Raw genomic sequence first — 54,906 nt, 5'->3', positions numbered from 1 at the left:
CCGCGCCCAGCCGCCGCTTCGACATCGCCATCGAAGAAGACCTGATCGAAGAGCTGGCCCGCATCCACGGCTACGAGCGCATTCCCACCACCCTGCCGGGCGGTGCGGCGCGCATCGCCATGCCCAGCGAGACCCGCCTGGACGACCTCAGCACCCGTCGCCAGCTGGTCGCCCGCGACCTGCAGGAAACCATCAACTACGCCTTTGTCGACGCCGGTCTGCTGGCCCAGTGGCAGCTGCAGGACAGCGTGGTCGCACTGGCCAACCCGCTGTCGGCCGAACTGGCAGTGATGCGCCCGGCGCTGCTGCCGGGCCTGGTGGCGACCCTGGGCCGCAATGCCGCCCGCCAGCAGGCCAGCGTGCGCCTGTTCGAGCTGGGCCGGGTGTTCCACCCGCAGGCCGGGCAGGGCGCCGCACCGCTGGAAACCCAGCGCGTGGCCGTGGCCGTGTGCGGCGACGCCACCCCCGAACAATGGGGCCTGGCCACCCGCAAGGTCGACTTCCATGACCTCAAGGGCGACCTGGAATCGCTGGCGGCCGCCTCCGGCGCCGTGCTCACCTTCGTGCCCGCCACCCGCCCGTACGGCCACCCGGCGCGTTCGGCCGAGGTCCTGCGCGACGGCGTCAGCCTGGGCTGGATCGGCCAGATCCACCCGCGCGTGGCCAAGGCCATGGACATCGACGCCGACGTATTCGGCTTCGAATTGGACCTGGCGGCTCTGGCCGCCCGCGCCCTGCCGCGGGCCAGCGAGCTGTCCCGGTTCCCCTCGGTGCGCCGCGACCTGGCCTTCCTGGTGCCCGACGGCGCCACCTGGGCCGACCTGGAAGCCACCCTGCGCCGGGCCGCCGGCCCGCTGCTGCAGCGGGTGACCCTGTTCGACCGGTACGTGGGCCAGGGCGTAGAGCCGGGCTTCAAGAGTCTCGCTATGGGCTTGATTTTGCAGGACAAGTCGCGCACTCTCACGGATCGAGACGTGGAAGCAGTGGTCACCGAGGCGGTGGCCGCGATGGAGCGTGAACACCACGCCCGGATCCGCGGTTGAGCGGGCAGTACAGGGGAGTAGCAGGCAGATGGCATTGACCAAGGCGGAGATGGCCGAAAAGCTGTTCGACGAAGTCGGTCTGAACAAGCGCGAAGCCAAGGAATTTGTCGACGCGTTCTTCGATGTGCTGCGCGAAGCGTTGGAACAGGGACGGCAGGTAAAGCTTTCCGGCTACGGCAACTTCGACCTGCGGCGCAAGAACCAGCGCCCGGGCCGCAACCCGAAGACCGGCGAGGAAATTCCGATTTCCGCCCGTACGGTGGTCACCTTCCGTCCGGGCCAGAAGCTCAAGGAAAGGGTAGAGGCATATGCTGGATCCGGGCAGTAACCGCGAACTTCCGCCGATACCGGCCAAGCGCTACTTCACCATTGGTGAAGTCAGCGAGCTGTGCGATGTAAAGCCGCACGTGCTGCGCTACTGGGAAACCGAATTCCCCAGCCTGGAACCGGCCAAGCGACGCGGCAACCGCCGCTACTACCAGCGCCACGACGTGCTGATGGTGCGGCAGATCCGCGGCCTGCTGTACGAGCAGGGCTACACCATCGGCGGCGCGCGCCTGCGCCTGGAAGGGGCCGGCGCACGCGACGAGTCGGCACTGAGCAACCAGATCATCAAGCAGACCCGGATGGAACTGGAAGAAGTGCTGCAGCTGCTGCGCCGCTGAAGCCTTTTTTGATCAAACCGGTTATACTCGTCGGCCCGCTGCAAGGCGGGGACAACACCAGCAACATCGGGGCGTAGCGCAGCCTGGTAGCGCATCTGCCTGGGGGGCAGAGGGTCGTCGGTTCAAATCCGGCCGTCCCGACCATTGTTGGTGACACGATCAAGGGCTTGCACTCAAGTGCGAGCCCTTTTTTTTTGCAACTGTTTGTACTGCTCAAGGTCTGCCGGGTTGTTAGGGTTCATTCTGCGATCAACCAGCGGTGATCAGATCACCCGAGGCGAGCATGACCACAAACGTCGTTGTTGCTACGTATCACGGCGTAATTTTAGGGTGTGATTCGCTTTCAAGCATCATCGAGCGAGCCTATTTTCCGTTCCGGGTTCCGAATGCCCTTGCGCGCGACGAGCGCGGCGAAGTAATGACGGATCCTCAAGGACGTCTGCTGCTCGCCTACGATGAGCGAAATTTTCAGTACACACCCACCAACATCATGGGCGGCGTGCAGAAGATGTTCCCGCTGCACGAAGATGTTGACCCGCAGAACATCGAGTGCTCCGTCGCCGCCACAACGTCCGGACTTGGCTCGCTCAATGGCGTGGTTATCGCCGAGGTTGCTGAGAGGTTCCGGCGGCGCTGCCGGACAAATGAGCAGGGATTCAATTCGATCGAGCAGGTAGTCAGCATGTTTCTGGACTACGTCCGCCCGCAGTGGGAAATGCAGGTTGGCTTCGACGCGGCGGATCCGGCGGCACACAGCTTCCTGGATGATCTGCAATTTCTCATTGCTGGCTATGGGCCGGCAGATGAATACATCAAGGTCATCAGGGTCAGCGTCGCCAACGAAAGCGCGGTTGAGGTGTTCAAGCATGCGCCTCACTGCAGCGCAGCATGGGCAGGGCAGGCAAGCGCGGTGGCCAGTTTGCTCATGGGGTTCAATCCAACAACGCGGTGGGCGATTGACCGGGCCGTTGTGGAAAGCCTCTCTGCTCAGAGGGAGAGCGTAGTTACATCCGTGCTGGGTCATCTGCGGGAGCAGGGAGTGGCGATTCCCGAGCCGTTCGAGGCTAGAATCGACGAAGTCGTGCCGGCCGACCTTCCCTGGTCCGAGGGCAGCCCGGAGTTCGATTGGGCGAATCTGCCGGTTCAATCTGCAGTCGACCTGGTGTCCACGTTGGTCAATGCTCAATCAGCAATGCAGAAGTTTGCGATGGGGATCCCGACTGTCGGCGGTCGGACCCGTATAGGATTGATGCGACGTGGCATGCCATTTGCGTTTCTCAACGAGCCGGAAATCGTCCACCAACATGTCGGATACAGCCATGAAGCCTAGTGTGCACAATTTCTCCGCTCTGCAAGTCGCTGTCACGCACGGTGATAAGCCTGCGCGGATCATTGCGCCGCAGTTCAATGGTCAGATTTCAGATGTCAGAAACAAGTGCGTTTCGAAGCGTGCCAGTTTCTTTGTTCACGCCAGTAATGGAAAAGTTGTAATCAGCAAGTCGCGCTGACCGTTACGGCATGGCGAATGGAAGGCCCCCTGGGGGAGCCTTCCTCTTGTGGTTTGTGGCTAGTGCGGCATGGTCGGGTAACCTGTTCCAGCGGGAAGTGGAGATGCAACAGGCGCCATCGGGACCTCGTCGGTATCTACAAGGGAAATCAGCGCAAGCAGATTCCTGATGCTCATGTCCTCGACGTTGCCGGGGCAACGTTCAATGACATCGACAAGTTCAAGCAGTTCCACGATGCGCAGGTCGTAGATCCGCAGCAAGCGTCGGATCGCGCGGAATACGTCGTGCCTGGAAGGGTCATTGGCGCCAATCAGGCGATGGACCTGGATGCCTGGCTTCGCCGTGGCATCGCAACGTGTCGAAGCAATGGCCTTCAGGATCTCGCCCATTGTCAGCTGATCCGACGTTCGTATATCCGTACGCAGTTTGGATTCAAGCGTTACCCACGCGGGGCTGCCCCAATCCAACGTCTCGGCGATGGCGCTGAAGTAGTAGTTGAGGTCTACGGTTACGCGCGTAGGCGCGGCGAAAGGGTCGAATGACATGAAGGACGTCCTCGTTTGAAGTAAGTTCCAACGCCCTGTGGACTACACTGCTGGGCGTCGATGCGCCTTTCTTCGGAACGCCAATTCCGGTCACCGTGGAGTCGGCGACGCAGCGATCCTGCGAGCCGCGAGTGAAGGCTGTCAACGCGCAGTGCCAGGAACTGCGACGTGGGTCAGCAGCAATGCGCCGGCATGTCGCGAGCACCTCTTTATTCGATGCGTGCGGCGTCACCGGGTCCATGATTGGCGCATGGTCAGCACCAACGGGTGCGTCCTGTGAGTGTCAGCTTCGAGCCGGTCCGGATGGAGGTACAGGATGACAACACGACGACTACGAGCTACCGATCTCGAGCAGGCCAGCGCGGTGTGCATGGCGTCCTTCATGGAAACGGTCGCGCCGTCACTCTCCGCAGAGGGCATCGCCACCTTTGCCGAGATCGTCTCGGTGGACGGCATGGCCAGCCGCTTTTCCGATGACAACGACATGTTCGTCTTCGAAGTCGACGGCCAGGTCGTGGGCGTGGCCGAACTCACGGGCGGGCAGCACGTGGCCACGCTGTTCGTTGCGCCGGGGTACCAGGGCAAAGGGGTAGGGCGGGCGTTGATGCAGGCCCTGCTCGCCTGCACCCGGTCCGATGTGGTGACCGTACGGGCGTCGGTGGGGTCGGTCGGCGCCTACCTGCGCTTCGGGTTCCGGGTGGCCGGGCCGGTCGCGGAATACGCGGGCCTGGTCTACCAGCCGATGGAACGGGGGCGCCCTGCGCCTTGGCCCCCATGGCCCCGGGCCTGAACGGCGCGCTAGCCACCGGCCAGATTCGGCAAAAGCATGATCCTGCTTTCACGCCTGCGCTCCTATCCTGCGCCGAACGACCCCAGGCCTGATCCGTGCTGCAGCAACAAGAAGAAAACACCGCCAAATGGCGCATCTACGAGGCGCTGCTGCAGGCCACGCCAGATCTGTCCTACGTGTTCGATCTGCAGCACCGGTTCATTTACGCCAACAAGGCGCTGTTGAACATGTGGGGCATGACCTGGGATGAGGCGATCGGCAAGACCTGCCTGGAGATAGGCTACGAGCCCTGGCATGCGGCGATGCACGACGCCGAGATCGAACGGGTCATCGCGACCAAGCAGCCGATCCGCGGGGACGTGCCGTTCCCGCACACCACCCAGGGCGTGCGTATCTACGATTACATCTTTACCCCGGTGATCGGCCCGGACGGCGAAGTGGAGGCCATTGCCGGTACCACCCGCGACGTCACCGAGCGCAAGCGCCACGAGCAGCACCTGCAGCTGCTCATCAACGAGCTCAATCACCGGGTAAAAAATTCGCTGGCGATGGTGCAGTCCATCGCGCGGCAGACCTGCCACAACGCCAGGGACCTGGCCGAGGCCAGCGAGAAGGTGGAACAGCGCCTGGTGGCGCTGTCGGCGGCGCATGATGTGCTGACCCGCGAAAACTGGCACAGCGCCGACCTCCAGGAGCTGGTGCAGGCGACCGCAATGGCGCATGCGGATGCCCCCGCCACGCGGTTCGATGTGGAGGGCGAACCCTGCCGGCTGGACCCGCGCCGCGCGCTGGCCCTGGCCATGGCGCTGCATGAGCTGGGCACCAACGCCGTCAAGTTCGGCGCCCTGTCCGGGCCAGAGGGCCGGGTGTCGGTGCACTGGCACAAGACGTCGGTGGGCGGGCGCGAGATGGTCGAGCTGGTGTGGCAGGAAAGGGGTGGCCCGCCGGTGCAACCGCCGAGCCAGCGCGGATTTGGTTCGCGGCTGCTGGAGAAGGGACTCAAGCACGACCTGGGCGGCACGGTGGAACTGTCGTTCGAGCCGGGCGGGCTGCGTTACCGCGTGGTGTTCCCGCCGGGCGACGACACCCTGAAGGTGCACCCGTGACTGCGCGCGTGCTGATCGTCGAAGACGAATCGATGATCGCGATGATGGTCGAAGACTATCTTGTCGATGTGGGCTACGAAGTGGTAGCGCTGGTCGGCACGCTGGAAGAAGCGCTGAGTGCGGCAGAGCGCTGCAGTTTCGATGTGGCGCTGCTGGACGTGAACCTGGCCGGCGAAACGTCGTTCCCGGTCGCTGACGTCCTGGAAGAGCGGGGAATCCCCTACATGTTCCTCAGCGGATACGGAAGGGACACGCTGCCCGAGCGGCTGCGGCGACGTTACGGTCTGCAGAAACCGTTCCGCCTGCCCGAACTTGGGCGGGCGCTTGAGCGCGTACGCAACGCGGTCAACTGATCGCGCGGATCACTTCTTCGATCAGCACCAGATAACAGGCCGCGAAGTAGACCTTGAGCAGGGCGGGATGCTGCTTGGAGACGAATGCGCGCATGGCGGTACGGGCCGGTGGGAACGTCATCATTGTGACCATGCGGTGAAATTGAGGCAACGGTCACACATTCAGTGGTGTGATGACGTTCATCAGGACGCCCTTTTAAATTCAATGGGTTAGTGGTTAAGGCGGGTGTTCACGCCCTACCGTCTGTCGGAAAATTCCTACAGATGCAGCTGAATACGTAGCGTGCCCTGTTCAGACAACGTAGTGCCTTCACACGACACCCGCACCCCATTCACTGTTGCGGCACGCCTGGATCGCTAGCGTGGAGGCCTGTCAGTCATCCCCGCAACCGGGGAAAGGAACAACATGATCAAGTGGGCCATCATCTTCGCCATCATCGGCATCATTGCCGGCGCGCTCGGCTTTGCCGGCATTGGCGGCGCTGCCATTGGCGTGGCCAAGTTCCTGTTCTGGGCAGGCATCATCATCGCCGTCATCCTGTTCGTGCTGGGCATGACGGTCGCCAAGAAGGTGACCTGACCCACAATGCGGCAGGACGTTCAACGAAAGCCTGTGCAGTGATGCACAGGCTTTTTTCAACCCGGACACCGATTACTCGAAGTAGAGCGAAACACCCAGTCCGGCCTGTAGATCCGGGCTGTCGCGGTCCAGCCCCAGATCGAGCGAGGCATCGAGCTGCATGCGTTCGGTGGGCATCCAGGTCACGCCGGCGCCGGCGACGGAGGTCGCGGGTTCGCCGTGGGTGTGGGTGAAACCGGCTTCGAGGTAGGCGCTGACGGTGTCGGTTGCGGCCAGGCTGAGGCTGGGCGACCAGGTGAATGCGTCCTCGCCGGCCCCCCGGGTGGCGTTGCCGTACAAGGCGGCGCTCCAGCGTTCGTTGACGGTGAGTTCGTAGCTGGCGCCGAGTTCGTACTGGGTGCCACCTTCGCTGAAGTCACGGGAGCCGGTGCCGAAGCTGCTGCTGGCCAGCAGCGCCACGGCATGGCGATCGGACTGCAGCGGCAGGGCGTACTTGAGCGCCAGGCCACTGTCGCCAGCGCCGCGGGCGGTGGTGGCGGGCGCATCGCGCGGCGCTTCGCGCAGGTGGTTCCAGGGGCTGCCGAAGGCCTGCAGTTCCAGCTGCGCACCCAGCCCCACGCGCAGTCGTACGTCGGTGCCGTACTCGGTGCTGCGGGTCCCGGCGTCGTCGCGGTCGCGCTGATAGTCGGGCAGGCCCAGTTCCAGCGCGACCCCGCCAGCGGGGAGCACCGAGGCGGCAAACCCCAATCCCGGGCGGTCGAAGGCGGGCGTTTCGTTTTCATCCTGCTGCGCCCATGCCGGCACGGTCATCGCCATCAGCAGCAGCCCCATCCATCCACGCATCGCGTTCGTCGCCGTTGAAGAAACAGCAGCAGCCTAGCGGGCCGGCGGCAATGCGCCGTGAGGATCGGGAAGCGCATGTTACTCGTCAGCCGCGCCTTCTTCGTTGCCGGCCGGGGGTTCCCGGCGGGCATCGTCGTCGCCGTCGTCCGGTCCCTTGCGGGCGGCGCGGTGACCGGACTGGTCGGCGGCCAACACGGCCGCCGCTGCGGGCAGCAACGGACTGCGGCCCGGTGCCGACGCCTGACGCAGCGCCAGGTGCGGCTCGGGCAGCACCCAGAAGCCATTGCTCAGGTACGGGCGGCGCCCCAGGGTCTGCTCGCCGGTGGGTGGGTCTTCCTCCTCGTCGCACTCGTCCGCATGCGGACGCTGCCGACGCGCATCGTCGTCGCGCGGGTGGTCATGGCGGTCATCGCCGTCGTCTGCGCCCGGCGAGCGCAGCGCGTCCAGCGCATCGGCCGCGGCCTCCCACTCGGCCGTCTCCGGGGAAATCGCTTCGGTGAGCGGGGTGGGGGTTTCAACGCGGGGCGGAAGGCGGGGGGGGAGGTCGGAGGGAACGCGCATCGGCCGTTCGTCCAGTGGGCGGGATGGACCCTGGACAGTGCGTGCCAACGCAGGGGCTGACCATGCAACTGGTCGTAATTGCGCTGTCAGCGCGTCTGCGGGTCCGGGCGGGTCAACGCGAGCAACCCATCCATCAATCGCGCCGCGCGCGGCTGCCCATCCCCGTCGATCGGGCAGGCCATCGACTGCAGCCAGAAGCCGTGCGCAGCGCGGCGCGCTGCGGTGAGGCGGTGGTCGTCGGCTTCACCGGGGTAGCGCTGCAGCTGTGCCTGGATCCACTGCTTGAGCGCATGCGCGATGTCCGGGTCCGGCCGCCCGCGCGGCATGCCCGCGCCGACGTCGGGCGGCTGCAGGCAGGCGCGGAACAGGGCGGTCACGTATGCGCGCGAGAATCGCCCGTGTGTGTCCGGGTCCTGTTCCACCAGGGCCTGCACCGCGCGGTCGAAGTCGATCAGCGCGGCGGCCAGGGCCGGTGCATCGGCCGCGTCGGTGCTGCTGAGCAACGGGAAGGGGCGGTTCATGCAGGGGCCTGCGGCAGTTGCCGGACCGGTGCGCCGGGCTGCGCCAGCAGGGTGTCCAGCAGTGCCAGCACCCGCTCGCCCTGGCCGTTGCACGCCAGTTCGAAGGTGGTCTGGCCGCCGAGTGCAGGCAGCGGGGTGTGCACGATCCAGTGCAGTACCCGGCTGCGGTCCGGGTCGATCTGCAGGGCGAGGGTGGCCACGCGCCGTACGATGCCGGTACGCATGCTCAGAACCCGTAGCTCAGCGCCAGCAGCGCGCTGTCCATGTGCGTGCCCACGGTCATGGGGCTGTTCTTGACCGCGCTGGAAAGCAGGGTGCGGCGCAGGGATGCGGTGGCGGTCCAGTGCGGGCCCAGCGGCATCACCGCGCTCAGGTCCAGGTACGGGGCTACGCCGCTGCCAGCGCGATAGGTCGGCAGGCCACTGCGCTGCGCTTCAACCGCGCTCACGCCAAAGTAGTAATCGTTGAGGCTGCTGCTGGCGTAGTTCGCGCCCACGCCGGGCACCAGCATTACCTTGCCGGTGGGGATGGGATAACTGTACCTGGCGTCGGCGGCCAGGCCACCGCCGTGCCCGCTGACTTCGGCCTGCACGTTGCCCTGCAGCACGCCCCACGGCGCAGTATGGCGCACCGCCACGCCGGCCATGGCCGACATGCTGCGGTTGGACAGCTGGCGCAGCTGCGGATTGTCGGTGTCCTTGTGCTTGAAGCGCATGACGTAGGGCGAGGCCAGCAGCGACACACTGGTGCGCTGGTTGTCGAACAGGGTGTAGCCGACGCTGCCGCCGCGGAAGTGGAACCTGCGGCCTTCCCAGTTGATGACCGGCACCGGCAGCACATCGGTGTCGTAGCCGGCATACGGCGATTTCTGTGCCACCACCGCCAGGCCGACACTGCTGCGCGCCTTGGCCCCGGGGGCCGGTTGGGCCAGGACGCTGGTGCTGGCCAGCACGCCGAACAGGGCAAGGCCCGCTGCTGCCGTCTTCCGTGAACCACTCTGCATGGATGCTCCTGCGCGACGATCAAACCCGCATGGTGTCCTGCGGACATTGTGGGAACGTTGCGTCAACGGGCGGGGTACCATCGGCGGCCTCTGCCCCTGCCTGCCCCCGCCCATGCGCATCCTGCTGCTCGAAGACGACCCCGAACTTGCCGGTGCCATCCAGGCCAGCCTGGGCCGCCACGGCATGGTCGTGGACCTGGTGGTGTCGATGGCCCAGGCCGCCGAAGCGCTCAAGGCCGGGGTGCACCAGGTACTGCTGCTGGACCGGCAGCTGCCCGACGGCGATGGTGCGAATTTCGTGCGGGTGGCGCGCAGCCACGTGCCGAACCTGCCGGTGATCATGCTGACCGCGCGCGATTCGGTGGCCGACCGGGTAGTGGGGCTGGACGTGGGCGCGGACGATTACCTGACCAAACCGTTCGCGGTGGAAGAGCTGTTGGCGCGGATCCGCGCGATTTCGCGGCGACCGGCGCAGATCACCCTGCCGGTGCTTGGCCTGGGGCGGTTGCAGTTCGATTTCGTGGCGCGCCAGGCCACGGTGGACGGCGCCCTGCTGGCGCTGCCGCGGCGGCAGCTGCTGGTGCTGGAAGCGCTGGCCCTGCGCCAGGGCCGCACCGTGGCGCGCGCGGCGCTGCAGGAAGCGGTGTATGGCTTCGACGACGACATCCAGTCCAACGCATTGGACGCGCATGTCTCGAAGCTGCGCCGCGCGCTGGCCGATGCCGACGCCCAGGTGGAGATCCACGTGATGCGCGGCATCGGCTACCTGCTGAAGGAAAGCGCATGAAGTTCCTCAAACCCGGCTCGCTGTCGTTCAGCCTGGCGTGGAAGATCTGCCTGATCCAGGTGGCGATGGTGTTGATTGCATTGACCGGCATCGCGCTGGTCTATGGCGACCGCAGCACCGCCTACGTGGACTGGAAAACCAGCGAAGCGGTGGCCGATGCCATCCGCCTGCAGGAGGGCAGGTTGCAGGTGGACTGGGCGGCGGTGAATGAAGCGGCGCCGGACCGCCCGTCCACGTTCTGGTTTGCCGCCGCCGACGAGCAGGGGCACCGGATCGAACACGGGCCGCTGCCGGCGGTGTATCGCCCGCTGGCCGACCAGCTGGCGCATGTGGAACCGACGGATGTGCGCACGCGCAGCCGCGGGCTGGAGCTGGCGATGCGGGTGTGGGTGTCCGACCGCGAGGACGGGCGCCTGCATGTGATGGTGGGCGGCTTGCCGCAGCGCGGCTTCTGGCGGCAGCTGGCGGTGATCATCGGCTATCTCGGCGGCTGGATCACGCTGCCGCTGATCGTGATCACGCTGGTGGTGGCACCGTGGGCGATCCACCGGTCGCTGCGCGGGGTGAACCGGGTGGCGGCACAGGCTGCGGCGATCCAGATCACGGAGCGCGGACGTGGGCTGGACACGCACGCGGTGCCGCGCGAGATCGTGCCGCTGGTGGATGCCTTCAACGCGGCCGTGCGTCGCATCGGCGAAAGCTACGACGCGCAGGACCGTTTCCTGGTCGGCGCCGCGCACGAGCTGCGCATGCCGATCGCGATCCTGGCCACGCGCATTGCCGACCTGCCGCCGGGGCAGGTGCGTTCGCGCCTGCAGCGCGACCTCGGCCGGTTGAGCAACATCGCCGAGCAGCTGCTGGACCTGCAGCGGCTGGACCATCACCGCAGCCAGCACCAGCGCGTGGACCTGGCCGCGCTGACCCGTGAGGTGGCCGCCGATGTGGCGCCGCTGCTGATCGACGCCGGCTACGCCTTCGCGGTGGATGCGCCGGACCAGGCGCTGTGGGTGCGCGGCGATCCCGATGCACTGCACCGGGTGATCAGCGGGCTGTTGCAGAACGCCATCGCGCATGGCGGTGGCAGCGGCACGGTGATGGTGGAACTGCAGTCGAATGGCCTGCTGTCGGTGAGCGATGAGGGCGACGGGGTTCCCGAACAGGCACGGCAATCGATCTTCGAGCCGTTCCACCGGCTGCGGCCCAGCGGTAGTGGCAGTGGCCTGGGCCTGTATCTTGCGCGCGAAATCCTGCTGCGCCACGGCGGCAGCATCGTCGCCGAGGAAGCGGTCGGTGGCGGCGCCCGCTTTGTGATGTCGCTGCCGGTCGAACGCTAGGCCCGGGGTACCGATCCCGCCCGTGAGTGCGGCGTGATGGGCTGTCGGTGAACCGGCAGCCCACGCGTCGGACAGGTCCGAGAATCAGATAAATCCGATAGTGCCGTCAGCATTACGGACGTATCGTCGTTGCAGCGTCGGGATGGAACCCGCGCCATGCAAGATTCCCCGCGAGGCCGCTCCGCCGCATCAGGCCTTGCCTTGCCCACGCAGGATGCTACTGGAGACGTCTCCGATGATGATCAAAGTGCAACACCAGCACCGCCAGTGGCAGGTTGTCCCGCCTGGCGAGTCGGCGCCCGTCGCCTTTGAAAGTGGCGCCACCGCCTTTGATTTCGCCGACTCGCTGGCGCGCGAACACCATGCCGAAACCGGTGCAAGCAGCGGTGTGCGGGTGGAAGTGGGCGACGCCTTCGTCGACGCGGTGCAGTACGGCTGAGTCCGCATGGACCGGTCAGCGCCGCGTGGGGTTGTTGAATCGCGCCTGAAATATTCCCGCGGCGCCTCTAGGCGAACGCCGCCACTTCGCTGATCCTGTGCCTATTCATCCAACCGGCACGAGGACCATCGCAATGAAGCAGGCAACGCAGATCGGACTATGGGCCTTGCTGCCGGTCGCCTTGATGGCCCTGGCCGGCACCGCGCAGGCACAGCGTTACGACGATGGTTATAACGACGGTCCGGTGCGCTGCGAGTCGGTCAAGGGCCGCACCCAGCAGTGCCCGATCGATGGCCGCGCGCGCCTGGTGCGGCAGATCTCCGGTTCGCCGTGCATTGAAGGCGACACCTGGGGCCAGGGCCGCAACGGGGTGTGGGTGACCCGCGGGTGCCGCGCCGAATTCATTTCCGAGCGCGGCCGTCCTTCGCACGGCGGCGGCTGGGGCAACAACGGCGGTGGCTGGGGCGGTGGGCGCGGCCAGATCATCAGCTGCGATTCCAACGACCAGCGCATGCGCCGGTGCAACGTGAGCGTGCGCCGCGACGTCCGCCTGGTGCGGCAGACCTCGCGAACCGCCTGCATTGAAGGCCGCACCTGGGGCCATGACCGCGACGGCGTCTGGGTGAATGGCGGTTGCCGCGCGGAGTTCGAAGTCCGCTAAGGCGTACCCGCGCAGGGACACGCGATGCGTGTCCCCTGCCGGGCCGGGACAGCAGCCACGCAGCGCGTGGCGCTACGTCACGCGCTCAGGGCCTCTTTGCCCAGCTTCGGCCAGCGCTTCAACACCGCGGCGCGGATGCCGGCGGCATCGATGCCGGCTTCGGCCAGCAGGTCTTCGCGGCTGGCATGGTGCTGGAAGCTGTCGGGCAGGCCAAGGTGCAGGAACGGGCGCAGCACGTCTTCGGCGTTGAGCAGTTCGGCCACGCCGGAACCGGCGCCGCCCGCCACCACGTTGTCTTCGATGGTCACGAAGCCCTGGTGGGTCCGGGCCAGTTCCAGCAGCAGGGCCCGATCCAGCGGCTTGATGAAGCGCATGTTGACCACGCTCAGGCCCAGCTCGCGACCCACCGCTTCGGCGGCCGGCACGGTGCTGCCGAAGGCGAGCAGGGCGATGCCGTTGCCCTGCACGCGCAGTTCGGCCTTGCCGATCTCCAGCGTGGAAAGGTCGCTGCCGGCGTCCACGCCGGTGCCGCTGCCGCGCGGATAGCGCACCGCCGCCGGACCTTCGTACTGCAGCCCGGTGCTGAGCATCTGGCGGCATTCGGCTTCGTCGGACGGGGCCATCACCACCATGTGCGGCACGCAGCGCAGGAAGCTCAGGTCCAGGTTGCCGGCATGGGTGGCGCCGTCCGGACCGACCACGCCGGCGCGGTCGATGGCGAACAGCACGTCCAGCTTCTGCACGGCCACGTCGTGCACCAGCTGGTCGTAGGCGCGCTGCAGGAAGGTGGAGTAGATCGCGACCACCGGCTTGGCACCCTGCGTGGCCATGCCGGCGGCCAGGGTCACCGCGTGCTGCTCGGCGATGGCCACGTCGAAGTAGCGCTCCGGGTACTCCTTGCTGAAACGCACCAGGCCCGAGCCCTCGCGCATGGCCGGGGTGATGCCCAGCAGGCGAGGTTCGGCCGCGGCGGCGTCGCACAGCCAGTCGCTGAACACGTCGGTGTAGGTCGGCTTCTTGCTGCCCCCCTTGGCCACCAGACCCTTTTCCGGGTCGAACGGGCCCACTGCGTGGTAGCCGATCTGGTCACCCTCGGCGCGTTCGTAGCCCTTGCCCTTGGTGGTCATCACGTGCAGCAGCTTCAGGCCCTTCAGGCCGCGCAGCGTCTTGAGGGTCGCCACCAGCGCAGGCACGTCATGGCCGTCGATCGGGCCGGTGTAATGGAAGCCCATTTCCTCGAAGAAGGTGGACGGCACGAACATGCCCTTCCAGTGTTCTTCCCAGCGCTTGACGAAGCGCGCGGACGGCGATTTCTTCTTGTCGCCGAGGATCTTCTTGCCGCCTTCGCGCAGCGCATTGAGCGTGCGGTTGCCGGTGGCGCGACCGAGGATCTTGGTGAGCCCGCCCACGGCTTCGGAGATCGACATGTTGTTGTCGTTGAGGATCACCAGCAGGTTCGGTTCCTGCTCCATGCCGCCGGCATGGTTGAGTGCCTCGTAGGCCATCCCGGCGGTCATCGCACCGTCGCCGATCACCGCCACCACCTTGCGGTCGTCGCCCTCGCGCTGGCGCGCGATCGCCATGCCCAATGCGGCGGAAATGGAGGTGGAGGAATGGCCGACGCCGAAGGTGTCGTACTCGCTTTCCTCGCGCTTGGGGAACGGCGCCACGCCGTCCTTCTGCTTCACGGTGTGGATCTGGTCGCGGCGACCGGTGAGGATCTTGTGCGGATAGGTCTGGTGGCCCACGTCCCAGATCAGCTGGTCAACCGGCGTCTGGTACAGGTAATGCAGGGCCACGGTGAGTTCGATCACGCCCAGCCCGGCGCCGAAATGACCGCCACTCTTGCCGACCGACTCGATCAGGTAGGCACGCAGTTCATCTGCGATGGCAGGCAGTTCGGATTCTTCGAACCTGCGCAGGTCATCCGGATTCTGGATGCGCGACAGGCGGGGATAGCGTGCGGAATCGATCATGTTTATCGCGCTTTTTCTCAAGCGCCTATTTTCCCCCCCAAACCGGGGTGGGGCAAGCAAACCGCTCAGTTGGTGAGCAGACGGTGAGGGTGGCCTGCGACAACCGGTCGCAGGCTCAGGCCGCCAGTTTGGAGCGTTTCGGCAGTTGCGCCTTCAGGAAAGCCATCTGGTCGGCCAGGATGTTGCGGTTGGACAGGATCATGTGTTCGATCCAACTGGGCCGGTACGGCACCGCAAGCAGGGGCATGCCGGCCTGCTGCGGCGTGCGGTCGCTTTTGCGCGAGTTGCAGTGGAAGCAGGCGCTGACCACGTTTTCCCATACGTCCTGGCCACCCTTGGACAGCGGCATGACGTGGTCGCGGGTCAGTTGCGGGCGGTGGAACTGTTGGCCGCAGTACAGGCACAGGTGCGCGTCGCGGGCGAACAGCGCCTGGTTGGACAGGTTCGGGGTGGGGTCGATGGCGCGGGAACGGGCGTGGCCGCGTGCGGCGATGATCGGGTGAAGGTCGACGCCGCTCTGCAGGCCGGTCAGCCGGTTGATGCCACCGTGGATATGCAGGCAGGGGTCGCCCAGGGTCCAGGCAACGGCATCGCGCGAGTAGAGGCAGGCCGCGTCCTGCCAGTTGATCCAGTCCAGGACCCGTCCATGCGCGTCCAGGGACAGCAACCGGACGCTCCCGGGCCGATGCAGCGTGGCGATCGGCGATGCTTCGGCGACCGGGGCGGGCAAGGCTCCGGTATCGATCAGACCTAGGCGTGTAGTGTCTGTCTCCATCGGGAAAACAGCTTATACCGGATTGCTTGCAGTTTGGGTATAGGCGACCCATCCGGGACCCGGGCATACCTCCTATACCCCGCGCCTGCGGCGCGCCCCCTTTAACAACAGGGGGCTCCTGGTCTTTCAGATGCAGCGCCGGCCGCACGCCGGCGATGCGGCAACCGCGATGCGGCAACCGCACTGCGGTAGGTACCGACCGTTGGTCGGTACGGCTCTTATGCCCCGAACCGCGCGTCTTCCATGGCCATCAGCGAGTCCGCGCCAGCCTGGATGGCAGCGGCGTGGCCGAGCGTGCGCGGCAGCATCCGCGCGAAGTAGAAACGGGCGGTCTCGCGCTTGGCCTGCTTGAACGCCTCGCTCTGCGTGGATGCATCGGCGGCGGCCACGCTGCGCGCCCACCAGTAGGCCAGCACCACGTAGCCGGAGTAGAACAGGTAATCGAAGCTCGCCGCGCCCAGTTCGTCCGGGTTGGCGGCCGCGCGCTGCAGGGTGGCCATGGTCAGCTGCCCCCATTCCTGCGCCTTGGCACGCAGCGGGGCAATGAACTCGGCCAGCGCTTCGTTGCCTTCATTGGCCTTGGCGAAGGCCTCGATCTCGGCCAGCATCAGCTTCAGCCCCGCGCCCTGGCTGGCGGCGGTCTTGCGGCCGATCAGGTCCAGCGCCTGGATGCCGGTGGTCCCCTCATACAGCGTGGTGATGCGGGCATCGCGGGCCAGCTGTTCCATGCCGTGTTCGTGGATGTAGCCGTGGCCACCAAAGCACTGCAGCGCGTTGTAGGTGTTTTCGATGCCCCATTCGGTCTGGCAGGCCTTGGAGATCGGGGTGAGGAAGCTCACCAGGGTTTCGGCACGCTCGCGTTCGGCGGCATCTTCAGCGTGGTGGGCCACGTCGATCAGGGTGGCCGCGTGCAGCGCGAGCAGGCGGCTGCCTTCCACCAGCGACTTGATCGAGAGCAGCATGCGGCGCACATCCGGATGCACCAGGATCGGGTCGGCCGGTTTGTCCGGGTTCTTCGGGCCGCTCAGCGAACGCGACTGCAGGCGCTCGCGCGCGTACTTCAGCGCGTTCTGGTACGCCCGCTCGCTCAGGCCGATGCCCTGCAGGCCCACGCCCAGGCGCGCGGTGTTCATCATGGTAAACATCGCCTGCAGGCCCTTGTGCGGCTGGCCGACCAGGTAGCCTTCGGCGCCATCGAAGTTCATCACGCAGGTGACCGAGCCCTTGATGCCCATCTTGTGTTCGATCGAGCCGCAGCGCAGTGCGTTGCGCTCGCCGACGGTGCCTTCGCGGTCAACCTTGAACTTCGGGGTGACGAACAGCGAAATCCCCTTGGCGCCGGCCGGCGCGTCGGGCAGCTTGGCCAGCACCAGGTGCACGATGTTGTCGGTGAGGTCGTGCTCGCCGGCGGTGATGAAGATCTTGGTGCCGGTGATGGCATAGCTGCCATCGGCATTGGGTTCGGCCTTGGTCTTTAGCAGGCCCAGGTCGGTGCCGCAATGCGGTTCGGTCAGGCACATGGTGCCGGTCCAGCGACCTTCGATGAGCGGCTTCAGGAAGGCCTCCTGCTGCCAGGCTTCGCCGTGCTGCTTGAGCGCTTCGATGGCACCGTGCGAGAGCAGCGGGAAGTTGCCCCAGGCCAGGTTGGCGGCATTGATCATTTCGTTGAGCGGCACGCCCAGGGTGTGCGGCAGGCCCTGGCCGCCCAGTTCCGGGGCCGCGGTCAGGCCGGTCCAGCCACCGTCGACGAACTGCGCATAGGCCTGCTTGAAACCGGGCGGGGTGGTGACTTCGCCACTGGCCTGGTCGAGCACGCAGCCGATCTCATCGCCCACGCTGTTGAGCGGCGCCAGCACGCTGGTGCTGAAACGCCCGGCTTCTTCCAGCACGGCATCGACCAGGTCGGTGGTGGCGTCGGCGAAGCCCAGGCGGGCGAACAGCGGTTCCACCTTCAGCACGTCGTGCAGGGCGAAGCGGATATCGGTCAGCGGTGCGGTGTAGCTGCTCATCGTCAGGTCTCGATCAGATGCAGAAAAGTGGGTAAGGACTCAACGCAGCACGCCGGGCAGGCCAGGGGCCTGGTTGAGGGTGCTGCGGTTTTCGATTTCGAAGCTGCGCTGCTTCTTTTCCTGCGGGGTGGCGGCAACGCTGCCCTTGAGCGAATAGGCCAGGGTGCGGTTACCGGCCAGCGCGTCGGCCACCACCAGGCGCGCGGCCGAGGACGGCTGCAGTTCAACGTTGATCACGTCGGCGGACACGCCACCGATGGAGATGCCCGGGCGCGCACTGACCTTGCCGGCATCCTGTTCGCCGACCTGCATCTGCAGGTCCACGCTGTCGAAGGTCATCGGCATGGAGCTGAAGTTCTGCAGGCGCAGGGCAAGGGTCCAGGTGCCGTTCGCGCCCACGGTCAGCTGCTGCACGCTGGCGGCCGGCGGCGAAACCCGCTTCACGTTCGTGCTGCAGGCCACCAGGCCCAGGGCGGTGCCGGCCAGCAGGGCCACGGTCAAGGCGGTACGGAGACGTCGGAACATGGGCGCAAATCCTCGTGCGGGTGCCGCGTACGTAGAAGCATACTACGGCGTATGGTTGTTGTGGTGCCGGGGGGCAACCGTCCAAGCGTAGGGCGAAACGTCGGCGCGGCAAAACGCCCTGGCCCAGGGTCAAACGGAGGCGTGGCAAACGTCCTGGCGCAGGGTCAGATCGAGGCGTGGCGCCACATCGGTGGTACGGCGCCCTTCAGCGTCTCACTCCACCGGCGCCATGACCTTCAACGGCGCAAGGTCGTACCCCATCGCCTCGGCCTGTCCTTTCAGGCGCGCGAACAAGGACGCATCCATTCGCGGCGACCGCGACAGGATCCACAGGTACTTGCGGTCCGGATCGCCGACGACCGCCCACTGGTAATCGGGATCCAATGCGATCACCCAGTAGTCGGCCCAGACCAGCGGCACCCAGGCCAGCCAGTCCGGCACGAACCGCACCTGCAACTGGCCGGGTTCGCCTTCCACCGGTCGCGCCACCCCTTCGGCCTCGATGCGGCTCCCGTCGTCCACCCGGCAGGCGTTGTGCACGCTGATCCGGTCATCGGCACGCAGCGCGTAGGTGGCGGTGATGTCGCCCACGCACTTTTTCTGGAACGACACCGGCAGATGCGCGATCTCGTGCCATTGCCCGGCATACCGCCCCATGTCCAGGGCCGGCACCGAACGCACCGGTTCCGCGGCGTAGGCGGCGAGGCTGGCCAGCAGCAGGCCGGCGGCAAGCAGGGCAGGGCGAAGGCGCATGGTGGGTCTCCCGGTAGGACGCCCGAGAGTAGAGTGCAGGCCCGATGCGGGTGTAAAGGTTTCGTCAGCCGTGCGGGCAGGTGGCGGTCGTCGCGTCCGCATGCGTAAAAAAAAAGACCTGCATTTCTGCAGGTCTCTGAAATCATGGTGGCCGAGGACGGAATCGAACCGCCGACACGGGGATTTTCAATCCCCTGCTCTACCAACTGAGCTACTCGGCCACTTCATCGCTGCGTTGCCGCTGGCGAGGACGCGAATAATACGGAGGTCTGCAGGGTTCGGCAAGCATTTCGACAAAAAAAATTCACAATCGTTGCTGCGCTGGCTCAAGTGCTTGATCGCAGGTGAGCGCTGCGCATGAACCGACATTCATGCGCCGGTGTCGCGCGTGACGGTCGCTGCTGCATGATCGCCCGCTTCCGTCGGCATGGCAGCCAGCAGCGCGATACCGATCGCCATGAAGATCGCCGCCAGTACCAGGGACGCCTGGTAGCTGCCGCTGCTGCGGGCCAGGGTGCCAGCCAGTGCCGGCGCGAGGATCTGGGCCACGCCGTAGCTGAGCGTAAGGGTGGCCATGGCCTTGGCCGGGTTGTGCGGGTAATGGCGGCCGACCACGGTGAGCGTGAGGCTGACGATGCCAGCGAAGGTCAGGCCGAACAGCAGCGCGCTGCCGAGCCCAGCGGCCAGGCCGTCGTCCAGCAGCGGCAAGACGAAGGACGCGCCCTGCAGGGCGAATGCCAGGACCAGGGCGCGGATGAGACCCAGCCGGGCGGCGATCCGGTCCCAGGCGAAGGTCGACGGCACCGCGGCCAGCCCGACCAGCACCCAGACCGCGCTCCCGTGGCCGCGGAAGGCTGCGGTCTGCTCCAGGATGGCGACGATGAACGTGGCGCTGACCACGAAGCCGACGCCAGCGCAGAAGTACGCCGCGATCAGCAGGCGGCGCCAACGCCGGCCCGGTGGCGGCGGCGCCTGCACTGCCTGGCCGGTGGGGATCGGGGAGGGCCGGGGCATCCAGGCCCAGGCCGGCACCAGGAACAGCACGCCGAGCAGGCCGAGGCAGATCCACTGGGTGCTGGAGCCGGCATGCCCGGCCAGCAGCCCGGTGGCCGCGCCGGAGACCACGATGCCCAGGCCCAGTCCCGCGAAGTGCAGGCCCAGCCGTGGGCGGTACTGGTGGGCCAGCAGCCAGTTCAGCACCAGCCCGGACGCCAGCAACAGCCCGGCAGTGCTGGACAGACCCGCCACGAAGCGCAGCAGGTTCCACGCCCATGGCTGGGTGGTAACGCCCATCAGCGCGGTGGCCGCCACCGCCAGCACCAGCCCGATGCGGTAGAAGCGGAATTTCTGCTGCATGTCGCCTGCCCGCGCGGCGAGCAGGGTGCCGAGCAGGTAGCCCAGGTAGTTGAAGGTGGCCAGCCAGCCGCCCTGCGCGGCGCTGAGCCCGGCATCCTCGCGCATCAGCGGCAGCAGCGGGGTGTAGGCGAAGCGCGCCAGGCCGACGGTCAGCACCAGCGCGCAGATGCCGGCACTGATGACCTGCCACGGGTGCAGTGCGGTGCCGGTAGTGGTGGGGGCGGGGAAGGCAGGCATGGTGGTGTCCCGGGGGCGATGCGCCCATGGTCTGCCGCCGCCCGGGCGGCTGTCTTTCGATAGAATGACCCATCATGTCGACCAGCCGCCAACCCCGCACTGCATCCGCTGCGAGCCCCTGGCGCGAGGTGGCGGTGCCTTCGCTGGACGCACTACCCTGGCCGGTCATGGCGCGCAGCCAGCAGTTGGCCGCCGGCGAGCGTTTTCCGCCGCACGTACACGACTGGAACCAGGTGGTGTTCGCCACCGAAGGGGTGCTGCAGGTGACGGCCCGCAACGCGCGGCACGTGATCACGCCCCAACAAGCGCTGTGGGTGCCGACCGGCATGCTGCACCACACCGGCGCGCTGAGTGCGGCGGCGTTCCGCAATCTGTACGTGGCCGATGATCCTGCGCTGCATATGCCCGATCACTGCGCGGTACTGGATGTGTCGCCGCTGCTGCGCGAGCTGATCGTGGAGCTGGGCCAGGTGCGACCGGAGGACGATGCAGGTTACTACCTGCACCTGTGTGCGCTGGTCACCACGCAGCTGCAGCGCCAGCGCCAGCATCGGCGACACCTGCCGTGGCCGCAGGATGCAAGGCTGCAGCGCTGGTGCCAGGCCCTGCACGACCAGCCCGGCGATGCACGCAGCGTGGAGGCGTGGTCGCGGCTGTTGGGGGCTTCATCGCGCACGCTTGCGCGCCATTTCGAACGCGACACCGGGATGAGCCTGCGCGACTGGCGCACGCGGCTGCGCCTGCTGCGCGCGATCGAGTGGCTGGCGCAGGGACGCACGCCGACCACCATCGCCCACGAGCTGGGGTATGCCTCGGCGTCGGCATTCAACTACATGTTCCGCATGGAAATGGGGATGAGTCCGCTGCAGTGGCGGCGGTCACGGCAGACGGGTTGACCGTGGCCGCAAAGGTGCCGGCGCGCGCCCCGGCGCGCCGGCGTAACGGGTCAGGCCAAGCCGGTCATCACGGCGACCAGGCTGTCCACGTCACGCGGGCCGTCATAGCGCGTGCCGTTGATGAACAGACACGGCGTGCCGTTGACGCCGCTGTGCACGCCGCCCATGAAGTCGCTCTCGATCCGCGCGTCGAAGGCGCCGTTGTCTGCGGCTTCCATCAGCGCGGCGTTCACGCCCAGCGCCTGCGCATAGCGCGCCAGGTCGCTGGCGGTGAGCGCGTCCTGGTGCTGGTAGAGCAGGTCATGCGCTTCCCAGAACCGACCGATCTCGGTGGCGGCTTCGGCAAAACGCGCGGCGGCAAGCGCGTGCGGATGGCTGTCGGTGATCGGGAAGTTGCGGAAGACGAAGCGCAACTGCTTGCCCATCGCCTGCTGCACGGCCTTGAGCACGGGGTAAGCTTCGCCGCAGTACGGGCACTGGTAGTCGCCATACTCGACGAGGGTGATCGGCGCGCCCTGCGGGCCCTGGCTGTGGTCCAGCGCGCTGACCGGAACGATAAGACCTTTCATGACGAGGCTCCTGCAGGGGAGGTCGCGTTGGCGGTGATCCGGGCCAGCGCTTCAAGGATGCCGTCGGCACCGGGATTGACGCCCAACGGGGAGATGCAGCTCCAGCGCACGATGCCGTCGGCATCCAGCACGAACAACGCGCGTTCGCAGACCCCATCCTGTTCGCGGTAGGCGCCGTAACGCCGCGCCACCTCGCCTTTGGGCTCGAAGTCCGCCAGCAGCGGGAAATGCAGGTGTCGCTGCTCCGCGAACGCGGCGTGGCACCACACCCCGTCCACCGAGATGCCGACCAGCTGCGCGCCGCTGCGGTGGAACTCCGGCAGCAGCTGGTTGTACAGCCCCAGCTGGTCGCCGCACACCGGACTCCAGTCGGCGGGGTAGAACGCGAGGATCACCGGGCGACCGCGCAGCTCGTCCAGGCCCAGGCGCTGGTCGGGGGTGGCGGGGAGCTGGAAGGCCGGTGCGGGACTGCCGACCGCAATGGCGTGGTTCGGTGTGGCCTTCATGGCGACCTCCGGGTGCTTTCGAACAGGAACCAGCTGCGGCGCTCGGCCTGGTCGATCCAGTTCTCGACCAGGCTGGTGGTGGCCACGTCGTTGTGGCTGCTGCACACCGCGTGCGTGGCGCGCAGGAAGCTGACCAGGCGGCGGTTGTCGTCGGCCAGCTCGGCCAGCATGTCCTGCGCGGTCACGTAGTCGGCATCGTTGTCGAGCAGGCGCTGGATGCGGTGGATCTGGCCGATCGAGCGCAGCGTGGTGCCGCCCACCTTGCGTGCGCGTTCTGCGATGTCATCGGTGATGGCGAAGATCTCCTCGCCCTGTTCGTCCAGCATCAGGTGGTAATCGCGGAAGTGCGGACCTGACAGGTGCCAGTGGAAATTCTTGGTCTTCAGGTACAGCGCGAACACATCGGCCAGCAGCACGGTAAGGGCGCCGGCGATGTCCTTGACTGCCTGCTGGCCCAGATCGGACGGGGTGTGCAGCGCCACGGTCTGGCGCGCGTGCGGGGAAAGCTCATTCATGGCGGGTCTCGGTAGCGGGGTGGGGCGACGAATCCAGACTAGGCGGCGGGACGCGGCGGGGGTATTGCGCGATCGTTTTTCCGGGTCATACGTTGGTTTGGGGCCGGTCCCGGCACATCCCTCTTTTGAGGGATCAACCGCCCGCCGGGGCGGGGGATACTGTGCCCCTCCCACCGAAGGTCATTGCGCGATGCCTGCCGGCCCGACCGTGTCCACTCGCCACGCGCTGTACCGGGTCGCGGCCGCGCTGCTGACGCTGTGCATCTTCCTGGTCGATGTCCTCACCACGCTGGAAGGCGCGGTAGCGGTGCTGTACGTGGTGGCGGTGCTGCTGGCAGCGCGCACCGGGCGGCGGGTGGACCTGGTCGCCACCGCGGTGGCGGGGATCGTGCTGACCGTCGTGGCCTACGTGGACTCGCACGGGTTGAACCACGTCGGGTCGCAGACCTTCCGCGCGCTGGTCAGCCTGGCAGCGATCGGCATCACTGCGGTGCTGGCGCTGCAGCATCAACACGCCATGCAGCGCCTGCGCGGCCAGGCGATGCTGCTGGACCTGTCGCACGACATGATCTTCGTTCGCGATCGCAGCGGCGTGATCACCTTCTGGAACCGCACTGCGGTGCAGATGTATGGCTGGTCGGCGGGCGAGGCGATCGGCCAGGTGGCCGACACGCTGCTCTCCACGCGGTATCCACAGGCGCGGGAGGAGGTGGAAGCCGCGCTGCTCGCGCTGGGCAGCTGGGAAGGCGTGCTTGAACAACGCACCCGTGCGGGGGAATGGCGCGTGCTGGACAGCCGTTGGGTCATCCAGCGCGACGGCAAGGGGCGGGCGGTCGGCGTCATGGAAACCCATACCGATGCCACCGAACGTCGGCGCGCGGAAGATGCCGCGCGGCGTGCGCAGGCCGAACTGGCCCATGCCACGCGGGTGGCGACGCTGGGCGAGCTGGCGGCCACGCTGGCGCACGAAGTCAACCAACCATTGATGGCGGTGGTGACCAATGGCGAGGCGGGCCTGCGCTGGCTGCACCGCGACAGCCCCGACCTGCAGGAAGTGGATGCGGCGATCAACCGAAGCGTGGCCGAGGCGCGCCGGGCCAGCGAGATCGTCAAACGGGTCCGCGCGTTCCTGGCCAAGCGCAGCACGCCGCCACAGCGGCTGGATGCGTTGACGCTGATCGACGACGCCGTTCGCCTGGTGCAGCACGAATTCAGCCGAGAATCGGTACAGCTGCGCATCGCCGTGGTCGGCAGGCTGCCGCCGTTGATGGGCGACGGGGTGCAGCTGCAGCAGGTGCTGGTCAACCTGCTGGTCAACGCCTGCCAGGCCATGGCCGGGCAGGAAGCTGCACGCGAAGTGCAGATCGACGCCCGGGCAGGCGAGCCGGGTGAAGTGACGATAAGCATCACCGACAGCGGTCCGGGCATTCCGCCGGATCACCTGGACACCTTGTTCAAACCCTTCTTTACCACCAAGCCGCAGGGCATGGGCATGGGGCTGGCGATCTGCCGCTCCACCGCCGAGGCACATGGCGGCAGGCTGTCGGTGGACAATGTCCCCGGTCGTGGTGCCAGGTTCCAGCTGGTGCTGGCCACCACAGCAGAAGGCGCACCGTCATGACAACCGCCCTACCGCCGCGTGGTGCTGCCGCGCCTGCCAAACCCCTGGTCGTCGTGGTCGACGATGATCCGGCGGTGCGCGACGCGCTGGACAGCCTGTTGCGTTCGGTAGGCCTGCAGACGCGGGTGCTGGGTTCTCCGGCCGAGCTTCTGCAGGCGGCGCTCCCGGCGGTACCCGGCTGCATCGTGCTGGACGTGCGCCTGCCCGGGATCAGCGGATTGGACCTGCAGGGCCAGTTGGCCGCGCACGGCATCCAGCTGCCCATCGTGTTCATGACCGGACACGGCGACATCCCGATGACGGTGCGGGCCATGAAGGCGGGCGCGGTCGACTTCCTGTCCAAGCCGTTCCGCGACCAGGACATGCTGGACGCGGTCAGCGCGGCGATCGAGCGCGATACGCGCCGTCGCCAGCACAGCGCCGCCCGCGATTCCCTGGTCGCGCGCTACGCCACCCTCACGCCCCGCGAGCGCGAGGTGATGGCGCGGGTGGTGGCCGGGCTGATGAACAAGCAGGTGGCTGGCGAGCTGCACCTGAGCGAGATCACCGTCAAGATCCATCGCGGCAACGTGATGCGCAAGATGGGCGTGCGTGCGCTGGCCGACCTGGTGCGGCAGGCCGAGGCGCTGGGGGTGGGCCAGCCGGCGTCCTGAGCACGCCCGCGCGAACGCGAGCGCACAAAACCTGTGTATGGTTCACGCGCGCGGACGCATCGGGCATAAAGGGGCATGAAACCGAATTACCGCATTGCCATCGTTGACGACGATGACGGCGTGCGCCAGTCCCTGTCGAGCCTGGTGCGGGCGCTCGGATACGAGGTGCGCACCTACGCCAGCGCGGCCGCCTTCCTGGCCGATGAGGGCGACGCGCCGGACTGCCTGCTCACCGACATCCAGATGCCGCAGATGGACGGCGACCAGCTGCAGGCCGAACTGCTGGCGCGCGGCTGTCGCGTCCCGATGATCTTCATGACCGCGTTCCCGACCGACGCCCTGCGCGCCCGGGTGATGGCGCGCGGCGCGCGTGCGTTCCTGCTCAAGCCGGTCGACGGCGAAACCATGTCGCGCTGCCTGGCCCAGGCGCTGGGCGACCCCGCCTGGATATGACCCGGCATGGCCCACCCGCTGACCCGTGCATCACACGCCCGGCGCTACGGTGTGGCCCATGCCCAGAGAGGGCTGGCCACGACGAGCACGCAGCATGAACAACGACACGCAGCCCGGCAAACAGCAAGATGTCAACGAAGCCCAGCAGGACCACAGGCAGGACGAGGTCGCCAAGACCCGTCCCGGCCAGACCGATGAGAAGGTCCGGCAGGAGGAAAGCCGCCGCCCCCCGATCAAGGACGGCAACACCGGCTGAGCGGCCGCTCGGTCATCGCAGGGGCACGCCATGCGTGTCCCGGCGATGCAGGGGGCATGCCCCCGGACCGGATACTCACGTCGCCTCCCAAGCACAGTTCGCGGGCAAGCTGCACCATCACTGGCCTGCGAGCATGATATGGCGCTGGATTAGCCGCCACTACCCTCGATCAGATCCTTTTGGGCCTCCGCCTGTACAGGGTCTTCTACCGCCAGTCGCTTGTCTCTCGGGGCGGATCGCGGGGTGCCTGCATTCTCGCCACCCGCATTCGAGCGCGGGATGTACCACTTATCGATAATTGCCGCTTGCCTGGCAACTCGATCCTACAAGGTGCCGGCTCCTGCTGACGGCGTAGGGCAAGTGAAGCCGCACCTGGCCGCATCCGGAATCATCATCGCCAGCGCTTGTATCTGGCTCTCGAAGCGGTAGCGCGGCACGCACTTCTCCTCGAGTATCCGGATGACGCACTCCACCCTCCCGTTCTACTGCGGGCGGCGCGGCGTGATCAACTCCTGTTTCAGGCCGTCGTCGCGCGTCGGGTCCCTGAAATGCAGAACAGCGCGCCTCTCGGCGCGCTGTTCTGTCTGAATAATGGTGGAGCCAAGGAGGATCGAACTCCTGACCTCGTCATTGCGAACGACGCGCTCTCCCAGCTGAGCTATGGCCCCAGATGTACTGCTACGCGGCGTGGGTGCCGCGAACGCCCAGTGTAGCGCCGCGTCCACGCGCTGCCAAGGGTGCATCGCTGCAGGTGGATTGGGACCGACGCGGCCATGCAATGGCGGCACGGCCGCCCCCATCTTTAGGATTTTTCGTCCATTCCTGAACGAATGTGCGGGTTCGTGAAGATGCCTCTCGAAGGAAGTACTTGAAGATCAATAACTTGGGTAAAACGAAAGGAAGAGGGATTCTGACTTTTTTTACGTAAAGAGGACCACTTCGGTGCCGATAAGAAGTGTGACGTATCTCTCAATCCAAATCCTCCCTCCGAGTACCAACGATGACGACCCGTGCCGCCACCGTTTTCTCAACCTCCATCGGCGCGCGTCTGGCGCTGTTGATGGGCCTGATCACCACGCTTGCGTTCGTCGTCCTGGCGGTGCTGATCTACCGCCAGGCCGCCACCAGCTACCAGCAACGCGTTGAAGCCGGTCTGCAGACCTCCACCGAGCTCATGCGCGATTCGGTCGAGCTGTACGACCGCAGCCTGAGCGACAGCACCCAGCGCATGGCCGGCATGTTCCGCGCCATGCTGCCGTCCGGCGAGGTCAGCGTGGCCCCGGCGGAACTGGTCACCGTGGGCGAGCGCCAGACCCCGACGCTGCGGCTGGGTAAGGAGGTGCTCAACCTGCAGGAAGCGGCAGTGGATCGTTTTGCCGAAGCCACCGGCGGTGGCGTGGCCACCGTGTTCGTCCGCGATGGCGACGACTTCGTGCGCGTGTCCACCTCGGTGCGTAATGCCGAAGGCGCGCGTGCCATGGGCACCGTGCTCGACCACGCCAGCCCGGCCTATCCGAAGATGCTGGCGGGCGAAGGCTTTACCGGTCCGGTAAAGCTGTTCGGGGTGGACTACATGACCCATTACATGCCGATCAAGGACGCGGCGGGCGAGGTAGCCGGCATCGCCTTCGTCGGCCAGAACTACACCGAGGGCCTGGCGGCGTTGAAGGCCCGCCTGCGCGAGTCCAAGCTCGGCAAGGAAGGCCAGTTCCTGGCGGTCAATACGCGCGCCGGCGATGCGTTCGGCACCGTGATGGCCGCGAACGCCGGTGAGGGCGCGCGCTTGTCCGCACGCGTCGACCCGGCCGACCAGGCGACGCTGGAGGCGCTGCTGAGCGGCAAGGCCAGCACGGCCACGCTGCACCTGCGCGGCGCCGACGGCACCCCGGTGCAACCTTACTTCGTCAATGCACAGGCCTATGGGCCGTGGCAGTGGACGGTGCTCGGCCTGGAGCCCACCTCGGTGCTGCAGGCGGTGCTGCACAAGCTCATGCTGCAGATCGCGGTGGTGTCCGGCCTGGGCCTGCTGGCGGTGATCGTGGCGCTGATCGTCGTGGTACGCCGTCTGCTCAGCGTGCCGCTGGCCGAGGCAGGGCAGGTGGCGCGCGACGTCGCCGCCGGCCGACTGGACAAGCCGATCACGGTGCGCAGTGCCGATGAAGTGGGCCGCCTGATGGGCGCGCTGCAGCAGATGCAGGCCAAGCTGCGCGAGATCATCGCGGCACAGAACGAAATGAGCCCGCACCACGCCGAAGGCGCCATCAGCTACCGCATTGATGCCAGCCGGTTCGAAGGCGAGTTCGGCACCATGGTGACCGGCACCAACGAACTGGTCGCCGCGCATATCGGGGTCAAGATGCGCATGGTGGACCTGGTCCGCCGCTACGCCGATGGCGACCTGTCGCAGCCGATGGAGCAGCTGCCGGGCGAGAAGGCGCGGATCACCGAGGCCGTGAATGGCGTACGCGACCGCCTGCAGGCGATCAACGGCGAGATCAAGCACCTGGTGGCGGCCGCCGCGGCCGGCGATTTCAGCGTGCGCGGCAACGCCGAGGCCTATCAGTATGACTTCCGCGTGATGGTCGAAGGCCTCAACACCCTGATGGTCACCGCCGACCGGAACCTCAGCGCGCTGTCCACGCTGCTGCGCGCGCTGGCCGACGGCGACCTGCGTGCGCGCATCGAAGGCCAGTTCCAGGGCGTGTTCGCGACCATGCGCGACGATGCGAACGCGACCGTGGCACAGCTGACCCGCATCGTCGGTGGCATCCAGCAGGCGGCCGTGTCGGTCGCCACCGCGTCGGCGGAGATCGCCGCCGGCAACGACGACCTGTCCAAGCGTACCGAACAGCAGGCCGCGAGCCTGGAGGAGTCGGCCGCATCGCTGGAAGAGCTGACCGCCGCTGTGAAGCAGAACGCCGACCACGCCCGCCGTGCCGACCGCCTGGCGGCGGAAGCGGCCGAGGTGGCGGTGCAGGGTGGCAACGCGGTGGCGCAGGTGGTGGAAACCATGGGCGGCATCGAAGCGTCCTCGCGCCGCATCGCCGACATCACCACCGTCATCGATGGCATCGCCTTCCAGACCAACATCCTGGCACTCAATGCCGCAGTGGAAGCGGCGCGTGCGGGTGAGGAAGGCCGCGGGTTTGCCGTGGTGGCCTCCGAAGTGCGCGCGCTTGCGCAGCGCTCGGCCAGTGCGGCCAAGGAGATCAAGGCGCTGATCGACGCGTCGGCGACCCAGGTGGCCGATGGCAGTGCGTTGGCCAGCCAGGCGGGGCAGACCCTGCAGCGCGTGGTGGCATCGGTTGGGGAGCTGGGCGGGTTGATCGAAGAGATCGCCAGCGCCAGCCAGGAACAGGCGGCAGGGATCGAGCAGGTCAACCAGAGCATCGTGCAGATGGACGGTGTGACCCAGCAGAACGCTGCCCTCGTCGAGGAGGCTTCGGCCGCTGCGCGTGCATTGAACGCGCAGTCGTCCGAGCTGCAGCAATCGGTCGGGCAGTTCCGCCTGGCCGACGCGCAGCCCGCGCGCATGGAGCGCGTCGCGGCCTGATCGGTGCGGTGGCGTCTGCGAGGGGGAGTCGCAGACGCCACCGCCGGATCTACGCCCGTTGAAACCACGCTGAAACATCGGCGCAATACCTTGCCGCATCGCAAACGGATTGCCCGAGCCCCGAATGTCGTACCATCGCACCACGTCCGCGTCCACTCCTCGCTCGCCCCGCCTGCACGTGTTGGCGCTGGCCTGCACCACACTGCTTGGGTCCACCGGCGGTGCGCTGGCCCAGGACGCCAGCCCGACCTCGCTTGATGCGATCACCGTTACCGCCGACCATCGCGAACGCAACCTGCAGGACGTGCCGGTCTCGGTCGGCGTGGTCCAGGGCGAGCGCCTGCGCGACTACACCGCCGGCGGCGATGACACCCTGCTGGCCCTGAGTGGCCGGGTGCCAAGCTTCTACGCCGAAACCACCACCGGCCGCATCTTCCCGCGCTTCTACATCCGCGGCCTGGGCAACATCGACTTCTACCTGGGGGCGTCGCAGCCGGTGTCGATCATCCAGGATGACGTGGTGCTTGAGCACGTGGTGCTGAAGTCCAACCCGGTGTATGACGTGGACCAGATCGAAGTGCTGCGTGGCCCGCAGGGCACGTTGTTCGGCCGCAACACCACCGCCGGCATCGTCAAGTTCGACAGCATCAAACCCAGCCAGGATTACAGCGGCCGCGTGCAGGCCAGCTACGGCAGCTACGGCAGCGTGTCGGTGGACGGCGGCTTCGGTGGCCCGATCAACGACATCGCCTCGTTCCGCGTGTCGGCGCTGTACCAGCACCGCGACGACTACGTGGACAACACCTACACCGGCCCCAGCGCCGATGGCACGGTGTCCCCGAAGAAGAACGCCATGGGCGGCTTCGACGACCGCAACGTGCGTGCCCAGCTGCTGCTGCAGCCCAGCGATGCGTTCTCGCTGCTGGCCTCGGCGCACGCCCGCGACTACGAAGGCACCTCGACCCTGTTCCTGCGCAGCGCGATCACCAAGGGCTCCAACACCACCGACGCGCCGCGCGACCAGGTGGCCTACGACGAAGCCGACAACAACCCGCAGGCGTACAAGACCTACGGCGGTTCGGTCAAAGCCGTGTACGACTTCGGCAACATTTCGCTGACCTCGATCACCGCCTACGAGACCACCTCCGGCTACAGCCGCGGTGACACCGACGGTGGCGCGGCGGCCAACTTCCCGGTCAACGGCGTGCCCAACGGGTATGGCCAGTCGATGGGGCAGATCCGCGACCTGGACCAGTGGACCCAGGAAGTGCGCCTGGCCAATGCCGATGACAACCGCCTGAAGTGGCAGGTGGGCGCGTTCTACTTCGATGGCCGCGACACCACCGATTTCTACCAGCGCGCCTGGTTCCTGCAGGGCGCCGCGCGTAATCCGAACAACTGGGTGCGCCTGCGCAACACCAATACCTCGTGGGCCGGCTTCGGCCAGGTCAGCTATGACGTGACCGACAGGTTCACCCTGACCGCCGGCCTGCGCCAGACCCGCGACGAGAAGCGTACCCGGCTGCTGAAGACCGCTGATACGGCCGCCGGGGTGGTGACCTACCGTGGCCGTACCGACGTGGAAATGGCCGACACCACCCCGAGCTGGGACGTGAGCGCGATGTACGCGTTCAACCCGCAGGTGAGCGTGTACGCCAAGGTGGCGCGTGGCTTCCGCGGCCCGACCATCCAAGGCCGTTCGGCGGTGTTCAACGCGGACTTCACCACCGCCGATTCGGAAACCATCCTGTCCTGGGAAGCGGGCGTGAAGAGCAGCCTATGGGACAACCGCCTGCGCATGAACGCCACCGCGTTCACCTACGTGGTCAACGACATCCAGCTCAACGGCAACGATTCCAACGGCAACGGCGTGCTGTTCAATGCCGACAAGGCCAAGGCCTACGGCCTGGAAGCGGACATGGAGCTGCGCCCGATCCCGAACCTGAGCCTGAGCGCCGGCGTGAGCCTGCTGCACAGCGAAATCCAGGATGACCGCGTGTATGCGCAGGTCTGCGCGCTGAACGGCGCGGTGGTGTGCACCGTGAATGACCCGACCATCAAGGTGGGCGCCAACACGTTCGCCCAGATCAACGGCAACCCGCTGCCGAACGCGCCGAAGTACAACCTGAACTTCGCGGCGCGCTACGACTTCCCGGTCAACGACAGCGACGTGTTCTTCGTGTCCACCGACTGGAACAAGCAGGGCCATACCAGCTTCGTGCTGTATGACTCGGCCGAGTTCAATTCCAAGGGCAGCTTCGAAGGTGGCCTGAAGCTGGGTTACTCGGGCAACTACGGGGCGTGGGAAGCGGCGCTGTTCGCGCGCAACATCACCAACGAGAAGAACCTCAAGGGCGTGATCGAGAACTACATGGCGGCGGTGTACAACGAACCGCGCGTTGTGGGCGTCTCGTTGAACCTCAACTGGTGATCCATTGAAGAATGGGCCCCGCACAAGCGGGGCCTTTTCGGCGCGGTCTCAACCCGCAGCAGGCAACAACGGCGCCAGCAGTGGTTCCAGTTCCGCCTGCCGCCACCCGGCCAGCGACTGCGGCCATTGGCGGCTTTCCATGTAGCTCTCCAGGTGCTTGCGCGAGGCCAGCACGCCGTCGGGCAGGCCCAGCTCGGTGGTGCGCTTGGCCACCGCATCCTGCAGGCGCTTGAAGGTCTGCTTGTTGGTGTCGCTGGCGGCCAATGCCAGCGGCGCCTCCGCCTCATCGTGCAGCGGTGTTTCCAGCGCCTCCCAGACCTGCGCGGCCAGCTTGCGCGGTGCTTTCGGGAAACCGTCCATCACCTTCGCCAGCGCGGCGGCATCGGCCGGTGGCGTACGCGCCAGCACCGCGGCCAGTTCGTTGTCCAGGATCCAGCTGCGCGGCTTGTCGCTGGCGCGCGCCTGCACATCACGCCAGCGCAGCAGGCGCAGCAGCCGGTGCTGGGCGTCGGCGTCCATGAACTGTGCCGAGCGCATGGCCACGTGCGGCCAGCGTTCCTCGTCGTGCTCGACACTGGCCAGCAGGCGTTCGGCATCGTCCTGCAGCCACTGGCGGCGGCCGAGTTCGCCCAGCTTCGCATCGACCGCATCGTGGATGGCGAACAGGTATTCCACGTCGTCGGCGGCATACTCCAGCTGCGCGTCCGACAGCGGGCGTCGCATCCAGTCCGAGCGGGTCTCGCCCTTGGCCAGGGTCACTCCGGTGATTGCGGTAACCAGCTTCTGGTAGCCCAGGCCGCCGCCGATGCCGGCCAGCGACGCCGCGATCTGGGTATCGAACAGGGGGCGCGGCAACACGCCGCAGGCCACCTTGAAGGTGACCAGGTCCTCGCTGGCGCTGTGCATGATCTTCAGGATCGAGGTGTCGGCGAGCCACGTCGCCAGCGCCGCGTTCATGCCGGGGATCAGCGGGTCGATCAGCAGGATCTCATCGCCGACCGCCATCTGCACCAGTGCCAGCTGCGGCCAGTAGGTGCGTTCGCGGATGAATTCGGTGTCCAGCCCGATCCGGGTGGGGCGCTGGCGGTAGCGCTCGTCCAGTTCCGCCGGGGTTTTGATCCAATAGGCCACGTAGGGGTTCCGTCTACTGCAGGTTTGCTCAGGTGAGGGAGAATAGCCTACCGTCGAACCTGGCTCGTTGAAGGAACCCGAATTGCGCATTCCCGGACCCGCCCCGTTGCTGCTGGCCGCGCTGCTGCTGGCGACCGCAGCGTGCTCGCCCGAGGCGCCTTCAACGCCCGCGGCGACCCCGCGCACGGCCGATCCGGGCCCGCGGGCGGCGCCGGACAAGGCGGCCAAGGCAGCCAAGGCGGCCGACCTGGCGCCGGCGCAGGTCACCATTGGCGGGGAGGACGCGGCGGAGACCGCACAACGCTGGCAGCCGCCAGCGGTGGTCATTGCCGACGACGGCGTGGCGCAGGCGCGGCGGGATGCCGCCAAGGCACTGGCGGAAGACCGCTTGTATGCCACCGCCGCCGATGCCATTCCCCTCTGGCTGGCGCTGCTCGAGCGTGATCCCAAGGACCGCCAGGCGACTGCCGGCCTGGCGCGCGCCCGCCAGCGCCTGCTCAACCAGGCCACCGCATTGCTGGCGCGTCCGCTGCGGCAGCGCGAAGCGCTGGCCCAGGCCGGGGACATCGCGCTGGTGTTGCTGGCCCTGGCTCCGGACGATCCGCAGGTGCGGCAACTGCAGTCGCAGGTGGAGCTGGCGCAACGGGTGGTGGCGTACAACCGCGCCGGTGAGGACGACCTGCGCGCCGACCGCATCGGCGAAGACGGCGACGGCGCCATCGCCAACTTCCGCGACGCGCTGGCCCTGCAGCCGGACAACGCGCGTGCGCGGCAGGGCCTGGCGGCCGCCGAAAGCGCGCTGATCCGGCGTGCCGAAGCCGCCGCACGCGCCGCCGATTTCACCGCCGCCGGCACCTGGCTGGCCGAAGCGGCCAAGGTGCGCGATTCGGCGCCGACCATCAACGATGCGTTCGAGCGGATCGAAGCCATCCGTGCGCAGACGCTGGTGCGGCTGCGCGACCAGGGCCTGCGCGACCTGGCCACGCCGCAGGGCCTCAAGCCGGCGCGGCAGAAACTGGAAGACGCCCTGCGCATCGCGCTGCCCGGCGACCCGGTGGTGGCCGAACTGCGCGAGCGCATCGAACTGGCCACCCACTACGGCAGCTTCCGCCCCCGCCAGGTGTTCAGTGACGCCCTGCGCGATGGCGGGCGCGGGCCGCAGATGATCGTGGTACCGCACGGTGGCTTCCAGATGGGCGCCGGCGCCAGCGAGCCCGGTGCCAGCGATGCGGAGAAGCCGGCCCATTACGTCCGGTTCGAGCGTGGCTTCGCAATGGCGATCACCGAAGTCACCGTGGCCGATTACCGCCGCTACGTGCAGGCCAGCAATGCGCGCCCGCGCGCCACCCGGCGCGGCCATTCCATCATCTACGACGAGCGCAGCGGCAACTTCACCCGCAGCAGCGGCGTGGACTGGCGCTCGGGCTATGACGGTACCCCGGCGATGGCCAACTCGCCGGTGATGCATGTCAGCGTGCGCGACGCCGAGCATTACGCGATGTGGCTGTCCGAGCAGACCGGGCGCTCGTACCGGCTGCCCAGCGAGGCGGAGTTCGAATACGCCCTGCGCGCCGGTACCAGTGGCCGCTACCCGTGGGGCAACGCCGGCACGCCGCCGCCGTTGTCGGGCAACTTCACCGGCGGTGAAGACGTCTCGCCGTCCGGACGGCGCTGGTTCAACGCCTTCGTCGGTTACGGCGACGGCTGGTGGGGGCCGGCCCCGGTGGCCAGCTTCCAGCCCAATGCCTGGGGCCTGCATGACATGGCCGGCAATCTCAGCGAGTGGGTGGCCGACTGCTGGCACGCCAGCTACCGGCGCGCCCCGGCCGACGGGCTGGCCTGGTTCAACCCGGGCTGCCGGCAGCGGGTGATCCGCGGCGGCAACTGGGCCAACGCACCGGAGCAGACCCGTGCCGCCTGGCGGCAATCACAGGATTCGGACACGACCAGCGCCAGGATCGGGTTCCGCCTGGTCCGGGGTATCTGACCCCCGGGATCTGGCGGTAGGATTTTCCACCCTTTTCAGGAAGCACCAGCATGCGCAGCGATCCGTTTGGTGGTCAGCAGCAGCAACGGGCGCGGCGCCCGGGTCTGTTCGGCAACATCCGCTGGTGGGTACTGCTGGCCTTCGCTGGCTACGCCGCGTACTACTGGTTCTCCAACCGCAGCGTGGACCCCTACACCGGGGAAAGCGTACTGATCGACAGTTCGCTGGATGCCGACCAGGAAATGGCGATGGGGCTGCAGGCCTACCAGGAGATCCTGCAACAGGAGCGCCCGCTGGATCCCAATGCCCAGGTCTCGCGCGATGTGCGTGCGATTGCCGAACGGCTGATCCGCAAGGTCGATGTAGTAGAAACCTCGTTGGCGCAGGAGCACGGGATGACGCCGGCGCACTTCTCGCGCGACTTCCAGTGGGAAGTCAACGTGATCCAGTCCGACCAGGCCAATGCCTTCTGCCTGCCGGGCGGCAAGATGGCGGTGTACACCGGGCTCATCCCGGTCGCGCAGACCCAGGACGCCATGGCGGTGGTGATGGGGCATGAAATCGCCCACGCGCTGCTGCGCCATGGCGCGCAGCGCATGGCCCAGCAGAAGCTTACCCAGATCGGGCAGATGGCCGGTGCCGCCAGTGGCATGGACCCGCAGCAGCAACAGATGGTGATGTCGGCGATGGGCTATGGCTACCTGCTGCCCTACGCGCGCAGCCACGAAACCCAGGCCGACGAGGTCGGGCTGATGCTGGCCGCTGCCGCCTGTTTCGATCCGCGCGAGGCGGTGCCGCTGTGGGAGCGCATGGGCCAGGCCAGCGGCGGGCAGTCGCCGCCGGAGTTTTCCTCCACGCACCCGAACCCGGGCACGCGCATCCAGAACCTGCAGGCGCTGATGCCCAAGGCCATGGAGTACCGGCAGAAATTCTGCGAGACGGCGGGGGGCTGACGAAAACACCGCGTGGCGCTACGTCACCTTGACGTTGATCTTTCCGTCCTGGACCTGCGCCGTAAGCGCGTCACCGGGCGCGACATCCAGCGGTGAACGCACCAGGCGGCCGTCGTCGTCGCGGGTCAGGATGGCGTAGCCGCGCGCGACCGTGGCCAGCGGGCTGACTGCTTCCATCGAGCGCGCCACCCCGCGCAGGCGCAGCGTGTCGCGCTGCAGCTGCCGCGCCATGGCCGCTTCAATGCGCGGCAGCGTGCGCTGCAGGCGCTGCGCCCCTGCATCCAGCTGTCGCTGCGGGTGCCCATTGCGCAGCACCGCCGCCGCGTGGCGCAGTCGCGCCAGGCGGCGTTCGTGCTGCTGCTGCCAGGTCGCGGCCAGCCGCCGCCCCAGGTCCTGCTGGCGGCGCTGCAGCAGCTGCAGGCGATTCTGCGGGCTCTGTGCATTGAGTCGCAGCAGGGCACGGTCGGCACGCTGCATGGCCTGGCCCAGCCCATGCCGCTGCAGCTGGACCAGACGCGCCGCGAAGCGGCGCAGGCGCAGCTGCAGGTCACGCTGGTCGGGCACCAGCAGCTCGGCGGCCACCGACGGCGTCGGCGCGCGCAGGTCGGCGGCGAAGTCGGCCAGGCTGAAGTCGGTTTCGTGGCCCACCGCCGACACCACCGGCGTCTGGCTGGCCGCAATCGCACGGGCCAGCTGTTCGTCGTTGAACGCCCACAGATCTTCCATCGATCCACCGCCGCGGGTCAGCAGGATCACGTCGTAGCGGCCGCTGGCATCGGCACTGCGCAGCAGGGTGGTGATCTGCGCGGCGGCACTGTCGCCCTGCACCAGGCTCGGCAGCAGGTCCACCTCCAGCAGCGGGAAGCGGCGCTGCAGCACGCTCAGCACGTCGCGCACGGCGGCGCCGGTGGGCGAGGTGATCACCGCCAGCCGACGCACGTGGGCGGGCAGGGCGCGCTTGCGTTCGGCGGCGAACAGGCCTTCGGCCTCAAGCCGCGCCTTGAGCTGTTCGTAGGCCCGGCGCAGCGCACCTTCGCCGGCTTCCTCCATGTGATCGAGCACCATCTGGTATTCGCCACGCGCGTCGTACAGCGTCAGCCGTCCCCGCACCAGCACGCGCATGCCCTCGCGCGGCACGAACTTCAGCCACTGGCTCTTGGGCTTGAACAGCGCAGCGCGGATCTGTGCGCGCGCATCCTTCAGGGTGAAGTACATGTGGCCGGAGGCCGGGCGGGTCACGCTGCCGAGTTCGGCTTCCACCCACACCGATGGGAACGTGCCTTCCAGCAGGTCGCGGGCCAGCACGTTGAGCTGGCTGGGCGTGAGGATCTGCGCGCTACGGTCCATGGCGGGTCAAACGGTACGAACGGGCGCTCATGGTCGCACGCCCTGGCGCGCGGCGTGCTGCTGCAGCGCCCACTGCACGTGTTCGCGGACCAGCGCGGAGGGGTGGTCGGCGCGGGACTGCAGTGCGGCCAGCGTGCCGGCGTGGCCGGGCGCATTGCCCAGCGCCACGGCGATGTTGCGCAGCCAGCGCTCGTGTCCGCTGCGGCGGATCGGGCTGCCTTCGGTGCGGCGCAGGAACTCGTCTTCCTCCCAGGCGAACAGATCGGCCAGGCTGGCGCTGTCCAGACCGTTGCGCGCGCGGAAGTCCGGCTCGTCGGTGCGGCGTGCGAATTTGTTCCAGGGACATACGAGCTGGCAGTCGTCGCAGCCGTAGATGCGGTTGCCCATGAGCGGTCGCATGTCCTCGGGTATCGCGCCGTCGTGCTCGATGGTCAGGTAGGAAATGCAGCGGCGCGCGTCCAGCCGCTGCGGGCCGATGATGGCCTGGGTCGGGCATACATCGATGCAGCGCGTGCAGGTGCCGCAGTGCGCGGTGGCCGGGGTGTCCACCGGCAGCGGCAGGTCGATGTAGATCTCGCCCAGGAAGAACCACGAGCCGCCCTGGCGATCGATCAGGCAGGTGTGCTTGCCGATCCAGCCCAGCCCGGCGTTGCGGGCCAGTGCGCGCTCCAGCACTGGCGCCGAATCGACGAACACCCGATACCCGAAGGCGCCGATCTCGGCGGCCAGCGCGTCGGCGAACTTCTGCAGCCGGTTGCGCATCAGCTTGTGGTAGTCGCGGCCCAGCGCGTAGCGCGCCACATAGGCACGGTCGCCGTCGTGCAGGGTGTCCCAGGCCTGGCGGTCGTCCTTGTGCCCGTAATCCATGCCGACCGAAATCACCCGCACGGTGCCGGGCAGCAGTTCGGCCGGGCGTGCGCGCAGGCTGCCATGGCGCGCCATCCAGTCCATGGTGCCGTACAGGCCCTTGCCCAGCCAGTCGGCCAGGTGCGCTTCGTCCTCGTCCAGCGCGATGCCGGCGATGCCGCAGCGCTGGAAGCCGTGTTCGCGCGCGAGCGCGCGCACGCGCTCGGCGGCACGGGCCAGGTGGACAGGAGCGGGCAGGGGAACCGCGGACATGGCGACAAGTATAGAATCCCGGCATGCCCGAGCTTGCTGAATCGTTTGACCTGTGGGCGGCCGAGCGCCTGCCGCCGCTGCTGCCGCCACGCCCCGTGGACAGCCACAAGGGCAGGAACGGCCATGTGCTGTGCGTGGGTGGCAATGCCGGCAGCGGCGGCGCAGTGATGCTGGCAGCCGAATCGGCGCTGCGGGCCGGTGCCGGCCTGGTCAGCGTGGCGACCCGGCCGCAGCACGTCGCGCCGCTGCTGGCGCGGCTGCCCGAGGCGATGGCGCACGCGGTGCAGGACAGCGATGAATTGCAGGCGCTGCTGCCGCGCGCCACGGTCATCGCGATCGGCCCGGGGCTGGGCCAGGACGACTGGGCGCATGAGCTGTGGCGCCAGGTGCTGGCCAGTGGCACCCCGCTGGTGATCGACGCCGACGCACTGAACCTGCTGGCTGCCCAGCCACGGCCGCTGCACGATGCCATCCTCACCCCGCACCCGGGCGAGGCCGCGCGCCTGCTGGGCACCGATGCGGCGGCGGTACAGGCCGACCGCTTCGGCGCCGCCGCTGCGTTGGCCGCACGGCACCACGCAGTGGTGGTGCTGAAGGGCGCCGGTACCGTGGTCGCTGCGCCGCATGCGCGTCCGCGTGTCATCGCCGCCGGCAACCCCGGCATGGCCGTGGGGGGCATGGGCGACCTGCTTCCCGGCATCATTGCAGCGCTGCGCGCGCAGGGCCTGTCGGCGTTCGACGCGGCCAGCGCCGGCGCGCTGCTGCACGCCCTGGCGGGCGACGACGCGGCCCGTGAGGGCCAGCGCGGCCTGCTCCCCACCGACCTGCTGGTGCCGCTGCGCCGGCGGGTGAACCCGGAACCGTGATACCGATGATCGACTTCTTCCTGGCAGAACCGCAGGACACCGACCTGCTGGGCCACTGGCTGGCCGCCACCCGACCGCCGCATGCAGTGGTGCAGCTGCAGGGCGACCTGGGCGCGGGCAAATCCACCCTGGCACGGGCACTGCTGCGCGCGCTGGGGGTGGAAGGCGGGATCCGCAGCCCCACCTACACCCTGATCGAGCGCTACCCGTTGGCCGATGGCAAGGAGGCCTGGCACCTGGATCTGTACCGGATCGGCCAGGCCGAGGAGCTGGATTTCCTTGGCCTGGACGAGGACAGCGCGTCGCTGTGGCTGGTCGAGTGGCCCGAACGCGGGGCCGGTGCATTGCCGCCCACCGATCTGATCGTGGCGCTGGCGATCGAAGGGCAGGGCCGGCATGCCCGGCTGACCGCCTCCAGCCCGGCAGGGCAGGAATGGCTGCAGCGGCTCCCGCAAGGGGGCGACTTGCAGGCCCTTTCTGTGGGGTGACAGGAGGAACCACCCCCAGGTTACGGATTATTAAGGGAAAAGGTGTTGCTTTTCATTCAGCGCAGTGATTGAATCCGTACCCATGCCAATGGGGAAACCACTCACCGCCATCTGCGCCGCCGTCGGACTGTGTCTGGCGAGCGCGCTGTCATGGGCGGGCGAAATCCGCCAGGTGGGGCTGGAGACGGGTTCCACCGGTACCCGCGCCGAGATCGCACTGACCGGCAGCGGCGGGTACAAGACCCTGAGCCTGTCGGGCCCGAACCGCCTGGTGGTCGACTTCCCGGACTCCAGCGCGGTGCGCACCCTCAAGATGCCGGCGCCTGCGGGCGTGGTCACGGCGGTACGCACGGGGCAGCCGGTGCCCGGGACGTTCCGGGTCGTGTTCGACCTCGCCGAATCGGTCGCGCCGTTCAAGCCACAGCTGCTGAAGCAGGGCGAGGATTCGCGCCTGGTGATCGAATGGCCGGGTGACGCCCCCGCCAGTGTGAAGGCGCCTGTTGCCAGCGCGCCGGCAACGGCGGCGCCTGCGACCGGCACCGCGCCGGTGCCCGCGGCCGTGGCGAGCCAGCCAGCGCCCGTGCCTGCCGCAACAATCCGCACGCTCCCGCCGACCCCGGCCGAAGCCGCGCAGGCGCGCAATGACGCGGCGCGCGCTGCGGCGCTGTTGACCGCCACGGTCCGCCAGCAGGCGAGTGCCAGTGCGGCGGCGGCAGCGCCGACGCCGAGTGCCCCGTCCGCGGCAACCACCGCCAACGTCGCGGCAGCCGGAACCGCCAATGCGGCCAGCAACGCAGCCTCGCCGGCGGCCATCCTTGCGGGCCAGCCCACGGCGGCGGTCGTTCCTGCGCCGGTGCAGGCCACGGTGGTGCCGCCGCGCCCGGTCATGCCCAGCGATGCGTCGCGGGTCAAGATGCAGTCGGGCATGCGCCCGCTGGTGGTGGCGATCGATCCGGGCCATGGCGGCCAGGATCCGGGTGCAGTGGGGCCAAGCGGCAAGCGCGAGAAGGACATCACCCTGGCAGTGGCACGCGAGCTCGCCCGCCAGGTCAATGCGACGCCGGGCCTGAAGGCTTACCTGACCCGCGACACCGACGTGTTCATCCCGCTGCCGATGCGCGCGCAGAAAGCGCGGTCGGCCAAGGCCGACATCTTCATTTCGATCCACGCGGACGCGGCGGAGAACCGCGCGGCCAAAGGCTCGTCGGTCTACGTGCTGTCGACCAAGGGCGCCTCGTCGCAGCGCGCGCGTTGGCTGGCCGACAAGGAAAACGCGGCCGACCTGGTCGGCGGCGTGCGCCTGCAGCAGACCGAGGGCACGCTGGCCAACGTGCTGCTGGACCTGGCCCAGAGCGGGTACATGAAGGCCTCCGAAGATGCGGCCGGGCACGTGCTGGGCGGCCTGAAGCGCATCGGCAAGAATCACAAGCCGAACATCGAGCGCGCGAACTTCGCGGTGCTGCGCACCTCGGACATGCCGGCGATGCTGGTGGAAACCGCCTTCATCTCCAACCCGGACGAAGAGCGCCGCCTGATGGACCCGGCCTACCAGCGCCAGATCGCCGGTGCGGTACTTGACGGCGTGCATACCTTCTTCAGCCGCCAACCTCCGCCCGGCACGCTCTACGCGGCCAAAGCACAGGCGGAAATAGATGCCGCCAGCACGGTCGCCGGGGGCAGCAAATAAAAACCCGCTTCGGCGGGTTTCATGTTCGTGGCGTCTGCCCGGACCCAACGTGCCCACTGGGGGCCCATTGATATCGGAATCCATCCCCACGATCCGGATATCATTCCCGCATGACCATCCGCCAACTTCCCGACATCCTCATCAACCAGATCGCCGCGGGCGAAGTCGTGGAACGCCCGGCATCGGTGGTCAAGGAACTGGTGGAAAACGCGCTGGATGCCGGTGCTACCCGCGTGGATATCGACCTGGAAGAGGGCGGCGTACGCCTGATCCGGATCCGCGATGACGGCGGTGGCATCGCCCCCGAAGAACTGCCGTTGGCGGTGTCACGCCATGCGACCAGCAAGATCGCCAGCCTGGATGACCTCGAGGCAGTCGCCACCCTGGGCTTCCGTGGCGAAGCGCTGCCGTCGATCGCCTCGGTGAGCCGCTTTACCCTGGCCTCGCGCCGACGCAGCGACGAGCACGGCTCGGCCCTGCAGATCGAAGGCGGCAAGCTGGGTGAAGTGACGCCGCGCGCGCATGCACCGGGCACCACCGTGGAGGTGCGCGAGCTGTTCTACAACGTGCCGGCGCGGCGGAAGTTCCTGCGCGCCGAGCGCACCGAGCTGGGCCATATCGAAGAATGGCTGCGCTCGCTTGCCTTGGCGCGCCCGGACGTGGAGCTGCGCGTGTCGCACAACGGCAAGCCGTCGCGGCGCTACAAGCCGGGCGACCTGTACTCCGATGCGCGGCTGGGCGAGACGCTGGGCGAGGACTTCGCCCACCAGGCCATGCGCGTGGACCACAGCGGTGCCGGCCTGCGCCTGCATGGCTGGATCGCGCAACCGCATTACTCGCGCGCCAGCACCGACCAGCAGTACCTGTATGTCAATGGCCGCTCGGTGCGCGATCGCAGCGTGGCCCATGCGGTGAAGATGGCGTACGGCGACGTGCTGTTCCACGGCCGCCAGCCGGCGTACGTGCTGTTCCTGGAACTGGACCCGACCCGCGTGGATGTCAACGTGCACCCGGCCAAGCACGAGGTGCGTTTCCGCGATTCCCGCCTGATCCATGATTTCGTCTATCGCACGCTGAAGGAAGCGCTGGCCGAAACGCGCGCCGGCATGACCGCCGTCGGTGCGGGCAGCGAGGGCGTGGCCGAGACCGCTGCACCGGCCCATGCCGGCGCCGCAGCGGGTGCCGGCTACGCGCTGGCCGGCGGTGGCGGTGGCGGTGGCGGTGGCATGGGCCAGCCGGCCTGGCGCCCGCAGCAGTCGCCGCTGGGGCTGCGCGTGGCCGATGCGCCGTCGGCGTACGCCGCGCTGTATGCGCGCCCGGCGGGCGATGCGGCGCTGCCGGCCATGCCCAGCGAACAGGGCCTTCCCGTCACCGCAGCCGACAGCGGCGTGCCGCCGCTGGGGTATGCGGTGGCGCAGCTGCACGGCATCTACATCCTGGCCGAGAACGCCGAAGGCCTGATCGTGGTGGACATGCATGCCGCGCACGAGCGGATCGGCTACGAGCGGCTCAAGAACGCGCATGACGCCAGCGGCCTGCATGCGCAGCCGCTGCTGGTGCCGATCACGCTGGCCGTGGGCGAGCGCGATGCCGACACCGCCGAGCGTGAAGCCGACACCTTGATCGCGCTGGGCTTCGAGATCACCCGTTCCGGTCCCGGCTCGCTGCATGTGCGCAGCATTCCCGCGCTGCTGGCCAACGCCGAACCCGAAGGGCTGCTGCGCGACGTGCTGACCGACCTGCGCGAGCACGGCCAGAGCCGGCGCATCGCCAGCGCACGCGACGAACTGCTGTCGACCATGGCCTGCCACGGCGCCGTGCGCGCCAACCGGCGACTGACCCTGCCGGAAATGAACGCGCTGCTGCGCGACATGGAAATCACCGAACGGTCCGGCCAGTGCAATCACGGCCGGCCCACCTGGGCCCGTTTTTCACTGGCGGAGATCGACCGCTGGTTCCTGCGCGGACGTTGAAGGGGAGCACGATGCGTATCTGGGGATGGGGACTGGGCGCGGCGCTGCTGGCGCTGGGCCTGGCAGGCTGCGGCGACACTGAAACCGCGCCGGTACCGGCGCCGGTGGATCCGGCGTTCGCCGCCGAACAGCAGCAGTGGCGGCAGCAGCGGTATACCGAGCTGCAGGCGCCCGACGGCTGGACCAGCCTGGTCGGCCTGCACTGGCTGGAATACAAGGCCCACTACATCGGCAGCGGTCCGGGCAGCGGCATCCGCCTGGCCGTGGGTCCGGCAAAGCTGGGCATGGTGGCGCGTAATGGCGACCGGCTGACCTTCACGCCCGAGCGCGGCGCAGCGGTGAGCGTGGACGGCAAGCCAGTCACCGGGCCGATCCGCTTCCAGAGCGACCGCGATCCGGAGCCGACCCGGATTGCGTTCGATGACGGCAAGGGCCAGTTGAGCCTGATCCACCGTGGCGAGCGCTATGCGCTGCGGGTCAAGCACGCCGACGCCTATTCGCGGTCCGGCTTCACCGGCCTGACCTATTGGCCGGGCGGTCCGGACTGGCGCATCACGGCACGGTTCGTGCCGCACCCGGCCGGCAAGACCCTGCCGATCGTGGACATCACCGGGCTCACCACCGAGATGCCCAATGCCGGTGCGCTGGAATTCGAGCGTGACGGCAGGACGTGGCGCCTGGAAGCACTGGGGGAACCGGGCCGCGAGCTGTTCGTGATCTTCGGTGACCGCACCAGCGGCCACGGCAGCTACCCGGCCGGGCGCTACCTGGACCTGCCCGCACCCGATGCCAGCGGCACCGTGGTGGTCGATTTCAACCACGCCTACAACCCGCCGTGCGCGTTCACTCCGTTCGCCACGTGCCCGCTGACCCCGCCGGAAAACCGCCTGGATCTGAAGGTGGATGCCGGCGAGCAGGCCTACCACGCACCCCAGGGAGGGGTTTGATGATGACGATGTTGACGCGACTGGCCGCACCGCTGCTGCTGGCCACCGGGCTGCTGCTGGGCGGTGCCACGGCGCTGGCCGCGCCGGCGGCGGCGGCCAGGACCGGCGCGCCGGTGCCGCTGCTGTGGAAGGTGACCGGCCCGGGGGACAGCCGCGTGTACCTGCTCGGTTCGTTCCACCTGCTGCGCGCCGACGATTACCCGTTGGCGGCCGACGTGGACCAGGCGTTCGCGGCCTCGCGGCGGGTGGTGTTTGAACTCTCGCCGCAGGACATGCAGTCGCCGGACCTGACCCGCAAAATGCTGCAGGCGGCGATGCGCAGCGATGGCAGCGAACTCAAGCGTGACCTGGATGCGGCCACCTGGACCAGGCTGCAGGCCTACGCCAGCGCCAACAACCTGCCGCTGACCCAGCTGCAGGGCATGAAGCCGTGGTTTGTCGGCCTGACCATCACGCTGTCGCAGTTCGCCAAGATGGGGTTGGATCCGGCGCTTGGGTTGGACCGGCATTTCATGTCGCGTGCCGCCGACGCGGGCAAGCCGACCAGTGGCCTGGAAGATATCGACACGCAGGTGGCGGTGCTGTCAGGGATGTCGGCCCAGGAGCAGCAGCAGATGGTGGCCGAGGCGCTGGAACAGGCCGACCAGGCCGATGCCATGGGCCGCAAGCTGCACGACGCCTGGCGCCGTGGCGACGACAAGCTGCTGTGGACCTCGATGGCCGCGGACATGCGGGGCGAATATCCACAGCTGTACAAGCGCATCAATACCGACCGCAACGACGCCTGGGTGCCCAAGCTGGAGCAGCAGCTCAAGGCCGGGCAGGGCGGCACGCTGGTGGTGGTGGGCTCGCTGCACCTGTTGGGCGACGACGGCGTGGTCGAGAAGCTGCGCGCCAAGGGATACCAGGTGGAACGGGTCTGCACCGGGTGCGCCAAGCCCAAGCGCTGAGTGCCAGGCGGCTGAAACGAAAAAGGCGCGGCCGTGAGGCTGCGCCTTTTTTCGTGCGTCCCGGCGGTACCGGGACGTTGGATCAGCGGCGGGTCTTGCCGGTCGCAGGGGCCTCGGGCTTGCCGCTGCCGGTTCCCGTGCCGGTGCCGGTCGAGGTGCCCGGCGGGCGCGGGCCGAAGCCGCCGCCCATGTTGCGCTGGAAGTCCTGCCACAGTTCCAGGTTGCGTTCGGTGAGCTGGTTCATCATCGCCCACGGGGTCTGGCCAAGCAGGTTGCCCATCTGCTGGCGGAACTGCTGCTGCTGGTCCAGGAAGACCTGCATGCTGCGCTCCAGGTAATTGCCCATGAAGCCCTGCAGCGAATCGCCATAGAAACGGATCAGCTGGCTGAGCAGCTGGGTGGAAAGCATCGGCTCGCCGTCCTGTTCCTGGTCGGCGATGATCTGCAGCAACACTGAACGGGTCAGGTCGTCGCCGCTCTTGGCGTCACGGACTTCGAAGTCTTCACCGTCCAGGATCAGCTGGCGCACATCCTCGATGGTGATGTAGCTGGAAATTTCGGTGTCGTAGAGACGGCGGTTCGGGTACTTCTTGATGATGCGGTTCGCAGCCATGAAGCAGTCACTCGTCAGCGTAAGGGCGAATGATTGCGCAGCGCAGCACCGGTTGCAACCTCCTTTGGTCATTCATGGCACATCTTCATGCTGCGCAGCAATTTGTGCAGCAAAATGAGGTTCCGCAACCGGGGCTGCGCTGCGCAATCATTCGCCGCCCACGTTTTGCTGCGCAAAACGTGGGCCCCCGGGGCATGCTTCCTATTCCCCGCGCCTTCGGCGCGCCCCCTTTGACAAAAGGGGGCTCCTCCTGCGGTGGGCGGGCGGGTGAGGTGCAGCATTTTTGAGGGGTATACCGGTAGCGACCGTTGGTCGGCCGTGGGAACCGTCACCAGCCCATGTGGTGGCCGCCGTTGATGTCGAGGTTGGAGCCGGTGATCCAGGCGGCTTCCTCGGCCACCAGGAAGGCGACGGCGTAGGCGATTTCTTCGGGCTTGCCGAGGCGGCCGGTGGGGATATCCGCAATGATCTTGGCGCGTACTTCGTCGGGCACGGCCATCACCATGTCGGTGGCGACATAGCCGGGCGAAATGGTATTGACGGTGATGCCGAAACCGGCATTCTCGCGCGCCAGCGAGATGGTGAAGCCGTGCATGCCGGCCTTGGCCGCGGCGTAGTTGGCCTGGCCGTACTGGCCCTTCAGGCCGTTGATGGAGCTGATCTGGATCACCCGGCCCCAGCCACGGCGGCGCATGCCTTCGATGACCGGGCGGGTGACGTTGAACACCGAGTTGAGATTGGTGTTGATCACGTCGTGCCACTGGTCGGCGCGCATGCGGTGGAAGGTGGTGTCGCGGGTGATACCGGCATTGTTGACCAGGATCTCGATCGGGCCGAGCGCGGCCTCCACGGCGTGCACCATCTGTTCGGCGGTGGCCGGGTCGGCGACATCGCCGGGGAAGATCGCCACGTCGCAGCCGCGCGCCAGCATCTTCTCGCGCCAGGCCAAGGCCTTGGCCTCGTCCCGGTAGTTGGTGGCAACCCGATGGCCCTGGTCGGCCAGACGTTGGCAGATGGCGGAACCGATACCGCCGGTACCGCCGGTGACCAGTGCGACGCGAGATGTCATGAGCAGCTACTCCGGAGCCAGCAGGGGGAACGCGATTCTGCAACATCGCGGCGGTAAATGGGGGCTCACCGGGCGTCGGCGGCCAGCCGGATGTCACCCGGTGGCAATTGCGCCGGGTCGAAGCCGGCGACGGCCCGTTCCAGCAGGTCGGCGACGCTGCCGCACGTCACCAGCCACGCCGGATCCTGGCCAAGCTGCGCCCAGGCCTGCTTCAGCGCGGGCACCGGTTGATCGGCATCGACCGGCCGTGCGGCGGCCGATTTGGACAGCTTGACCCCGTCCGGTTCCAGCAGCAGCGGCAGGTGCAGGTAGCGCGGGGTGGGCAGGCCGAGGGCCTGCTGCAGCAGGATCTGGCGCGCGGTGGAATCGAGCAGGTCGGCGCCGCGCACCACGTCGGTGATGGCCTGGTCGGCGTCGTCGACCACCACCGCCAGCTGATAGGCCCAGTACCCGTCGGCGCGGCGCAGCACGAAGTCGCCGACCTCCGCATGCACGTCCTGGCGGATCGCACCGCGCAGGCCATCCTGGAACCCCACCACGCTGCCCGGCGGCACGCGCAGGCGGATGGCCGCTTGGGCACGCTCGGTACGTGCCACGCAGTAATGATGAATACCGCCCCGGGCGGCCAGCTCGGCGCGGCTGCACTGGCAGGCGAAGGCCTTGTCCTCGGCCAGCAGGCGGTCCAGTGCGGCCTGGTAGAGGGCGTCGCGCTGGCTCTGGTGGACGATGGCCGCGTCGCTGGACAGGCCGAACGCGGCCAGCGCGCCCAGTTGCTGGTCGATGGCGCCGGGCACGGTGCGTGGCGGGTCGACGTCTTCAACCCGCACGAGCCAGCGCCCGCCGGCGTGTCGGGCCAGCAGCCAGCTGCCGAAGGCGGCGAGCAGGGACCCGGCGTGGAGCGGGCCGGTGGGCGAGGGGGCGAAGCGCCCGCGGTAGGCAGTCATGGACATGAACTATGAATCGTCGGTCAGGTTGCGACTTGAATTCAACATGAAGTCCCCGCAGATTTGCACCAACACCACCTGAAAAGCGTCCTTTTCCCATGTTCAGTCGTATTGCCCTGTTCCTCGCGACCAACTTCGCCGTGTTGATCCTGGCAGGCTTCGTAATGCGCCTGGCCGGGATCGATCCGGCAAGCATGAGCGGCCTGCTGGTGGTTGCGGCCATCTTCGGCTTCGGCGGGTCGCTGATCTCGTTGCTGCTGTCCAAGTGGATGGCCAAGCGCTCCACGGGCGCGGTGGTGATCACCGAGCCGCGCAATCCCACCGAGCGCTGGCTGCTGGCCACGGTCGAACGCCAGGCGCGCGAAGCCGGCATCGGCATGCCCGAAGTCGCGGTCTATGACGGCCCGGAAATCAACGCTTTCGCCACCGGTGCCAACCGCAACAATGCGCTGGTGGCGGTGTCCACCGGCCTGCTGCACAACATGAGCGAAGACGAGGCCGAAGCCGTACTGGGCCACGAAATCGCGCACGTCGCCAACGGTGACATGATCACCATGGCACTGCTGCAGGGCGTGCTCAACACGTTCGTCATCGTGCTGGCGCGCGTGGTCGGCGGCATCATCGACAGCGCGCTGTCGGGCAACCGCGAAGGCGGCGGCCGTGGCTTTGCCTACTTCATCATCGTGTTCGTGCTGGAAATGGTGTTCGGCCTGTTCGCCACCATGATCGCCATGTGGTTCTCGCGCCACCGCGAGTTCCGCGCCGACGCCGGCGGCGCCCACCTGGCCGGCCGCCAGAAGATGATCGCCGCGCTGGAGCGCCTGAAGCTCAACCACGGCCAGAGCACCCTGCCGACCCAGATCGCCGCGTTCGGCATCGCCGGCGCCACGGCAAAGAAGCTGTTCCTGAGCCACCCGCCGCTGGAAGAGCGCATTGCCGCGCTGAAGGCCGCGAGCAACACCGTGGCGTGATGCGGTCCTTGAAGTTTGCTGCGAACGCCCGGCTTTTGGTCGGGCGTTTTCTTTTGCGGCATTGGTAGGTACCGACCGTTGGTCGGTGCCCAATGCAAAAAGCCTTCGCCTGCTGGGCTTCCCGCGCTGGGAAGCACTAGCGTTTTCATTGTCTGCGCGCGGGGGCGCGGGGTGGGAGGGGGTAGCGGGGCACGCGTGTCCGGCCAGGGCCTACCCCTCCCTCGCCCCCACACGCAGGACCAAGGCAGCCAGCGCTCTACGCGCGGATCCCCAAACAAAAACGGCGCCCGAAGGCGCCGTTGCTTGAATCCCACATCAGGTCGATCAGAACTTTGAGTCGAACTCGGCGGCGTAGCCGGTGTTGACCAGGACCTTCTGCAGCACGTCGCTGTTCTTCACGTTGCCCGCCACGATCTGCTGGGTTTCCGGGCCGCGGCTGTCCATGCGGGCCGGGGTCGCGCCCTTGAAGTCGCAGACCCGGCCGCCGGCTTCGCGGACCAGCAGCACGCCGGCCGCGATGTCCCATGCCTTCACCCCGGCCTCGAAATAGGCGTCGGCGCGGCCGCAGGCCACGTACGCCAGGTCCAGTGCCGCCGAACCGGTGCGGCGCACGTCTTCGGCCTGCACCAGCAACGCGTCCACCGCCTTCAGCTGCGCACTGGTGCGGCTGCGCTCGCGCGGCGCGAAACCAGTGTGGATCATCGCCCCGGACAGGTCCTTGCGGTCGGTCACGCGGATGCGACGGTCATTCAGTACCGCCCCGGCGCCCCGGCTGGCGGTGAACAGCTCGTTGCGCAGCGGGTCGAAGATCACCGCATCGATCGGCTCGCCGTTTTCCACCAGCGCGATCGACACACAGTAGTGCGGGAAGCCGCGCAGGTAGTTGCTGGTGCCGTCCAGCGGGTCGATCACCCACATGTACCGGTTGACGGCCTGCACGCCGCCTTCCTCGGCCATGATCCCGTAGTCCGGGTAGGCGCGCTTGAGTTCCTTGATGATCACCTTTTCCGCGTCCGCATCGACTTCACTGGCGTAGTCCATGCGCCCCTTCTGCACCACGTTGAGCGCCTCCAGCTTGTTGATGTTGCGCAACAGGACGTTGCCGGCGAGGCGGGCGGCCTTGACCATGACGGTGACGGCGGGTTTCTGCATGGCGAAAAGCTCCCGTAAAGGCAGAGATGGGGTACTGGCGGGGGAAAAGAGCGGTCCCGGCGCAAAGGCCGGCCGCACAGTTTACCATTTGTGACTGTCCTGCTCGCGTTTGGCCTGTTCATGTCCGCACATTCCGCTCCGTCCCGCATCCGTTTCGTCCTGGTGGGCACCCAGCACCCCGGCAACATGGGCGCCGCCGCCCGTGCCATGAAGACCATGGGCCTGGGCCGGCTGGTCCTGGTGGCGCCGGAAAAACCGCTGGATGAAGAGGCCTTCCGCCGCTCCGCCGGTGCCGAAGACGTACTCGGCGACGCCCCCGTGGTGGCCACCCTGGCCGACGCCGTCGCCGACTGCCGGCTCGTGCTCGGCTGCACCGCCCGGGCCCGCCGCGTCCAGCTCGAAGAGCTCCTTCCCGCCGTGGCCGCCCAGCGTGGCCTGGCCAAGGCCGCCGAGCCCGAGGGCGAAGTCGCCTTCGTGTTCGGCCGCGAGCGCACCGGCCTCACCAACGAGGAGCTGCAGCTGTGCCACCTCGCCGTGCACATTCCGTCCAACCCCGAGTTCAGCTCGCTGAACCTCGCGGCTGCGGTCCAGGTGCTTGCCTACGAACTGCGCATGGCCGTGCTGGGCGGGGTCGACGCCGCCGCCCCGGCCGACCCTGAACACCGCGAACAGCCTGCCAGCCATGCCCAGGTCGAAGGCCTGTTCGGCCAGCTTGGCCAGACCCTGGACGATATCGACTTCCACAAGGGCCGCGCGCCCGACTCGGCCATGCGCAAGCTGCGCCGCCTGTTCCTGCGCACCGAGCTGAGCGAACAGGAAGTGCGCCTGCTGCGCGGCATCCTCGCCGACGCCCAGCGGATGGCGCGATTGGCCAACGCCCAGCCCGAATGAGCTGACGCACGTCTCACTTTTTCGGGTAGGCTGTTGCCATTCCTTGGGGGGAGCGAATGGGATTGCCGCGACTGCGATGGCTGTTGCAGGGAGCGCTGCTGTGTCTGGGCATCATGGCGATGGCTGGAACCGCGGTTGCCGGCCCTGACACCAGCGGCCAGGGTCACGTCCTCGTGCTGGGCCGGATCAGCGATAACCCCAAGTCACACTATGCGCAACTGCAGCCCCTGCTCGACTACGTCGTCCCGCGCATGCGCGACGTCGGCATCACCGAAGGGCGCATCCTGATGGCCCCCGACGCGCAGCGGATGGCCAGTTACCTGCGCCGTGGCCGGGTCGACTGGGTCACCGAAACCGCCGGCACCGCCGTGGCGCTGGGCCTGCGCAGCGGCGCCCAGCCCCTGCTGCTGACCGAGCGCAGCGGCGTGCGCGAGTACCACACCGTGTTCTTCGTCCGCCGCGACAGCCCGATCACCTCGCTGGCCGATCTCAAGGGCCACACCCTGGCCCTGCAGAACGTGGCGTCCACCAGCGCCTACCTGGTGCCGGTGATGACCCTGTTGCAGAACGGGCTGACCCCGGAGATCCTGTTGTCGGCGCGCGACGCGGCCGCGCCGGACACCGTGGGCTACGTGTTCGCGCGGTCGGAGGCGAACATCGCCACCTTCGTGCACAAGGGCGTGGTCGATGCCGGCGCGGTGAGCAGCGTCGACTGGGTCGACGAGCACCGCATCCCGGCCACGTTCCGGCGGGATTTCCGCCCGATCTTCCGCACCGAACCGTACCCGCGTGCGGTGGAAATGGTGCGGTCCGGGCTGGATCCGCGGGTGCGCGACCGTTTGCAGCAGGTGTTGCTGGATGCCGCCTCGGATCCGCAGGCGCAGGACGCGCTGGAAACATTTTTTGGTACGTCCGGGTTCCATCGGGTCGATGCGCAGATGCAGCACCGTTTGGATGAATTGAAACAGGGTCTTACACGCGTGCGGATGGAAGTGGAATGAGGCCGTTGGGTTCCGGAATGCAGTCCCGTTTCGTGTTGGCGATGGGCGGGGCGATGGTGGTGGTGGTGGCGATCGTGGCCGTGGTGCTGGGGCGCCAGGCGGCGATGCAGGATGAGGTCAAGAACCTCAGCGGCAGCGTCATCCATGAACTGTTCGACCGCAGCGTGCGCAGCCGCGGCGAGGCCTTGGCGCGTGAGCTGTCCGACGCGCTGGCCAACCCGTTGTATTACAACGACCTGGCCCAGGTCGGTGCGCTGGTGCGCAACACCTCGCGGCAGCAGGTGGTGCGCTACGTGCTGGTGTTCGACGAAGACGGCAAGCTGATCCACGACGGCAGTTCCGAGGTGATCGACTTCGGCAAGCCCATGCAGGACCCGCTCGCAGCCGGCGCGGTGGCCGCGCGCAAGCTGGTGGTGCAGCAATCGCCCAAGGTGCTCGACAACGCCATGCCGATCATGGTCGGCAACCAGCGCATCGGCGGTGTTCGCGTCGGCATGGCCCTGGACGATGTGCAGGCCATGGAACAGCGGGCCAACACCACCCTGGGGGAGCGCCTGCAGCAGGTCGGCAAGCGCCACCTGGGCTGGCTGCTGCTGATGCTGGGCCTGCTGCTGGCGATCGGCGTGGTGGTCATCATCTACGTGCAGCGCACCCTGGTCGCCCCGATCCGCGGCCTGGCCGCGGCCGCACGCCAGATCGAAGCCGGCGATTACCGCCCGCAGCTCAGCCACAACAGCCGCCAGGACGAAGTGGGTGAACTGGTCCGCGCCTTCGGCCGGATGAGCGAAGCCATTGCCCGCCACGACCGCGAAGTGCGGCACATGGCGTACACCGACGCCTTGACCGGCCTGACCAACCGCCTGGCGTTCCGCGAGGCGCTGGACCACCGGCTGATGGCCGCGCGCGCGTCCGGGCACCGGCTGGGCCTGCTGTTTGCCGACATGGACGACTTCAAGCGCGTCAATGACACCCTTGGCCATGAAGCCGGCGACGAAGCCTTGCTGCAGTTCGCCCAGCGCATCCGTGCCGCCGTGGCCCAGGCCGGTGGCGACGAAGCGCTGCTGGCACGCTTTGGCGGCGACGAGTTCGTGATCCTGATCGGCGACGGCGACGTCGCCGCCGCTGCCCGCCAGCTGGCCGAGCTGCTGGTGCGCGAACTGGGGAAACCGCTCGTGGTGCAGGGCAGGGAGCTGTTCCTGGGCACCTCCATCGGCGTCACCCTGTTCCCCGACGATGCGGCCGACGCAACCACGCTGCTGAAGAATGGCGACATCGCCATGTACCAGGCCAAGGTTGCCGGCAAGAACTGTTACCGCTACTACAGCCGCGCCATGGACCATGCGGTGGAGCGGCGCGTGCACATGGAACAGGAACTGCGTGGCGCCTGGGAACGGGGCGAGCTGCGCCTGGTCTACCAGCCGATCTTCCGCACCCGCGACCGGCGCATGGTGGGGGTGGAGGTGCTGCTGCGCTGGCAGCACCCGACCCTGGGCACGATTCCGCCGTCGGTGTTCATCGAAGTGGCCGAGCAGAGTGGCCTGATCGAAGTGATCGGACCCAAGGTGCTGCGCGCAGCGTGCATGGAAGCGGTGCAGTGGCCGCATTCGGTCGATGGCGAAGGCATGTTCGTGTCGGTCAACGTGTCCCCGCGCCAGCTGCGCGGCGGCGAACTGCCGAGCCTGGTGGCCGACTGCCTGCGCGATACCGGGTTGCCGGCTTCGCGCCTGCATCTGGAACTGACCGAGACCGCGGTGATCGGCGATGAAATGCTGGCCGCCGCACTGCTGGACAAGCTGCACCGCACCGGCGTGAAGGTGTGGCTGGACGACTTCGGCACCGGTTTCTCCGGCCTGAGCCACCTGCGCCAGGTGCCGGTGGACGGGGTCAAGATCGACAAGAGTTTCGTCGCCGACATGCAGCGCGACCCGGACGACCTGGCCCTGACCACGGCGATCATCGCCATGGCGCATGCGCTGGGCATCACCGTGGTGGCCGAGGGTATCGAGCAGGAAGTGCAGTTCGACCTGCTCAGCCAGCGCGGCTGCGACCTGGCGCAGGGGTATTGGCTGAGCGTGCCGATCAGCGCGACCGAGGTCGTGGAAATGATCGAATCCGGGCGGTGAGAACACGGCGCGGTGTAGGGCGCTTGCGCCCTACACCGGACGCTTGCTGGAATCCCCGGAAATCTCCCGCACCAGCTTCGGGACCAGGTACCCCGACAACCGCGCGGTAAGCTGCGCGTGCAGCGATTTGGCGGTGGCATCGTCCACCTCGAAATGCGCCACACCCTGTACCCGGTCGACCTGGTACAGGTAATACGGCAGCACCCCGGCGGCGAAGCTGCGTTCGCTCAGGTCCTGCAGCGCCTGCAGCGAGTCGTTCACCCCGCGCAGCAGCACCGCCTGGTTGAGCAGGGTGGCGCCGGCGCCGCGCAGGCGGGCCATGGCCGCGTCCACGGTCGCGTCGAATTCGTTGGCGTGGTTGGCGTGGATCACGAACGCCACCGGCCAGGGCAGGGTGGCGATCCACTGCACCAGTTCCTCATCCACACGCTCCGGCAGCACCACCGGCAGCCGGCTGTGGATGCGCAGACGGCGCAGGTGCGGAATCTGCTTCAGCGCCTGGGTCAGCTCCACCAGCTTGTGGGTCGCCAGCGACAGCGGGTCGCCGCCCGACAGGATGACTTCGTCGATGCCCGGGTCCTGGGCGATCGCGTCCACCGCCTCGCGCCAGCCTTCGCGGGCCGCGTTCTCGGTGCCGTAGTCGAAATGCCGGCGGAAGCAGTAGCGGCAGTTGATCGCGCAGCTGCCGGTGGTCACCAGCAGGGCACGGCCGTGGTACTTCTGGATCACCCCGGTGGCCTTGCGCGCCAGGCCGTCGCCGACCGCATCCAGGCTGAAGCCCGGCACATGCTGCAGTTCATCGGTGACCGGCAGTACCTGGCGCAGCAGCGGGTCGTCGCGGTCGCCGCGGCGCATGCGGGCGATGAAGCCC

General features: G+C 67.7%; 54 protein-coding genes, 3 tRNA genes and 1 pseudogene (2 of these 58 cut by a window edge). 32 read left to right on the top strand and 26 right to left on the bottom strand.

The window, feature by feature from the left end; translation table 11 throughout:
* The 5 genes from pheT to ACIGII_RS03325 all read left to right on the top strand — a co-directional run.
* Positions 1-1,043, top strand: partial view of a phenylalanine--tRNA ligase subunit beta gene (gene pheT / locus ACIGII_RS03345; RefSeq protein ID WP_399635160.1) — the 3' end only. Its footprint begins 1,336 nt before the window's first position; the window shows 1,043 of its 2,379 coding nt (coding positions 1,337-2,379); its start codon lies beyond the left edge, outside the window; its stop codon occupies positions 1,041-1,043.
* 28 nt (positions 1,044-1,071) lie between these two features.
* On the top strand, positions 1,072-1,371 hold the full coding sequence (locus tag ACIGII_RS03340) for an integration host factor subunit alpha (RefSeq protein WP_145480358.1): 300 nt from the start codon (positions 1,072-1,074) through the stop codon (positions 1,369-1,371).
* A complete protein-coding gene (locus tag ACIGII_RS03335; RefSeq protein WP_068853353.1) occupies positions 1,352-1,708 on the top strand; it encodes a MerR family transcriptional regulator in 357 nt (118 codons plus the stop codon). The genes ACIGII_RS03340 and ACIGII_RS03335 overlap by 20 nt, the downstream gene beginning before the upstream one ends.
* Positions 1,709-1,775: 67 nt before the next feature.
* Positions 1,776-1,852 (top strand) — tRNA-Pro (locus ACIGII_RS03330).
* 139 nt (positions 1,853-1,991) lie between these two features.
* Entirely contained in the window at positions 1,992-3,038 is a 1,047-nt protein-coding gene (locus ACIGII_RS03325; protein ID WP_399635158.1) for a hypothetical protein, read from the top strand.
* A 237-nt stretch (positions 3,039-3,275) separates the two neighbouring features.
* On the opposite strand, the gene ACIGII_RS03320 is transcribed toward ACIGII_RS03325, so the two are convergent.
* Entirely contained in the window at positions 3,276-3,761 is a 486-nt protein-coding gene (locus tag ACIGII_RS03320; RefSeq protein ID WP_399635155.1) for a hypothetical protein, read from the bottom strand.
* A gap of 316 nt (positions 3,762-4,077) precedes the next feature.
* On the opposite strand from ACIGII_RS03320, the gene ACIGII_RS03315 reads away from it, so the two are divergent.
* From ACIGII_RS03315 to ACIGII_RS03305, 3 genes are all read left to right on the top strand, one after another.
* Entirely contained in the window at positions 4,078-4,551 is a 474-nt protein-coding gene (locus ACIGII_RS03315) for a GNAT family N-acetyltransferase (protein ID WP_399635153.1), read from the top strand.
* Positions 4,552-4,649: 98 nt separating this feature from the next.
* Positions 4,650-5,657, top strand: a complete 1,008-nt coding sequence (locus ACIGII_RS03310) for a sensor histidine kinase (protein WP_399635201.1) — start codon at positions 4,650-4,652, stop codon at positions 5,655-5,657.
* Positions 5,654-6,010, top strand: a complete 357-nt coding sequence (locus ACIGII_RS03305; protein WP_399635150.1) for a response regulator — start codon at positions 5,654-5,656, stop codon at positions 6,008-6,010. The genes ACIGII_RS03310 and ACIGII_RS03305 overlap by 4 nt, the downstream gene beginning before the upstream one ends.
* On the opposite strand, the gene ACIGII_RS03300 is transcribed toward ACIGII_RS03305, so the two are convergent.
* Entirely contained in the window at positions 6,003-6,131 is a 129-nt protein-coding gene (locus tag ACIGII_RS03300; RefSeq protein WP_399635148.1) for a hypothetical protein, read from the bottom strand. The two genes, ACIGII_RS03305 and ACIGII_RS03300, sit on opposite strands and share 8 nt — an antisense overlap.
* Positions 6,132-6,416: 285 nt before the next feature.
* On the opposite strand from ACIGII_RS03300, the gene ACIGII_RS03295 reads away from it, so the two are divergent.
* Positions 6,417-6,590, top strand: coding sequence for a DUF1328 domain-containing protein (locus tag ACIGII_RS03295; protein ID WP_145479978.1), 174 nt, complete (start codon positions 6,417-6,419; stop codon positions 6,588-6,590).
* A 72-nt stretch (positions 6,591-6,662) separates the two neighbouring features.
* On the opposite strand, the gene ACIGII_RS03290 is transcribed toward ACIGII_RS03295, so the two are convergent.
* The 5 genes from ACIGII_RS03290 to ACIGII_RS03270 form a co-directional block, all read right to left on the bottom strand.
* Positions 6,663-7,433 carry a transporter gene (locus ACIGII_RS03290; RefSeq protein ID WP_399635146.1) on the bottom strand — a complete coding sequence of 257 codons (771 nt, stop codon included), beginning with the start codon at positions 7,431-7,433 and terminating at the stop codon, positions 6,663-6,665.
* Between the two features lie 78 nt (positions 7,434-7,511).
* On the bottom strand, positions 7,512-7,994 hold the full coding sequence (locus ACIGII_RS03285; protein WP_399635143.1) for a hypothetical protein: 483 nt from the start codon (positions 7,992-7,994) through the stop codon (positions 7,512-7,514).
* 86 nt (positions 7,995-8,080) lie between these two features.
* Positions 8,081-8,515: a hypothetical protein gene (locus ACIGII_RS03280; RefSeq protein WP_399635140.1), complete on the bottom strand. Its 435-nt coding sequence runs from the start codon at positions 8,513-8,515 to the stop codon at positions 8,081-8,083.
* Positions 8,512-8,739 (bottom strand): hypothetical protein, encoded by a 228-nt coding sequence (locus tag ACIGII_RS03275; RefSeq protein ID WP_399635138.1) that lies wholly within the window; start codon positions 8,737-8,739, stop codon positions 8,512-8,514. The genes ACIGII_RS03280 and ACIGII_RS03275 overlap by 4 nt, the downstream gene beginning before the upstream one ends.
* A gap of 2 nt (positions 8,740-8,741) precedes the next feature.
* Positions 8,742-9,518, bottom strand: coding sequence for a MipA/OmpV family protein (locus tag ACIGII_RS03270; RefSeq protein ID WP_399635137.1), 777 nt, complete (start codon positions 9,516-9,518; stop codon positions 8,742-8,744).
* Positions 9,519-9,630: 112 nt separating this feature from the next.
* Here ACIGII_RS03270 and ACIGII_RS03265 point away from each other — a divergent pair, with 112 nt between their 5' ends.
* The 4 genes from ACIGII_RS03265 (at position 9,631) to ACIGII_RS03250 (ending at position 12,739) form a co-directional block, all read left to right on the top strand.
* A complete protein-coding gene (locus tag ACIGII_RS03265) occupies positions 9,631-10,305 on the top strand; it encodes a response regulator transcription factor (protein ID WP_399635135.1) in 675 nt (224 codons plus the stop codon).
* A complete protein-coding gene (locus ACIGII_RS03260) occupies positions 10,302-11,639 on the top strand; it encodes a sensor histidine kinase (protein WP_399635133.1) in 1,338 nt (445 codons plus the stop codon). The genes ACIGII_RS03265 and ACIGII_RS03260 overlap by 4 nt, the downstream gene beginning before the upstream one ends.
* A gap of 238 nt (positions 11,640-11,877) precedes the next feature.
* On the top strand, positions 11,878-12,078 hold the full coding sequence (locus ACIGII_RS03255; protein ID WP_399657403.1) for a hypothetical protein: 201 nt from the start codon (positions 11,878-11,880) through the stop codon (positions 12,076-12,078).
* Positions 12,079-12,211: 133 nt separating this feature from the next.
* A complete protein-coding gene (locus ACIGII_RS03250; RefSeq protein ID WP_399635130.1) occupies positions 12,212-12,739 on the top strand; it encodes a DUF3011 domain-containing protein in 528 nt (175 codons plus the stop codon).
* A gap of 77 nt (positions 12,740-12,816) precedes the next feature.
* Here ACIGII_RS03250 and dxs read toward each other — a convergent pair whose 3' ends face one another.
* The 7 genes from dxs to ACIGII_RS03215 all read right to left on the bottom strand — a co-directional run bounded on the left by dxs (position 12,817) and on the right by ACIGII_RS03215 (position 20,370).
* Positions 12,817-14,715 carry a 1-deoxy-D-xylulose-5-phosphate synthase gene (dxs, locus tag ACIGII_RS03245; RefSeq protein ID WP_399635127.1) on the bottom strand — a complete coding sequence of 633 codons (1,899 nt, stop codon included), beginning with the start codon at positions 14,713-14,715 and terminating at the stop codon, positions 12,817-12,819.
* A 115-nt stretch (positions 14,716-14,830) separates the two neighbouring features.
* Positions 14,831-15,490, bottom strand: a complete 660-nt coding sequence (locus ACIGII_RS03240; protein ID WP_399635124.1) for an HNH endonuclease — start codon at positions 15,488-15,490, stop codon at positions 14,831-14,833.
* 218 nt (positions 15,491-15,708) lie between these two features.
* Positions 15,709-17,499: an acyl-CoA dehydrogenase C-terminal domain-containing protein gene (locus ACIGII_RS03235; protein ID WP_399635121.1), complete on the bottom strand. Its 1,791-nt coding sequence runs from the start codon at positions 17,497-17,499 to the stop codon at positions 15,709-15,711.
* Positions 17,500-17,538: 39 nt separating this feature from the next.
* On the bottom strand, positions 17,539-18,024 hold the full coding sequence (locus tag ACIGII_RS03230) for a hypothetical protein (protein ID WP_399635120.1): 486 nt from the start codon (positions 18,022-18,024) through the stop codon (positions 17,539-17,541).
* A 213-nt stretch (positions 18,025-18,237) separates the two neighbouring features.
* Positions 18,238-18,777, bottom strand: a complete 540-nt coding sequence (locus ACIGII_RS03225; RefSeq protein ID WP_399635117.1) for a lipocalin family protein — start codon at positions 18,775-18,777, stop codon at positions 18,238-18,240.
* Between the two features lie 145 nt (positions 18,778-18,922).
* Positions 18,923-18,998: transfer RNA gene (locus ACIGII_RS03220), tRNA-Phe, on the bottom strand.
* Between the two features lie 148 nt (positions 18,999-19,146).
* The gene (locus ACIGII_RS03215) at positions 19,147-20,370 is read right to left on the bottom strand and encodes a YbfB/YjiJ family MFS transporter (RefSeq protein WP_399635114.1); all 1,224 of its coding nucleotides are present in this window, start codon (positions 20,368-20,370) and stop codon (positions 19,147-19,149) included.
* Between the two features lie 74 nt (positions 20,371-20,444).
* Here ACIGII_RS03215 and ACIGII_RS03210 point away from each other — a divergent pair, with 74 nt between their 5' ends.
* Positions 20,445-21,266, top strand: a complete 822-nt coding sequence (locus ACIGII_RS03210; protein WP_399635112.1) for an AraC family transcriptional regulator — start codon at positions 20,445-20,447, stop codon at positions 21,264-21,266.
* Positions 21,267-21,316: 50 nt separating this feature from the next.
* Here ACIGII_RS03210 and ACIGII_RS03205 read toward each other — a convergent pair whose 3' ends face one another.
* Genes ACIGII_RS03205 through ACIGII_RS03195 form a run of 3 tightly spaced genes read right to left on the bottom strand, consistent with a single transcriptional unit; the run spans position 21,317 to position 22,856 of the window.
* Entirely contained in the window at positions 21,317-21,835 is a 519-nt protein-coding gene (locus ACIGII_RS03205) for a DsbA family protein (RefSeq protein ID WP_399635109.1), read from the bottom strand.
* Positions 21,832-22,341, bottom strand: a complete 510-nt coding sequence (locus ACIGII_RS03200) for a redoxin domain-containing protein (protein ID WP_399635108.1) — start codon at positions 22,339-22,341, stop codon at positions 21,832-21,834. Before ACIGII_RS03200 ends, ACIGII_RS03205 begins: the two co-directional genes overlap by 4 nt.
* A complete protein-coding gene (locus ACIGII_RS03195; protein WP_399635105.1) occupies positions 22,338-22,856 on the bottom strand; it encodes a Dps family protein in 519 nt (172 codons plus the stop codon). Before ACIGII_RS03195 ends, ACIGII_RS03200 begins: the two co-directional genes overlap by 4 nt.
* A 208-nt stretch (positions 22,857-23,064) precedes the next feature.
* On the opposite strand from ACIGII_RS03195, the gene ACIGII_RS03190 reads away from it, so the two are divergent.
* The 4 genes from ACIGII_RS03190 to ACIGII_RS03175 all read left to right on the top strand — a co-directional run bounded on the left by ACIGII_RS03190 (position 23,065) and on the right by ACIGII_RS03175 (position 25,839).
* Complete coding sequence (locus ACIGII_RS03190) at positions 23,065-24,477, top strand: sensor histidine kinase (RefSeq protein WP_399635104.1); 1,413 nt, start codon at positions 23,065-23,067, stop codon at positions 24,475-24,477.
* On the top strand, positions 24,474-25,130 hold the full coding sequence (locus tag ACIGII_RS03185; RefSeq protein WP_399635101.1) for a response regulator transcription factor: 657 nt from the start codon (positions 24,474-24,476) through the stop codon (positions 25,128-25,130). The genes ACIGII_RS03190 and ACIGII_RS03185 overlap by 4 nt, the downstream gene beginning before the upstream one ends.
* A 75-nt stretch (positions 25,131-25,205) precedes the next feature.
* Positions 25,206-25,583: a response regulator transcription factor gene (locus tag ACIGII_RS03180; RefSeq protein WP_399635099.1), complete on the top strand. Its 378-nt coding sequence runs from the start codon at positions 25,206-25,208 to the stop codon at positions 25,581-25,583.
* A gap of 94 nt (positions 25,584-25,677) precedes the next feature.
* Positions 25,678-25,839, top strand: a complete 162-nt coding sequence (locus tag ACIGII_RS03175) for a hypothetical protein (RefSeq protein ID WP_399635097.1) — start codon at positions 25,678-25,680, stop codon at positions 25,837-25,839.
* A 592-nt stretch (positions 25,840-26,431) separates the two neighbouring features.
* Here ACIGII_RS03175 and ACIGII_RS03170 read toward each other — a convergent pair.
* Positions 26,432-26,507 (bottom strand) — tRNA-Ala (locus ACIGII_RS03170).
* Positions 26,508-26,839: 332 nt separating this feature from the next.
* On the opposite strand from ACIGII_RS03170, the gene ACIGII_RS03165 reads away from it, so the two are divergent.
* Together ACIGII_RS03165 and ACIGII_RS03160 are read left to right on the top strand one after the other, a co-directional pair.
* On the top strand, positions 26,840-29,392 hold the full coding sequence (locus ACIGII_RS03165; protein WP_399635094.1) for a Cache 3/Cache 2 fusion domain-containing protein: 2,553 nt from the start codon (positions 26,840-26,842) through the stop codon (positions 29,390-29,392).
* A 124-nt stretch (positions 29,393-29,516) separates the two neighbouring features.
* Positions 29,517-31,823, top strand: coding sequence for a TonB-dependent receptor (locus ACIGII_RS03160; protein WP_399635092.1), 2,307 nt, complete (start codon positions 29,517-29,519; stop codon positions 31,821-31,823).
* 48 nt (positions 31,824-31,871) lie between these two features.
* Here the strand turns inward: ACIGII_RS03160 and rnd are convergent, their stop codons facing one another.
* Positions 31,872-32,954 (bottom strand): ribonuclease D, encoded by a 1,083-nt coding sequence (gene rnd, locus ACIGII_RS03155; RefSeq protein ID WP_399635089.1) that lies wholly within the window; start codon positions 32,952-32,954, stop codon positions 31,872-31,874.
* A gap of 82 nt (positions 32,955-33,036) precedes the next feature.
* On the opposite strand from rnd, the gene ACIGII_RS03150 reads away from it, so the two are divergent.
* Positions 33,037-34,941: an SUMF1/EgtB/PvdO family nonheme iron enzyme gene (locus ACIGII_RS03150; protein ID WP_399635087.1), complete on the top strand. Its 1,905-nt coding sequence runs from the start codon at positions 33,037-33,039 to the stop codon at positions 34,939-34,941.
* Positions 34,942-34,991: 50 nt separating this feature from the next.
* On the top strand, positions 34,992-35,894 hold the full coding sequence (locus ACIGII_RS03145) for a M48 family metallopeptidase (protein ID WP_399635085.1): 903 nt from the start codon (positions 34,992-34,994) through the stop codon (positions 35,892-35,894).
* Positions 35,895-35,912: 18 nt separating this feature from the next.
* On the opposite strand, the gene xseA is transcribed toward ACIGII_RS03145, so the two are convergent.
* Positions 35,913-37,241, bottom strand: coding sequence for an exodeoxyribonuclease VII large subunit (xseA, locus tag ACIGII_RS03140; RefSeq protein ID WP_399635083.1), 1,329 nt, complete (start codon positions 37,239-37,241; stop codon positions 35,913-35,915).
* Positions 37,242-37,268: 27 nt separating this feature from the next.
* Complete coding sequence (gene queG, locus ACIGII_RS03135; protein WP_399635081.1) at positions 37,269-38,360, bottom strand: tRNA epoxyqueuosine(34) reductase QueG; 1,092 nt, start codon at positions 38,358-38,360, stop codon at positions 37,269-37,271.
* Positions 38,361-38,413: 53 nt separating this feature from the next.
* On the opposite strand from queG, the pseudogene ACIGII_RS03130 reads away from it, so the two are divergent.
* The 6 genes and pseudogenes from ACIGII_RS03130 to ACIGII_RS03105 all read left to right on the top strand — a co-directional run.
* Positions 38,414-39,226 (top strand): annotated as a pseudogene (locus tag ACIGII_RS03130) (NAD(P)H-hydrate dehydratase); the annotation flags it as partial.
* 5 nt (positions 39,227-39,231) lie between these two features.
* Positions 39,232-39,714, top strand: coding sequence for a tRNA (adenosine(37)-N6)-threonylcarbamoyltransferase complex ATPase subunit type 1 TsaE (gene tsaE, locus ACIGII_RS03125; protein WP_399635078.1), 483 nt, complete (start codon positions 39,232-39,234; stop codon positions 39,712-39,714).
* A gap of 82 nt (positions 39,715-39,796) precedes the next feature.
* On the top strand, positions 39,797-41,401 hold the full coding sequence (locus ACIGII_RS03120; RefSeq protein ID WP_399635076.1) for an N-acetylmuramoyl-L-alanine amidase: 1,605 nt from the start codon (positions 39,797-39,799) through the stop codon (positions 41,399-41,401).
* A gap of 110 nt (positions 41,402-41,511) precedes the next feature.
* Entirely contained in the window at positions 41,512-43,374 is a 1,863-nt protein-coding gene (gene mutL, locus ACIGII_RS03115) for a DNA mismatch repair endonuclease MutL (protein WP_399635073.1), read from the top strand.
* Between the two features lie 11 nt (positions 43,375-43,385).
* Positions 43,386-44,321 carry a DUF1684 domain-containing protein gene (locus ACIGII_RS03110; RefSeq protein ID WP_399635069.1) on the top strand — a complete coding sequence of 312 codons (936 nt, stop codon included), beginning with the start codon at positions 43,386-43,388 and terminating at the stop codon, positions 44,319-44,321.
* Between the two features lie 2 nt (positions 44,322-44,323).
* Positions 44,324-45,271: a TraB/GumN family protein gene (locus ACIGII_RS03105; protein ID WP_399635198.1), complete on the top strand. Its 948-nt coding sequence runs from the start codon at positions 44,324-44,326 to the stop codon at positions 45,269-45,271.
* An 82-nt stretch (positions 45,272-45,353) separates the two neighbouring features.
* Here ACIGII_RS03105 and phaR read toward each other — a convergent pair whose 3' ends face one another.
* From phaR to gluQRS, 3 genes are all read right to left on the bottom strand, one after another.
* Positions 45,354-45,884, bottom strand: coding sequence for a polyhydroxyalkanoate synthesis repressor PhaR (gene phaR / locus ACIGII_RS03100; RefSeq protein WP_399635067.1), 531 nt, complete (start codon positions 45,882-45,884; stop codon positions 45,354-45,356).
* Between the two features lie 328 nt (positions 45,885-46,212).
* Complete coding sequence (locus tag ACIGII_RS03095; protein ID WP_399635064.1) at positions 46,213-46,953, bottom strand: beta-ketoacyl-ACP reductase; 741 nt, start codon at positions 46,951-46,953, stop codon at positions 46,213-46,215.
* A gap of 65 nt (positions 46,954-47,018) precedes the next feature.
* A complete protein-coding gene (gene gluQRS, locus ACIGII_RS03090; RefSeq protein ID WP_399635063.1) occupies positions 47,019-47,903 on the bottom strand; it encodes a tRNA glutamyl-Q(34) synthetase GluQRS in 885 nt (294 codons plus the stop codon).
* A 92-nt stretch (positions 47,904-47,995) separates the two neighbouring features.
* Here gluQRS and htpX point away from each other — a divergent pair, with 92 nt between their 5' ends.
* A complete protein-coding gene (htpX, locus tag ACIGII_RS03085; RefSeq protein ID WP_399635060.1) occupies positions 47,996-48,868 on the top strand; it encodes a protease HtpX in 873 nt (290 codons plus the stop codon).
* 324 nt (positions 48,869-49,192) lie between these two features.
* On the opposite strand, the gene ACIGII_RS03080 is transcribed toward htpX, so the two are convergent.
* Positions 49,193-50,020, bottom strand: coding sequence for an inositol monophosphatase family protein (locus tag ACIGII_RS03080; protein ID WP_399635057.1), 828 nt, complete (start codon positions 50,018-50,020; stop codon positions 49,193-49,195).
* Between the two features lie 120 nt (positions 50,021-50,140).
* On the opposite strand from ACIGII_RS03080, the gene ACIGII_RS03075 reads away from it, so the two are divergent.
* The 3 genes from ACIGII_RS03075 to ACIGII_RS03065 are packed head-to-tail and all read left to right on the top strand — an operon-like array spanning position 50,141 to position 54,035.
* Positions 50,141-50,911 (top strand): RNA methyltransferase, encoded by a 771-nt coding sequence (locus ACIGII_RS03075; RefSeq protein WP_399635054.1) that lies wholly within the window; start codon positions 50,141-50,143, stop codon positions 50,909-50,911.
* 56 nt (positions 50,912-50,967) lie between these two features.
* Positions 50,968-51,912 carry a phosphate/phosphite/phosphonate ABC transporter substrate-binding protein gene (locus tag ACIGII_RS03070; protein ID WP_399635052.1) on the top strand — a complete coding sequence of 315 codons (945 nt, stop codon included), beginning with the start codon at positions 50,968-50,970 and terminating at the stop codon, positions 51,910-51,912.
* A complete protein-coding gene (locus ACIGII_RS03065) occupies positions 51,909-54,035 on the top strand; it encodes an EAL domain-containing protein (protein WP_399635050.1) in 2,127 nt (708 codons plus the stop codon). The genes ACIGII_RS03070 and ACIGII_RS03065 overlap by 4 nt, the downstream gene beginning before the upstream one ends.
* Before the next feature lie 30 nt (positions 54,036-54,065).
* Here the strand turns inward: ACIGII_RS03065 and epmB are convergent, their stop codons facing one another.
* On the bottom strand, positions 54,066-54,906 hold the 3' portion of the coding sequence (gene epmB, locus ACIGII_RS03060) for an EF-P beta-lysylation protein EpmB (protein ID WP_399635049.1). Its footprint extends 164 nt past the window's final position; the window shows 841 of its 1,005 coding nt (coding positions 165-1,005); the start codon falls outside the window, past its right edge; it ends in the stop codon at positions 54,066-54,068.

Origin of the sequence: Stenotrophomonas sp. NPDC077420 (genome assembly GCF_044543385.1) — a bacterium.
Lineage (GTDB): Bacteria > Pseudomonadota > Gammaproteobacteria > Xanthomonadales > Xanthomonadaceae > Stenotrophomonas.
Note: the sequence above shows the minus strand (reverse complement) of the source record. Positions and strands in the feature narration are given on the sequence as shown.

Bases quoted from the DNA above. Each gene is read 5' to 3' on its own strand.
- ACIGII_RS03340 (WP_145480358.1), top strand. From the start codon at position 1,072: ATGGCATTGACCAAGGCGGAGATGGCCGAAAAGCTGTTCGACGAAGTC.
- ACIGII_RS03335 (WP_068853353.1), top strand. From the start codon at position 1,352: ATGCTGGATCCGGGCAGTAACCGCGAACTTCCGCCGATACCGGCCAAG.
- ACIGII_RS03325 (WP_399635158.1), top strand. From the start codon at position 1,992: ATGACCACAAACGTCGTTGTTGCTACGTATCACGGCGTAATTTTAGGG.
- ACIGII_RS03320 (WP_399635155.1), bottom strand. From the start codon at position 3,761: ATGTCATTCGACCCTTTCGCCGCGCCTACGCGCGTAACCGTAGACCTC.
- ACIGII_RS03315 (WP_399635153.1), top strand. From the start codon at position 4,078: ATGACAACACGACGACTACGAGCTACCGATCTCGAGCAGGCCAGCGCG.
- ACIGII_RS03300 (WP_399635148.1), bottom strand. From the start codon at position 6,131: ATGACGTTCCCACCGGCCCGTACCGCCATGCGCGCATTCGTCTCCAAG.
- ACIGII_RS03295 (WP_145479978.1), top strand. From the start codon at position 6,417: ATGATCAAGTGGGCCATCATCTTCGCCATCATCGGCATCATTGCCGGC.
- ACIGII_RS03290 (WP_399635146.1), bottom strand. From the start codon at position 7,433: ATGCGTGGATGGATGGGGCTGCTGCTGATGGCGATGACCGTGCCGGCA.
- ACIGII_RS03285 (WP_399635143.1), bottom strand. From the start codon at position 7,994: ATGCGCGTTCCCTCCGACCTCCCCCCCCGCCTTCCGCCCCGCGTTGAA.
- ACIGII_RS03280 (WP_399635140.1), bottom strand. From the start codon at position 8,515: ATGAACCGCCCCTTCCCGTTGCTCAGCAGCACCGACGCGGCCGATGCA.
- ACIGII_RS03275 (WP_399635138.1), bottom strand. From the start codon at position 8,739: ATGCGTACCGGCATCGTACGGCGCGTGGCCACCCTCGCCCTGCAGATC.
- ACIGII_RS03270 (WP_399635137.1), bottom strand. From the start codon at position 9,518: ATGCAGAGTGGTTCACGGAAGACGGCAGCAGCGGGCCTTGCCCTGTTC.
- ACIGII_RS03265 (WP_399635135.1), top strand. From the start codon at position 9,631: ATGCGCATCCTGCTGCTCGAAGACGACCCCGAACTTGCCGGTGCCATC.
- ACIGII_RS03260 (WP_399635133.1), top strand. From the start codon at position 10,302: ATGAAGTTCCTCAAACCCGGCTCGCTGTCGTTCAGCCTGGCGTGGAAG.
- ACIGII_RS03255 (WP_399657403.1), top strand. From the start codon at position 11,878: ATGATCAAAGTGCAACACCAGCACCGCCAGTGGCAGGTTGTCCCGCCT.
- ACIGII_RS03250 (WP_399635130.1), top strand. From the start codon at position 12,212: ATGAAGCAGGCAACGCAGATCGGACTATGGGCCTTGCTGCCGGTCGCC.
- dxs (WP_399635127.1), bottom strand. From the start codon at position 14,715: ATGATCGATTCCGCACGCTATCCCCGCCTGTCGCGCATCCAGAATCCG.
- ACIGII_RS03240 (WP_399635124.1), bottom strand. From the start codon at position 15,490: ATGGAGACAGACACTACACGCCTAGGTCTGATCGATACCGGAGCCTTG.
- ACIGII_RS03235 (WP_399635121.1), bottom strand. From the start codon at position 17,499: ATGAGCAGCTACACCGCACCGCTGACCGATATCCGCTTCGCCCTGCAC.
- ACIGII_RS03230 (WP_399635120.1), bottom strand. From the start codon at position 18,024: ATGTTCCGACGTCTCCGTACCGCCTTGACCGTGGCCCTGCTGGCCGGC.
- ACIGII_RS03225 (WP_399635117.1), bottom strand. From the start codon at position 18,777: ATGCGCCTTCGCCCTGCCCTGCTTGCCGCCGGCCTGCTGCTGGCCAGC.
- ACIGII_RS03215 (WP_399635114.1), bottom strand. From the start codon at position 20,370: ATGCCTGCCTTCCCCGCCCCCACCACTACCGGCACCGCACTGCACCCG.
- ACIGII_RS03210 (WP_399635112.1), top strand. From the start codon at position 20,445: ATGTCGACCAGCCGCCAACCCCGCACTGCATCCGCTGCGAGCCCCTGG.
- ACIGII_RS03205 (WP_399635109.1), bottom strand. From the start codon at position 21,835: ATGAAAGGTCTTATCGTTCCGGTCAGCGCGCTGGACCACAGCCAGGGC.
- ACIGII_RS03200 (WP_399635108.1), bottom strand. From the start codon at position 22,341: ATGAAGGCCACACCGAACCACGCCATTGCGGTCGGCAGTCCCGCACCG.
- ACIGII_RS03195 (WP_399635105.1), bottom strand. From the start codon at position 22,856: ATGAATGAGCTTTCCCCGCACGCGCGCCAGACCGTGGCGCTGCACACC.
- ACIGII_RS03185 (WP_399635101.1), top strand. From the start codon at position 24,474: ATGACAACCGCCCTACCGCCGCGTGGTGCTGCCGCGCCTGCCAAACCC.
- ACIGII_RS03180 (WP_399635099.1), top strand. From the start codon at position 25,206: ATGAAACCGAATTACCGCATTGCCATCGTTGACGACGATGACGGCGTG.
- ACIGII_RS03175 (WP_399635097.1), top strand. From the start codon at position 25,678: ATGAACAACGACACGCAGCCCGGCAAACAGCAAGATGTCAACGAAGCC.
- ACIGII_RS03165 (WP_399635094.1), top strand. From the start codon at position 26,840: ATGACGACCCGTGCCGCCACCGTTTTCTCAACCTCCATCGGCGCGCGT.
- ACIGII_RS03160 (WP_399635092.1), top strand. From the start codon at position 29,517: ATGTCGTACCATCGCACCACGTCCGCGTCCACTCCTCGCTCGCCCCGC.
- ACIGII_RS03145 (WP_399635085.1), top strand. From the start codon at position 34,992: ATGCGCAGCGATCCGTTTGGTGGTCAGCAGCAGCAACGGGCGCGGCGC.
- xseA (WP_399635083.1), bottom strand. From the start codon at position 37,241: ATGGACCGTAGCGCGCAGATCCTCACGCCCAGCCAGCTCAACGTGCTG.
- queG (WP_399635081.1), bottom strand. From the start codon at position 38,360: ATGTCCGCGGTTCCCCTGCCCGCTCCTGTCCACCTGGCCCGTGCCGCC.
- tsaE (WP_399635078.1), top strand. From the start codon at position 39,232: ATGATCGACTTCTTCCTGGCAGAACCGCAGGACACCGACCTGCTGGGC.
- ACIGII_RS03120 (WP_399635076.1), top strand. From the start codon at position 39,797: ATGCCAATGGGGAAACCACTCACCGCCATCTGCGCCGCCGTCGGACTG.
- mutL (WP_399635073.1), top strand. From the start codon at position 41,512: ATGACCATCCGCCAACTTCCCGACATCCTCATCAACCAGATCGCCGCG.
- ACIGII_RS03110 (WP_399635069.1), top strand. From the start codon at position 43,386: ATGCGTATCTGGGGATGGGGACTGGGCGCGGCGCTGCTGGCGCTGGGC.
- ACIGII_RS03105 (WP_399635198.1), top strand. From the start codon at position 44,324: ATGACGATGTTGACGCGACTGGCCGCACCGCTGCTGCTGGCCACCGGG.
- phaR (WP_399635067.1), bottom strand. From the start codon at position 45,884: ATGGCTGCGAACCGCATCATCAAGAAGTACCCGAACCGCCGTCTCTAC.
- ACIGII_RS03095 (WP_399635064.1), bottom strand. From the start codon at position 46,953: ATGACATCTCGCGTCGCACTGGTCACCGGCGGTACCGGCGGTATCGGT.
- gluQRS (WP_399635063.1), bottom strand. From the start codon at position 47,903: ATGTCCATGACTGCCTACCGCGGGCGCTTCGCCCCCTCGCCCACCGGC.
- htpX (WP_399635060.1), top strand. From the start codon at position 47,996: ATGTTCAGTCGTATTGCCCTGTTCCTCGCGACCAACTTCGCCGTGTTG.
- ACIGII_RS03080 (WP_399635057.1), bottom strand. From the start codon at position 50,020: ATGCAGAAACCCGCCGTCACCGTCATGGTCAAGGCCGCCCGCCTCGCC.
- ACIGII_RS03075 (WP_399635054.1), top strand. From the start codon at position 50,141: ATGTCCGCACATTCCGCTCCGTCCCGCATCCGTTTCGTCCTGGTGGGC.
- ACIGII_RS03070 (WP_399635052.1), top strand. From the start codon at position 50,968: ATGGGATTGCCGCGACTGCGATGGCTGTTGCAGGGAGCGCTGCTGTGT.
- ACIGII_RS03065 (WP_399635050.1), top strand. From the start codon at position 51,909: ATGAGGCCGTTGGGTTCCGGAATGCAGTCCCGTTTCGTGTTGGCGATG.